We start from the raw sequence: 57,671 nt of genomic DNA on the forward strand, positions 1-57,671 counted from the left end.
GGACCTCAAGGCATTCAAGGACCAACGGGTGCTACCGGCGCTACTGGTATAGGAGTTACTGGACCTACTGGACCTTCTGGTGGACCTACCGGACCTACTGGGCCAACTGGACCTAGCTTCCCTATAGCAACAATTGTTGTAACAAACAATATTCAGCAAACAGTACTGCAATTTAATAACTTTATTTTTAGTACTGCAATTAACGTAAACAATATTATCTTCAACGGCACAGATACAGTTACTGTTATTAACGGTGGTATTTATGTAATTAGCGTATCCATTTCTACAACTGCGCCAGGATGCGCTCCACTCGGAGTAGGAATTTCAATTAATGGAGCAGTCGCAACTGATAATTTCTCTTCAAATTTAATAGGCGACTCACTTTCATTTACTACAATCGAAACATTAGCAGCTGGTGCAAGAATTTCTGTTCAATCTACTCTTAATGAGATTACGATCCCTGCGACAGGAAATACTAACATCCGCCTTACTGTATTTAGAATCGCTTAAATTTCATCATAGATTGTTTATGACAAATAAAAAAAGAGCGAGGAAACTCGCTCTTTTTTTTGTTATGTACAATAATTCATTACTATTCTAATTCAATTGAAACATTTTTTTGTGGTACAAATGTAGAAATTGCATGTTTATAAATAAGCTGTTGCTTACCTTCTGTTTCCAGCAGGACTGTAAAATTATCAAATCCTTTAATTAGTCCACGAAGCTGGAAACCATTTAATAAGTACAGTGTAACAAACGTATTTTCTTTACGGAGTTGATTTAAAAACTGATCTTGAATATTGATTGATTGCTTCATGTCGAATCCTCCTCTTTTTCTCTACTTACTATTATTCGACTTTACTTGTAACTTTCCTTCTATGTATCGTAAAATTTCTGACGTTTTTTCACCGTCTGTAACATCAAACCACGTGACATCCATTTTATTACGGAACCACGTTAATTGACGCTTTGCATAACGACGCGAATTCGTCTTTAATTGTGATACCGCATCTTCTAAAGGGGCTCGATTCTCAAAATAATCATAGATTTCTTTATATCCAATCGCTTGAATAGATTGACAATCTCGTATCCCTCTATTATACAGACCTTCTACTTCCTCTAATAGGCCTTGTTCCATCATCAAATCCACTCGTAAGTTAATGCGATCGTATAGCATTTCTCGATCCATTGTCAAGCCAATTAATGAAACATCATAGAGTAACTCTTTTTCTTGTTTTTCAATTTGGTCACTCATTTTTTCACCCGTCGTGTGGAAAATTTCTAACGCCCGAATGACACGTCGTACATTATTTGCATGAATACGCTCCGCACTTTCCGGATCTACTTCTTGCAATTTTTTATGTACATATTCCACACCGCGTTCTAAAGCTAACTTTTCCATTTGCTCTCGGTATATCACATCACCAGCATCATCTGTAAACTGATAATCGAATAAAACAGATTGTATATAAAGACCGGTCCCACCAACTATAATTGGTAATTTACCACGTTCTGTAATTTCTCGAATATGTTTGCGAACACGTTCTTGAAATTCCGCGACAGAAAATGAATCTTCCGGATTTTTTATATCGACCATATAATGTGGAATTCCGTCCATCTCTGCTTGTGTTACCTTTGCAGTTCCAATATCCATCGTTCGATAGATTTGCATGGAATCACCACTAATAATTTCACCGTTCAACGCTTTGGCAAGATCGATACTTAACTTCGTCTTTCCAACAGCTGTTGGTCCAATGATGACAGCAACTTTTTCACGTTGCACTTCTCCCATAGCATTCAACTCTCTTTATGTAATATACTCCATCTATTGATTATACCCAATCTTACCAATTTTAACGGCATGATTGCAAGTTCTTTCATTTCGGTACATGAAATTACATATAAAAAAGAACATAGTTTGTCCAATTCTGCATATACATGATAAAAATAGTTTCGAGAGGATGAGTTAACTATGAAACAATCCACCATCAATTTTTCATCTTTGACAAAAGACCTCATTTTAGCTACTTCTACAAAAGAACAAAATTGTTCACAAGAGGAATTATACTTCGCCCTAAATTGTTTACTACGGGCTTTTCATTCTACTCTCCATGAAACAACATCACATCCAGAAAATAAAAATACAGAATATATACAAACACAATTTTGCAGTGCATATAAAATTATTACAGGTAAAACTATTTATCCCTTTCAATAATCCATAAAAAGCGGCTGCTTACATAATTTCAAGCAACCGCTTTTTATATTAATATCGATAACCTATTGTATAACTTTCACTTTTACAGATTTGCGCCCCCAGCTATTAGCACTACCATCTGAACCGACTAATACATCAATACGATTTCCTTTAATCGCACCACCAGTGTCTCCAGCAATCGCTTCTCCATATCCTTCTACCCATACTTTTGATCCAAGCGGAATTACTTTCGGATCAACAGCAATTACTTTCATATTTGGATTTGCTGTTAAATCATGCCCCATTGCAGTTAATACACGACCACCATACGAACCATTCTCACTCGGATCTGCTGTATATGCCGTCGCTTCTACTGTAATTTCACGACCACCAGTAGGCGCACTTGTTTCAGTAGATTTCGCAACTGGTTTTGCAGCCGGCTTTTCTTTTACCACAGGTTTACTTGATTCTACATTCTTAATAGAATCGTTACTCTTAACATACTCTTTATTCTTAACTGCTGTATTATTTTTAACCGGCGCTTCTTCTTGAACTACAACCTCTTTCTTTTCAATTACAGGTGCCGTTCCTGTTAAAAATGGCACGTGAACATATCCGACTTTTCCATTGTAGTCGAATTGTAACCATTCATTTTGAACTTGATTCGTCGTTTCAATCACATCATTTTTATTAAGTTTACCTAAAATTTCAGAATCAGTATTCGCTCCAGCACGAACATTTAATACGCCCGCCGTTACATAATATGTGCTCTTTGTAAAATCAGCACTTACAAACGCTTCCTTACCGTTTAACTTAATTTTTGTCCATCCATTCTCTGTATTTATAACATCTAGTGTATTCCCACTTAACACTTTACCTACAAGCTTTGACTCTACATTTGGGTTTTCTCTAACATTTAATACGTCTGTTGTTACAATTGTTTCCGCTTTAGCAGAACCCGCAAAAATCCCAAGACCAAAAACTGCTGCTGTTGCTATACTTAATAATTTTTTCATGAATAGCCTCCATTTGCTTTGTTTTCGTATTTTCATTATAGCAACAGATTTTTAGAATTTTTAGAAATCACACAATTACAAAGCATTCGTAATATACAATTAACGAGTTGTAACATAAATTTCCATATTAATAAAATGTATTTCTCATACAATCTCCAGTGGTTTTCATATATTTTTCATATACGAGCACAAGAACTTTTTTCCAGAAAAAATTACAGTGTTACTTTTTTGTTACAAAAAATTCACAATTCGTTACATCTTTTACCAAAAAACATCAATATTCCATTGTTAACTTATTTTTTTGTAATAAAAAGAGAGCAGCTACTAAAAGCTACTCTCTTTTTATTTGTTATTGAACTTTCTTTTTCCAAACACCTAGCATAATAGCCGAGACAATCGTTCCAATTAATATAGAGAAAATATATAGTAACGGTTTATTTACTAACGCTATTACAAATAATCCACCATGCGGTGCCGGTAATGTAATTTGGAATAACATAGATAACGCACCTGCAATACTTGAACCAACAACACAACTTACGATTACTCGAACCGGATCTGCAGCTGCAAACGGAATCGCACCTTCTGTAATGAACGATGCTCCCATAATATAATTTGTTAAACCAGATTTACGTTCCGCTTCTGTAAACTTTGATTTAAAGAATGTAGTTGCGAATGCAATCGCAAGTGGCGGTACCATACCACCAGCCATAACTGCTGAGTGCACTCCAAAATTTTGTGCTTCTATTGCAGCAATACCAAACGTAAATGCCGCTTTATTAATTGGACCACCCATATCAATCGCCATCATACCACCTAAAATAAGACCTAGTAATATAGCATTCGTACCATTTAAACCATTTAACCACCCTGTCAACATTTCATTTAATGCTACTACAGGCGGAATTACTACTTTTTGCATTACAACTCCTGTAATCAATAATCCAAAGACTGGATATAACAATACAGGTTTAATTCCTTCTAATTGTACTGGTAGTCCTGAAAATAATCTTTTCAACCCTAAAACAACATATCCAGCTAAGAAACCAGCAATTAATCCACCTAAAAATCCAGCATTCGCATTCGCCGCTAAAAACCCACCTACAACACCAGGCATAAAACCAGGACGATCAGCAATAGAGCTTGCAATAAATCCAGCTAAAATTGGTACAAGGAATAAAAACGCACCTGTTTTTCCTCCACCAATTGACATGAACAATTCAGCTAAAGGACCTTCCGCCTTTATACCACCAAACGAAAATGCTAGCGCTATTAAAATCCCGCCACCAACAACGAATGGAAGCATATTACTTACACCGCTCATTAAATGCTTATAAATTCCTAATCCTTTTTCTCTCTCAATACTTTCTGATTTCCCGTCCTCTTTTACACCTTTAAAGATTGGTGCATCTTGTTTGACAGCTCGATTTAGCAATTTTTCCGTTTTTCGAATCCCATCAGCAACTGGCACTTGAATGACATGTTTACCAGCAAAACGATTCATTTCTACTTGTTTATCTGCCGCAACAATAATAGCTGTTGCACGTTCAATATCCTCTTTCGTTAAACCGTTTTTAATACCTGTTGATCCGTTTGTTTCAACTTTAATCGCTATCCCTAACTCTGCCGCTTTTGCTTTTAAGCTATCCGCCGCCATATATGTGTGAGCGATTCCAGTTGGGCAAGCTGTAACAGCAAGTACGTACGGTTCATTTCCTTCTGGTTGTGCAACTTCAATCTCTTCTTCTTTTTCATTCTCTTTTTCATCAAATAGTTGAAGAAGCTCACTTTCATCCTTCGCTTCTAATAGTTGCTTGCGAAATCCTTCATCCATTAATAATGTCGATAAACGAGACAACGTTTCTAAATGAGTATTATTCGCTCCTTCACTTGCAGCAATCATAAAGAATAAGTATGCCGGTTGTCCATCAAGCGACTCATAATTGATACCGCTTACACTTCTACCAAAACAAATCGATGGTTGTTTAACAGCCTTTGTCTTCGCATGAGGTATTGCAATACCTTCCCCTATTCCAGTCGTACTTTGGGACTCCCGCTTTAAAATAGCTTCTTTAAATTCCGTTTTACTATTTAAACGATTTGCCCCGTTTAATTTCTCAACTAATTCATCTATGACAGCTTCTTTATTTGAAGCTGTCAAATCCATAATGACTGTATCCCTTTTTAATAGTTCTGTAATTTTCATATGTTGCTTCCCCCTATCGCTTAGCTACAATTACTTGCGACAATAATTCTTCTACTTTTTCCTTCTTACATAAATCAGCTGAAAATGCTGTTGCACTCCCTGTTGCAACGCCGTATTGAAATGCCTTTTCAATATCTTTTGTCTGTTCATATTTGCCTACAAACCCTGCAACAAGAGAATCTCCGGCCCCAACTGAATTAATTACAACACCTTTTGGAACAGTCGCTTCATATATACCTTCTGCCGTAAATAATAAAGCTCCCTCTCCAGCCATCGATACGATAACGTGTTTTACACCTTGTTCAATTAATTTTCTTCCATAAGGTAAAACGTCCTCTACTGTTGAAAGCTCCACTCCAAACAACTCACCAAGTTCATGATGGTTTGGCTTAATTAAAAATGGCTTATTTTTAATTACATGTTGCAGTGCACTTCCACTTGCATCTACTACTACACGAATACCTTTTTCAGCTCCAAACGCAGCAATTGATTCGTAAAAAGTACTTGGAATAGAGATCGGTACACTCCCAGCGAGTACAACACAATCTCCAGGTTGCATACTCTCAATTTTTTTCATTAACTGTTTGAACTGCTTCTTTGTTACAATAGGACCTTGGCCATTTAATTCTGTTTCTTCTTTCCCTTTTATTTTCACATTAATGCGAGTATCTTCATCTACTTGGACGAAGTTTGTTGTTACACCTTCGTCACGTAATACCTCTTTAATAAATTGACCAGTAAATCCACCAATAAATCCAAGTGCTATATTTTTAACACCTAAACGCTGAAGAACACGAGAAACATTAATTCCTTTTCCTCCAGGAAACTTCATATCTTTCTCCGCTCGATTTATTGTTCCTAAATCAAAAGAAGGAACTTGCACTACATAATCAATAGATGGGTTTAAAGTAACTGTATAGATCATTGTTTATCAGCCTCAATTACATTGGTTTGTTTTTTATATTTTTCTAAATCAATTTCTAAATGGTTTGTAATAATATTTGCATCTTCAACATTTGCAATTTTCGCAAACGCAACTTCTGAAAACTTACTTTCATCAATTAAGAAATATCCTTCGTTTGCTAATGTTAGTGCCATTTGTTTTAGGAGCGCTTCTTCTGGATCTGGCGTTGTAAAGCCAAGCTGTTCATGTACACCATTTGCACCTAAAAAACATTTATCAAAGCGATACTTCTGCATACTTTCCTGTGCCATAGCACCGATTAAAGCTTTCGTCCTACTCTTCATCATTCCGCCTAGTAAATACGCACGAATATTATTTTCAACTAAAGCTTCAATATGCATAAGTCCATTCGTAACGACAGTAACATCTTTATTGATTAAAAATGGAATCATTTCAAATGTTGTACTCCCTGCATCTAAATAAATACAATCACCTTGTTCAACAACGCTAGCCGCATAATTAGCAATTTGTTGTTTTATTTGAATGTTTTTGGATGATTTTTCAACCATCGTTGGTTCTTGCCCTTTTCCTGTTAAAACAGCGGCACCACCATGAACTCTTTTTAATAACCTTTGCTTTTCCAATTGTGCTAAATCACGGCGAATTGTCGACTCAGAGCTTTCTGTTCTTTCAACTAATTGCTGTAATTTTACAACTTTCTGTTCTTTTACAAGTTGCAATATCATTTGATGACGTTCAGGAGTTAACATTTTATTCACCTCTTCTTTGATTACAGTATAATGAAAACGGTCACAAAAATCAACCATAAACAATCAAAAATAATCACAAACATTCATAAACGTTTATAAAAAGCAAAAAAAGAAACCTATTCGATCAAACAATCAAATAGGTTTCTTTTCTAAATTCACTTATAAAGAAGCTTTATATATACTTAGAACATCATCTTTATTTAATTTTTTAAAGTTACCAAATTTACCATACGCCATCGCTTTATTAGCCATTATATCAATTTCATTTTCTCCAATACCGTAATCAGCTAATGTTGCTGGCGCTTCAATTGAAGTCCAAAATTGACGCAGTGCCTCAATTCCTTCTAACGCCACTTCTTTATCTGTTTTTCCATCTGTTTCTATTTCAAATACACGAATAGCGAACTGTTTAAAACGACTTACATTTTCATCTACGACATGCTTCATCCAGTTAGGGAATAGAATTGCTAAGCCGCCTCCATGCGGTATATCATGAACAGCAGAAACTGCATGTTCAATATTATGAGTTGCCCAGTCACCTCTTACTCCCATCGCTAAAATACCATTTAACGCCATCGTTCCGCAATATAAAATTGTTTCCCTATGCTCATAATTTTCTAAATCACTTAAAAGCTTGGGAGCTGTCTCAATTACTGTTTTTAAAACAGATTCACAATAACGATCTTGTAGTTCTGTATTCGTTCCATGATGGAAATATTGTTCTAATACATGTGACATAATATCTACCATACCATAAATCGTTTGATCTCTCGGCACAGATGCAGTATGAACTGGATCTAAAATTGAAAACTGCGGGAATGTAACTGGGCTTCCCCATCCATACTTTTCATTCGTTTCCCAATTTGTAATTACCGAGCCTGCATTCATTTCAGAACCTGTCGCAGCAAGAGTAAGTACAGTACCAAATGGTAATGCCTCACTAGCAAATGCTTTTTTCGTTACAATATCCCATACATCTCCATCATATTTACTACCAGCAGCAATCGCTTTCGTACAGTCGATTACACTTCCTCCACCAACTGCTAAAATAAATTCGACTCCATTATCTTTACAAATTTGAATCCCTTTCTTTACAGTTGATACACGAGGATTCGGTTCAACACCCGTCAATTCAAATACTTCTGCATTAATATCCTTTAAAATAGAAATCACATTATCATAAATACCGTTTCTTTTAATACTGCCTCCTCCATATACGAGAAGAACCTTCTTACCAAACTGTGGAATTTCAGTTTTTAACTGTTCTAATTGATCTTTACCGAAAATAAGTTTCGTTGGATTACGAAATACAAAATTTTGCATATTTCTTTACCATCCCTTCTATTTGAAAAGCAACTATACTTTTGTATACCATATTTTTTTCATTTCACAAAAAGATTTGCTTAACAAAAAAGCCCCAGCCTAAAGGCTGAGACTTTTATTGATAATAAGGTGAGATCATTAAGTACACAATAACACCAGATAAACTTACATATAACCAAATTGGCATTGTCCAACGTACAATTTTACGGTGACGTGTTAATTGATTTGTAAAACCAAATACAAGTGCAAACAATGCAAGTGGTACGATAATTGCTGCTAGGATAATATGTGTAATTAAAATGATGAAATACACATATTTAATGAATCCTTCTCCTCCAAAATGTGTTGCCGGTGCTAAGTAATGATACGATAAATACGACACACAAAATAGTAAAGTTGTCGTAAATGCTGCAAGGATGAAACCACGATGCATTTTCACATTCTTTTTAATAATAGAGAATAACGCTGCTAATAAAAATACGAACGTAAAGCTATTAAAAATCGCGTTTAACATTGGTAAAATCGTTACATCAAAATGTACTTCTCCTTCATAGCCAACAGGTCCAAAGAACAAAAATAAAATAATCGCATTTACAATTACAGAAAGCGTTATCACAATAGGAGCATAGCTTTTCTGATTTGTTGATTGATCCACCAAAATGGTCACTCCCTCTTCCTTCAAGTATGTATACGTAACCTCACTATTTTAACATATTATTCACAGTGTAAATGTGACAATAGTTTGACACAGCAAGACAAAACAAAGAAAAAAATCCTTCTTAATAAAACTTCTTAAGAAGGATTTTATCGCTTTATTATTCAAATAGCAACGCGATTAATTTTTGTTAAAAAATGTATCGCTTTATTATTCAAATAGCAACGCGATTAATTTTTGTTAAAAAATGTATCGCTATATGCTTGAAAAATTTCAGACACTTGATATCCCATTAATGAAATTGCTGTTAATGAAAAGAAACCAATCATAAGAAATCGAAACCACATATAAATCTCCTCCTTGTATTTAGCTTAAAAAACGTTAGCTACCTTACAAGTTGCGTGGCACTCTTCATCATCACTTTCCTTCTTCTTTACAATTGCTGTAATAAATCGAATCATAAAGAAAACTACAAAAGGAAATTGTTCGTAATTCACATTGGCATAGTTTAGCAACGGCTCGCGCTGCACATCGAACGGAGATGAGAAGGAATAGAACATACCTTGCTCTTCCATATATACAATTACAATTTTCATGCAAAATACTATTCCTAGAAACGAAACAATATCTTGCCATTCTGTCGTATATAACAGGTTATACAGCTCTAATACGTACTCTTCCATCATCATCCCCCCTTCCTTTTTTACCATTTTGCTCGCCTTCGTATAAAAAGTCAAGAAAAAAGTTTATATCCACTATGACAATAGTAATTACTTGTTTCTATGATTATATATGATTCTTTTATAGCAATGACTGGGTGTAACTCTCTTCGAAAATAAGAAAATTAGAATCGAACAGATTCCTCATTCTTACTTTTAGGATTCAAAACTGTGCTATTTTTATTTCTATTAAAAATAAAATAAGAAAGTATGATAAGAACTGTAACAAACATTGTTAAAAGTGCTTGTGAACGTAAAGTATCAATTGCGAACATCGCAACTAAAACTGCTATAATAGCAGCAATTGTAACATACGTTACATACGGAAAAAGCCACATTTTCACTTTCAAATTTTTTTGTTCTACTTTCCCCATTTTTTTACGCATCTTTAAATGCGAAACTGCAATAACGAGATAAACTAGTAACGCAATCCCGCCAGATGCATTCACTAAAAACAAAAAGACTTTATCTGGAGAAATGTAACTAAAAACAACTCCAATATAAGCGAAGACCGTTCCAAATAAAACCGCTCGAACAGGAACACCACTACTGTTCAATTTTAAAAATGACTTTGGCGCATCTCCTCTTTCTGCCATTGAAAAAAGCATTCTTGAATTTGTATATAAGCCTGAATTTAAGCAAGAAAGTACAGCTGTTAAAACGATAAAATTCATAATTTGTGCTGCCGCTGGTATTCCTATATGTTCAAGTACAGCTACAAATGGACTTTTTAATATGTTAGCTGAATTCCATGGCAGTAGCGTAACAACTACCGCTATAGACCCAATAAAAAATACAAGAATACGCCAAATCACACTGTTTGTTGCTGTTTTTACTGCTTTTACAGGTTCTGCAGATTCACCAGCCGCTACTGCTACAATCTCTGATCCCATAAATGAAAATATAACAACAGTAATTCCAAGCAAGACCGAACTTATACCGTTTGGCATAAACCCACCTTGTCCAATTAAATTCGAAGTGCCGGGTGCTTCTGTTCCTGGAACAAATCCTAAAATAACAGCAAGACCTAGACAAAGGAACAAAACAATACTTATTACTTTAATAAAAGAAAACCAATATTCAAACTCTCCAAATGATTTCACTGAAAAAACGTTCGTCAGCGTTAATAAAATTGTTAATATTAAACTTAATAACCATAGCGGTATTTGTGGAATCCAATATTGGATAATACCAGCACCTGCTGTGGCTTCTATTGCAATAACAATTACCCAGAAAAACCAGTATAACCAGCCTATTGTATAACCCGCCCATGGACCAATTGCTTCTCTTGCATACGTTGCAAATGAACCACTTGTCGGATTTACAGCTGCCATTTCTCCTAGCATTCTCATGACGAAAATGACTAGAAGTCCTGCTAATGTATATGAAACGATAGAACCAGGTCCTGCCGAATGTACAACGGCACCACTTCCAACAAACAAACCAGCCCCTATTACGCCGCCAATTGAGATCATTGTAATGTGGCGTATTTTGAGATCTTTCTTTAGATTTTTATCCAACTCTTGTACATCCCCTTCCAAACTAAATTTTGAAATTTATGTAAGAGTACTGTGCGAAAGATTTTGTTCTATACGTTAAAATATATCAAAATATTCTGAATTTAACAATTGCAATTCAATCTCCTTCAAAAATTATTTCATTAGGTTTAATACTTTCCCACACACAATTGTTGAGAAAATTATAGTCCTCTTACAAAAGAAAGAATTTTCAGATATTATTAAATAAACAAGATTATACATCTAGACAACTTTTTGTATAGGAGTGTTGATATGTTAAACAAGTTCAAATTTTTTTGTTGTATTTTCGTACTGTTCTTACTACTACCGCTATCCCCTTTCCAAACACAAGCAGCAAACAATTTAGGTTCAAAATTACTCGTTGGATACTGGCATAACTTTGATAACGGTACTGGCATTATTAAATTAAAAGACGTTTCACCAAAATGGGATGTAATCAATGTATCTTTTGGTGAAACTGGTGGTGATCGTTCCACTGTTGAATTTTCTCCTGTGTATGGTACAGATGCAGACTTCAAATCAGATATTTCTTATTTAAAAAGTAAAGGAAAGAAAGTAGTTCTTTCAATAGGAGGACAAAATGGAGTCGTTTTACTTCCTGACAATGCCGCTAAGCAACGTTTTATTAATTCCATACAATCTCTAATCGATAAATACGGTTTTGATGGAATAGATATTGACCTTGAATCAGGTATTTACTTAAACGGAAATGACATTAATTTCAAAAATCCAACTACTCCCCAAATCGTAAATCTTATATCAGCTATTCGAACAATCTCAGATCATTATGGTCCAGATTTTCTATTAAGCATGGCTCCTGAAACAGCTTATGTTCAAGGCGGTTATAGCGCATACGGAAGTATCTGGGGTGCATATTTACCAATTATTTACGGAGTGAAAGATAAACTAACATACATTCACGTTCAACACTACAACGCTGGCAGCGGGGTTGGAATGGACGGTAATAACTACAATCAAGGTACTGCAGACTACGAAGTCGCTATGGCAGATATGCTCTTACATGGTTTTCCTGTAGGTGGTAATCCAAATAACATTTTCCCAGCTCTTCGCTCAGATCAAGTTATGATTGGGCTTCCAGCAGCACCAGCGGCAGCTCCAAGTGGTGGATACATTTCGCCAACTGAAATGAAAAAAGCTTTAAATTATATCATTAAAGGAGTTTCGTTCGGAGGAAAGTATAAACTTTCTAACCAGAGTGGCTATCCTGCATTCCGCGGCCTAATGTCTTGGTCTATTAATTGGGATGCAAAAAACAACTTTGAATTCTCTAATAATTATAGAACATATTTTGATACTCTTCCCTTGCAAAAATAATAAAAAACAACAATAGGTCCTATAACCTATTGTTGTTTTTTATTTATGAAAATTACTTTGTCACATCTAAAGTTTTAAGAAACTGTTTTCCATCGACCTACATCGCACGTTCCTTGGAATCATATTGTTAAATATTCTAGTTACTATTTTGCTTCAACACAAAAACTGAAAGTTCAGGTACACTCCAAAATCTAACAGGCATCCTAGTAGTCCCAATGCCACGATTTACATATAAATATAACAGCTTACTCTTCCCCTCTACTTCATACATACCTTCAACATAATTCTCAGCTAGTTTGGTAGTAATTAATGGACCTACAAAAGGAATTTGGACTTGTCCTCCGTGACTATGTCCTGACAGTTGAAGATCCATTGGGTAACGATTTATTTTAGTTACAACATCCGGCTCATGTACTAATAACATGTTGAAATCATTTTGTTTCAAGTTTTTTAAAGTTGAATCTATTTGTGGCTTCCCTAATAGAAAATCATCTAAACCTGATATTGTAATATATTTGCCGTTTTCCACTTTAATTTTCTGCACTTCATTTACTAATACAGAAAAACCAGCTTCCTCCATATATTTTTTGTAAAATAAACTACCGCCCCCGCCCCTATCATGATTCCCAAACACAGCATATTTCCCTAAGGGCGCGTAAATTTTCTGCAAAATAGCCTTTGCTTCTTCTCTTTCCGCACTATAAGACCCAAATTTATCTATTAAATCTCCAGTAAAAACTACGATATCTGGATGTATTTCATTCATCTTCTCCACCAAATGTTCAAGTTGCTTCAATGTAAACTCTGGCCCTAAATGTACATCTGAAAACTGCAATATTTTTTTATTATTAAACTCTTTAGGAATTGTAGAAGCTTCTATTTCATTCCACGTAACTGTTACTAGTTTTCGTTCTATTTCTGTCGCATAATAATACAAACTTACTGGTATCATTAATATACTTATAAAACTAATAATAAATATCTTTATGATTGATTTTTTTCGTTCTTTTTTTACATGATTCGTATTCATGTTTTCACCTCTACAAACACTTTAAATCCTTATTGTTACATTCATGTGACAACATGAACAATGTTATCAATTTTTAATTCCCTCTCTATTCACTTTGACAATTTTATACAGAAGTCATAACATATTTTTATAATACATAGATTTTTGAAATTTTTTCTATTCATTCCATCATTTTATTACGGAGGGATTATTCATGTCTGTATTTACACCAGAAGAAATTACGGAACTTGCTGCGAATTCAGGAAGGAAAAAAGCTCATTTATCATTGCTCCCTATGCTAATTCTTGGTTTTTTTGGTGGTGCTTTTATCGCATTAGGGTATTTACTCGATATTCATGTTATTGGGACAATGCCAAAATATTGGGGATCATTTTCTAGTTTTCTAGGCGCTGCTGTATTCCCTGTTGGTCTTATTCTCGTTATTCTTGCAGGCGGTGAACTAGTAACTGGTAACATGATGACAGTTTCTATGGCCTGGCTCCAAAAGAAAATTACTTTATTTTATTTCATACGAAATTTAGTTATTGTTACATTTAGCAATTTCATAGGAGCTGTATTCGTAGCCTATTTTTTCGGTCATATCGTCGGCTTAACTGAAGGAGCTTTTTTAGCGAAAACTATTTCTATCGCTCAAGCGAAACTACAAGATACACCATTGCAAGCATTTATTTCTGCAATCGGATGTAATTGGCTCGTTTGTTTAGCTGTTTGGCTCAGTATGGGAAGTAAAGAATTTATCGGAAAGATTATCGGTATTTGGTTCCCAGTTATGACTTTTGTTGCAATTGGATTTCAACACGTTGTAGCCAATATGTTTGTCATCCCAGCTGCAATTTTTGCCGGTCATTTAACTTGGATCGAATATTTTCCAAACTTCATTTTTGTTTTCTTCGGAAATTTAGTAGGAGGTATGTTATTTGTAGCACTACCTTACTTCATATCTTATAATAAGAAACTACCTTCTCATCAAGAGAAGACTGAAATGAAGAACAAATCTCTGTCCGCTTAAATGGAATGTCTATAAAATGTCCTAAAAAATATTACAAATTTCATTTTTTTTGCGAATATATGTACGTACACTTGTTCTCGAATGTTTTATACGTTATAATAACAACTTAAATAGCATTATTTACATATGAGGTGAAAAACATGAACAAAACAGAATTAATTAAAAACGTAGCACAAAATGCTGAGATTTCTCAAAAAGAAGCTACTGTAGTTGTACAAACTGTAGTAGAATCAATCACTAACACTTTAGCTGCTGGTGAAAAAGTACAACTTATCGGATTCGGTACATTCGAAGTTCGTGAAAGAGCTGCTCGTACAGGCCGTAACCCACAAACTGGTGAAGAAATGCAAATCGCAGCTTCTAAAGTACCTGCTTTCAAAGCTGGTAAAGAACTAAAAGAAGCTGTAAAATAATGAAAAATATCCTTCTCATTTATGAGAAGGATATTTTTTTCATAACATAATTAATAAAAATCTGACCATTATGCTGTTTCTTTTGTTCCTTTATGCAAATAAAACTTTTACTTTCAAAGAAAGGTTTTGCTGTAATACTCGCTTCTGTATAGATTTCCCTATGCCCTAGGTTCACTGCTTCTTTTTCTAACTTCTGTAATATGGATGAGGCTATCCTTTTCCCTTGATAATATTTATGTGTAAATAAACGATCTACGTAATGATCCTCATTATAATCTCCAAATCCGACTATCACACCATTATGATCCGCTACATAACTAATATTCTTTTCTAAAGACTTTAACCAGCTTTCTCTATCTAGTCGATCTGGTGCCCATGCCTGTAGCTGTAACTCATTATAATCTTTTGCATTAACCGTATGAACTGTTTCATAGAACAATTGTAATACTTGATTTAAATCTTCTTTCTGAAATGTTCTAATTATAATATCTTTTAACATATATAAGTCTCCTTACCAAACTACCTCTTAACTTTTCTACTACATACGATTCAATAATTCTTCTTTATTATATCGTTTTAATTTCTATACGAACAAAAAAACAATACTTATTCAAAGTATTGTTCTTTAATTCTATTCAATTACTTAATGTAACTTTTTAAGATTTTAATTTAACTCTTTGTAATCGTAATGCATTTAATACAACGGATACAGAACTAAATGCCATCGCTGCTCCAGCAACCCAAGGGGCTAAGAAGCCTAATGCCGCAATTGGAATTCCTAACGCGTTATAAGCTAATGCCCAGAATAAATTTTGTTTAATATTTCTTATCGTCATTTTACTCATAAAGATCGCATCAGCAATACTATTTAAATCACCGCGGATTAACGTTATATCCGCTGCTTCCATCGCTACATCCGTTCCCGTTCCAATTGCCATACCAATGTTCGCTGTAGCAAGAGCAGGAGCATCATTTATCCCATCTCCAACCATCGCTACTTTCTTACCATTTGCTTGCAGTTTTTTCACTTCTTCTGCTTTTCCTTCTGGCAATACTTCTGCAATTACGTGATCAATACCAACTTGCTTTGCAATCGCCTGAGCAGTTTGTGTATTATCTCCTGTAATCATCACAACGTCTAGACCCATTTTTTTCAGTCTTGCGATAGCTGCTTTTGAAGTATCTTTCACAGTATCTGCAACGGCAACTATACCAGCATATTCTTTATCGATTGCAATAAGCATTGCTGTTTTTCCTTCTCGTTCTAGCTCTTCCATTGATTTTGAAACTTCTTCAATATCAATATTGAATTTCTTCATTAATCGACGTGTGCCAATTAATAATTGTTTTCCTTCTACGACTGATTCGATACCGAATCCAGGAATCGCTTCAAACGTCTCTGAACTTGGAATATCAATTTTCTTTTCTTTAATTCCTTCCACAATCGCTTCTGCAAGTGGGTGTTCAGAATTTTTTTCTGCCGCACCTACTAAACGTAGTATTTCTTCTTCATGGAATCCATCTGCTACAATTATATCTGTTAACACAGGCTTTCCGTTTGTCACAGTACCTGTTTTATCTAGAATAACTGTATCTAATCGGTGCGTTGCTTCTAAATGCTCTCCACCTTTAAATAAAATACCATACTCAGCCGATCTTCCTGATCCTGCCATAATAGATGTAGGCGTTGCAAGACCTAATGCACATGGACAAGCGATAACAAGTACTGCTATCATTTTCTCAAGTGCTCCGCCAAAATCACCAGGTGTAACAAATATCATCCATACTGCAAATGTGATAATCGCAATCACAACTACAACCGGTACAAAAATACCTGAAATTTGATCCGCTACCCTTTGAATAGGAGCTTTTGAACCTTGTGCCTCTTCTACTACTTTAATGATTTGAGCTAATGCAGTATCTCTGCCTACTTTAGTTGCTTTCACTTTTAAAAAACCATTTTTATTTATTGTCGAACCTATTACTACATCCCCAATTGACTTATCAACAGGAATACTTTCACCCGTTAACATCGATTCATCAATCGCTGATTTTCCTTCTACAATCTCACCATCTACTGGTATTTTTTCACCAGGCTTTACATAGACGATATCACCAGCTACTACTTCTTCAATCAAAATTTTTATTTCTGTTCCATCTCGCACAACTGTAGCTGTCTTCGCTTGTAAACCCATCAATTTTTTAATTGCTTCTGATGAGCGCCCTTTTGCTTTCGCTTCAAATAATTTACCTAAAATAATTAATGTAATAAGTACCGCACTCGTTTCAAAATATAAATCTGTCATATGTTCCGAAGAACCAATAGATTGAATACTTAAATATACACTATAGAAGTACGCGGCCGACGTTCCAAGCGCCACGAGAACATCCATATTAGCACTTTTATTGCGTAACGCTTTATAAGCCCCAACATAAAACTGTCCACCAATGATAAATTGAACAGGAGTTGCAAGTGCTAGTTGCACCCAAGGGTTCATTAACATATCCGGTAAATAAATAAATGACGTAAATGAGAAATGACTAACCATTGCCCACAATAATGGGAAAGATAAAATAAACGAAATAATAAACTTCTTCTTTTGTCTTTCAATTTCTTGTAATCGATGATCAGTTGATGCATCTTGATCATCTGGTTTCACTTCTAATTTATATCCTAGCTTCGTAATCGCGCTCTTCATTTCATTTACATTAACTTCATCAGGATTAAAGTCTACTGTGGCTGATTCTAAAGCAAAATTTACTGTCGCCTTGTTCACACCATCTAACTTATTTAAACGCTTTTCAACTCTATTTGCACATGCTGCACATGTCATTCCTGAAACAGTAAATTCAGCTTTATCACTTACAATTCCATATCCTAATGATTCAACTTTTTCTTTAAATTGTTGCGGATTTGTTTTAGTTGGATCGTACATTATTTTTGTTTTTTCAAGCGCAAAATTTACATTTGCCTCATGAACACCTTCTACTTTTTTTAGACCTTTTTCAATTCTATTTGCACATGCCGCACATGTCATTCCTGATATTTGAAGATTGGCCTCTTTTTTTTCATTCATGTCTCTCACCTCTATATACCCTTATGAGGTATAATTATTAGCAAAATAAATCGTACTTCATTTAAAGTACGATTTATTTCCATATCTAAAAATAATTATTGAACATCGTATCCTTGATCTTCGATTACAGCAACGATATCTTTTAATGTTACAGCAGACGAGTCGATAGTAACTTCAACAGTTCCTTCTGCTAATTGAACCTTCACTTGTTCAACACCGTTTAGCTCTTTCACACTGCTTTCGATAGCATTTACACAATGTCCACAAGACATACCTTCAACTTGTAATGTTAACTGTTCCATTTAAAATCCTCCTCTTGTTTATTCATTGTTTGTTAATCACAATTATATTTTACCATACCCCCCTAAGGTAATCAATGGTTTTGTATCATGATTTTTCAATTATTTTCTAAAAGTTTATTTTACACACACTTTTTCACTACAATACACCCAAATCCAATATGAGGGTAAACAAAAAAACAAGCCAGTTAAATACTAGCTTGTTTTTACGCTTTTGAAAAACGTTCAAATACTGTCATTAATTCTTCAATTGCTTCGTCACCATTTCCATTTTTAATAGCTCCTGAAACACAATGACTCGTATGATTTTTGAGAACGCCCATTCCTACTTTTTTCATCGCTGCATTAATCGCTGAAATTTGCACTAAAATATCTACGCAATAACGATCATTTTCAATCATGTTTTGAATACCGCGGACCTGTCCTTCAATTCTCTTTAATCTATTTATAATCTGTTCTTTTTCTTTTTCTGATCTATGTGTTACTGCTTCATGCTCTTTATGATCCATATTATCACCTTCTTAAAGTTTCTCTTCATCCAATAAAACAATTGTTTTTTATGAGTATACCAATTATAGCATTAAATATCTACGCATGATACCCCATAAGAGTATATTTACACTTTATGATTATTCTTAACAACTCATTAGCTTCTTAATCTCAATTTTCAGTATACCCTTTCCTTTTTGTCAAAAAATCATTATATCTCTCATCAAAATTCAATAAAGTGAAACAAGAATAAGCGGGGATTACCCGCCCCCGCTTATTCTTCGTCTATAATGTTTAAATTAAAATTTTTAGATATTTAATCCGAGAATTTTTCTTTCCATATATAATTATTGCTGATCACATACTTTTGTATCATTCACTACTGAAGTTCCTTCAACGGTTACCGTATGAAAACAGTCATTTACTCGAACTGTCACAACATTATCTTGCCGATCAATGATATGATATTCATTAAAATTTTTATTTAGAGCACTGCGAATTTGTTCTCCTTCATAAATTGGAATGCCATGCGATAAAACCCAAATAAGTCCAGCGATAGCAAGAATAGTTTTCATACGATCTACCTCCTTGGGAATATAGTGAACTTTTAATCCATGCTTTTTCAACTCTACGAATCATGATTGAAATAAACCAAGCCTTTTTGGAAATAAATTCATTTCGTCTATTTTATGTTTATGCTAATTGTGACCGATTTGTGACAACTTTTTGTCTCTTTAGACGAAAAGTTGAAACAAAACTTTCGAAAAGGACAATTCTACATATTAAAAAAGGTTATGGAATGTTTTATCCATAACCTTTTTTCCTATACGTAACTAATAAACCTCAATCCTTTACTTAAAGACGTCGGCACAACAGATGCATGATTCTCCCCTTCAGCTTCATAAAACTTAAATTTAAGTTTATCGTGGTTTACTTGGAGAAGGCGCTCTGATAATTCATTTGCACCTACAACCATATGCTCTCGTTCAAGTGATCCAACTGTAAGGAACACTCCTGTTTCAAACTTAGCATTGTTTAATTCAATTATAAGGTTCTCTTCTTTTTCAAGAACGGATTTATTATTCCACCATATAGATGGACTACTAATAAAATAATTTTGAAAAGCATTCAAGTTTGTAAATAGTATATGCAAAGCGAATAGGCCACCTAAAGAATGCCCAAATAAAGTTTGCTTACCTTTATCAATCTCAAAATTCTTTTCAATTTGTGGTTTCAGTTCTTCTTCAATAAAAGTAAAGAAATTATGTGCCCCTCCTGTTTTAGGCCACGGTTTACCGTCTGGTTTTAAAGGGGCATCTTTTGAAATTACGCTAGGCGTAAAATCATAGCACCTTTCTTCCCCTGAAAATGCGCCTTCAATTGGATAACCCACTCCTACTATAATAGCTGGTGAAACACCGGTTTTTTCCGCTCTTACTGATTGTATTTTAACTGCTTCATGAAATGTTTGAAAAAAGGCATTGCCATCTAATACGTAAATGACAGGATATCCTGAATCCGGTGCTGGTTGCCTCGGCTTTGAAATATGAATTTGATATTCCTTACCTTCTAATTTTGAATACATTTTCCACTGCTCTGTATTAGATGTTATAATCTGCTGTTTTTCAACTGTAGTATTCACCCTATCCCCCCCTTTTTAACTTGTTACATATATTTCGATTTTTTCTTCTTGAGATACAACGCTATCATAACCGAAACAAACAGGAGCCCCGTTATACGGATCAATCATGACACGTGCATCAATATGAAATACTTCTTTTAACACTTCATTTGTAATGATTTCTTCTGGGCTACCAGTTGTAACAATTTCTCCTTCCTTCATTGCAATAATTTCATCTGAAAACCTTGATGCATGGTTAATATCATGTAATACCATAACAACCGTACAATTATGTTCTTTATTTAACTTCTCCACAATTTGTAATACATCTAATTGATGAGACATATCAAGGTATGTAGTTGGCTCATCTAATAGCAACACTTCTGTTTCTTGTGCTAATGCCATCGCTAGCCATACCTTTTGTCTTTGGCCACCTGATAAATTTGCAATTTGTCTCGTTCGAAATTCAGAAGTTTTCGTTATATCTAATGCCCAATCAATCATTTCTTTATCTTTTGTCGTTAACTTATTTACGTTATTTCGATGTGGATAGCGTCCATAAGAAATTAATTCTTCCACTTTAAGTTCACCTGGTGCAATTGGAGTTTGCGGGAGTAAAGCTAACTGCTTCGCAATTTCTTTCGTTGGAATTGTATGTAAATCTTGCCCTTGTAAATATACTTTTCCGCTTTTTTGTTTTAAAATTCTTCCCATTGTTTTTAACAATGTCGATTTACCGCAACCGTTTGGACCTATAATTGTCGTTACTTTTCCTTCTTGTATTTCCACATTTAAATCGCGAAACACTGTAAGCTTTTCATAACTTGTTTCTAAATTTTTTGCACTTAAAATACTCACTTTTATTCCTCCTCTTACGCTTTCGCCTTATAAAGTAAATATAAGAAATATGGTACACCGACAATAGAAATAACGATTCCAACTGGTAGCTCTACAGGTGTGAAAACTGTTTTCGCAATAAAGTCTGAAGCAATTACAAGAAACATTCCGATTACGCCGCACGTAGGAATTATATACTTATGTTGAATACCGACAAGCCTTTTCGCAATATGCGGTGCCATTAAGCCAATAAAACCGATACTCCCTGAAACAGCAACACATGCGCTCACAAGCCCGATACTACTTAATAGTAAAATCGATTTCTCTCTTTCTACTGAAACACCTAAACTTGTAATACTAGTTTCTTCCAATTGAAATAAATCTAATAAATAAGCTTTCTTTTGTATAAGCGGAATTAAGATAATAAGCCATGGTAACATAGCCACAATATACTTCCAGTTCGCACTATATATGCTTCCAGACACCCACACTGCGGCCATTTCAAAATCAGTTGACTTCATTTTGAGTGATAAATACATAGAAAAGGCTCCAAATCCTGATCCAATTGCAATTCCTGTTAATAAAAGTCGCTGCGAATCTAATTTACCGTTTTTCCAAGAAAACAGATAAATGATGATAGCTGCACCTAATCCGCCTACTAAACCAAACATTGGCATCATCATAATAGAAACCCAGTCTGTGCTTTTTAATTGCCCTTGAAAGAAAAACATAAAAATGACGATCGCTGTTCCTGCTCCGGCATTTACTCCTAAAATACCTGGGTCCGCCAATCCATTTCTCGTAATCCCTTGAATAACAGCACCCGCAACACCAAGACCTAATCCTACTAATCCAGCAATTACGATACGCGGAAGACGAAACTCAAAAATAACTAAATCATGTTCTGGTACTGGATCAATTCTAAACAGTGTTTTAAATACATCTGTAATAGTAATGTCGAACGTACCATTTGTTAAACTAATATAAATAGCACATAGTATTAAAAATATAATAATCCCCATCGTCATTCCGAAACGTTGACTTGAACTTTTAAGCATGTCTCTCTCCTCCTCTAGTACGGATTAAATAGAGGAAGAAAGGAATTCCAATTAAGGAGGTAACGACTCCAATAGGTGTTTCAAATGGATAGTTTACAAATCTACTCAAAACGTCACATAACGCTAAGAAAACGCCACCAATAACACCTGCACATGGTAAAATCCACTTATAATCTACCCCAATTATAAAGCGGGTAATGTGCGGAATAATTAAACCTACAAAACCAACTTTCCCCACTAAAGCAACTGCTGTTCCTGTTAAGAAAATTACCGATAAAATTGCCATCGCTTTAACTAGTTTTGTACGTTGCCCTAAATTAATAGAAACCTCTTCGCCTAATGAAAGAATGGTAATAGATTTTGATATTAACAGTGCTAAAATTATTCCAATTATCCCAAACGGTATCGTGATTTTAATGATATTAGGATCTACTTGATCTAACTTTGCATTAAACCAAAAACTAACATTTTGAGAAATTTGGAAATACGAAGCCATTGCAGCCGATACACTACTTAAAAATGTTCCAATAACTGTTCCTATAATCGCTAACCTAACTGGTGATAAGCCATTTTGAAGGAGCGAACCAAAACCAAACACGATACCGGCGCCTAGTGCAGAACCAATCATTGAACATAAAACCATACCAATTGATGACATTCCCGGAAGAAAAATCATGCTAAGTGTAATAACAAAGGCAGCGCCATCCGTCACACCCATAATAGAAGGGGATGCAAGATAGTTTCTTGTCATCCCCTGCATAAGTGCTCCTGATATGGCTAGAAATGCTCCGACTAAAAGAGCTGCAACTACCCTTGGTAAACGTGAAGTAATAATAATATTATGGTTTACATCGCTTGAATCAAAATGAAATAATGCGTTCCACACTGTTTCAGCGTCAATACTTTTTGCCCCATACAAAATCGAAAGTATAATTGTAAATAAGATGAGTATGGGTGCTATACATAATATAGTTACTGGTACTGCATTTGTTTTCTGCATATCATTCAACGCACCTTACTTATTGTATTATTTAGATAAATTTTTCACGGCTTCTTTTAAGAATGCTGTTTTACTCCAAGCTGTACCACCTTGTGCCATTGGGTCTACAACATTTACAAATACTTTCTTTTCTTTCGCAGCGTTCATACTTTGCCAAATTGGATTATTTTCAATGTCTTCTAACACTTTCGGTTTATTATTTTCACTTGCCTCGTATTGTAAGAAGATATAATCAGGATTAACTTCAGCTAATTTTTCTAAAGAAATTTTTTCTTGTGCTTTTACCGTTTTAAGTTGTTCTGGAGCAGTTAGTCCAAGATCTTTATAAATTACAGGGTTAAAGTATACTCCTTCTGGGTATAGGAATAAGTCATTTGCTCTTAGTCTAATGACAAGTACTTTTTTATCTTTTAACTTATCTCCTAGTTTTGCTTTTGCTTTTTCAGCGTCCGAATTGTAGTCTTTAATAATTTTTTCTGCTTTATCTTTTTTACCAGTTAATTCTCCCATTAACTTTAGGTTATCTTCCCAATTTGTTGAAACGTGTGATACCGGGAATGTAGGAGCTACTTTCGTAAACTTTTCAGCTGTTTCTGCTGGGAATTTCGTACTTGATGTAATAACGTCTGGTTTTAATTGAAGTAATGTTTCGAAATTTGGTTCCATTTTCTCACCAACAGATTTCGCACCTTCTAAATCTTTCTCAAGATACTTCGGTAATTTACCACCAACAGTAATGGCACCAACTGGTTTAATTCCAAGTACTGCCGCATCTTCCATTGACTCTAAACTAGCTGTCGCAATTTTATCTACTTTTGCTGGCACTGTATATTCTTTACCTAAATATGTAATTTTTCGTTTTTCATCTTTTTTCGTTTCCGTAGCTTTTGTCTGTTGTTTTTGCTCGCCTGAAGTTTTATCCGCACTATTACATGCCGCTAAACCTACACTTAAAACTGTAACCATCCCTAATGTAAATAACTTTTTATTCATCTTTATATATCTCCTCTCGAATTTTCCAAACTATATTCTCAATAAAATTTAACTATATGAAACTTGTCTTACATATATATTTCATTAGATTAATAATTCTATCCAGAACTCATTCTCGTTCACTTCCCCTAAGCTATAATTCTTTTATACCTCATCCATTGATAATTTTTTCATTGATAATGATTATCGTTACTAAGTATATATTTAATATGCAATTATTTCAAGAAAGATTTGAAAAATTTTAACAAACTGAATTAAAAAAGAAGTATCCGCCTAATGTTAGATGGATACTTCTTTTTTTAGAAATTTATATGTAATTCAACTGGACAATGGTCAGATCCCATTACTTCACTATTAATTTTCGCTTCTGTTATTTGGTCTTTCATTCTTTCCGAAACAACAAAATAATCTAAACGCCATCCGATATTTTTCGCTCTCGCGCCCATACGATACGACCACCACGAGTATGCACCTTCTTGATCAGGATAAAGGTAACGATATGTATCAACAAACCCTTCTTCTAAAATACATGAAAATTTCTCTCGTTCCTCATCAGAGAATCCAGGGTTTTTACGATTACTTTTTGGATTTTTCAAATCGATTTCTTTATGAGCAACATTTAAATCTCCACAAAAAATAACTGGTTTTTTCTCATCTAATCGTTTGATATAGGACCTGAAATCATCTTCCCATTTCATTCTGTAATCTAATCGTTCTAATCCACGTTTTGAATTTGGTGTATATAACGTTATCATGTAAAAATCTTCGAATTCTAAAGTAATAAGTCGTCCTTCTTGATCATGCTCTTCAATGCCTAAACCATATGTAACTGAAAGCGGTTCTTTTTTTGAAAAAATAGCCGTTCCTGAATATCCTTTTTTCACAGCATAATTCCAGTATGTATAATATCCCTCTAGATTTAAATCAATTTGCCCTTCTTGTAATTTAATCTCTTGTAGACAAAATATGTCAGCACTTGATTCCTCAAGATATTCCAAAAATCCACCTTTTGCGATAACAGCTCGCAAACCATTTACATTCCATGAAATTAACTTCATTTATAGTCCTCCTCTTGATGTTTATTTCCAAATTTCATGCTATCACAAAATAGAAAACAATCATATTTTCACCTTTGTAATCTTGCTCTTACATTTATGAATACATACATACGCACTTTATTCAGGTTATACTAATTTCAGAGGTGATGTTCTATGCACAAGGAAGGAGTTACATTAACAAATGAGTTTTGGCAAGCAATTATTCATAATGATTCTTCCTATGATAGCAAATTCTTTTATGCTGTGAAATCAACTGGAATCTTTTGCAGACCATCATGCAAATCAAGAATACCGAATAGAAACAATGTACGAATTTTTCATCATGCAGAGCAAGCATTAAGTGAAAACTTTCGCCCGTGCAAACGTTGTAAGCCAAACGGGATCACTTTACCTAATGAAGAGTGGGTAGAACAAATTAAAGACTATATCGAAAAGCATTATGACGAATCCTTAACTCTCGACATGCTTGCGGAAATGTGTCACGGTAGCCCTTTTCATTTACAGCGTACTTTCAAAAGAATAATAGGGCTAACTCCTATAGAATATATACAACAATTGAGGGTTCTTAAAGCAACCGAATACCTTTTACACACAAATCAATCTATTAAAGAAATTAGTACTGCTGTCGGGATAGAAAACCCAGAGTATTTCGCAACTTTATTTAAAAAGAAAACCGGATTTACTCCTACTGAATATCGAAAAAAGAACGAAATGAAAGAGGGATACGATAATGAATTCCTACAAAAATAATTATATATATTGGACGCTACTTACACATGAAAATTGGCGATTTCATATTGCTGCAACTGAAAATGGACTATGCTTCATTGGATCACAAGAAGAAAACTTTGAAGAATTAAATATATGGGCTAGAAAAAAACTGCCCCAACATATATTGATCCATAGTCCAGATTACTTGCTAATATATGCGAAAGAAGTTATCGAGCATTTAGAAAACAAGCGAGAAACTTTCACATTTCCTATCGATGCTTATGGAACTAATTTTCAATTATCTGTTTGGAATGCGGTACGTGAAATTCCTTATGGAAAGACATATTCTTATACAGAAATTGCTGAAAGAATTCAAAAACCTAAAGCTGTGCGCGCCGTTGCTTCTGCTATTGCTGCTAACCCTCTTCTTATTACAATTCCTTGTCACCGCGTTATTGGGAGGAATGGGAAACTAACCGGATTTAGGGGTGGATTAGAAATGAAGAAAAAATTGCTTACATTAGAAAAGGTGCAGGTGGAATTCATATGACAGCAGAATATAATAGCGCATTATCTGTAGCAGTTCCGAAAGAATTTTGTTTTCAAGAAAATTTACGCTATCTATCACGTTCGAACAATGAATGTATGTTCCATATTGAAGACAACAAAATTTATAAAGTTATCCCTGTTCAAGATGTAAATCCTTTAGTTGAAATTAGTGTAAATACAGATGGAAATATTCAAATACGTTGTTTAGAAGAACCATATACATCTGAAAAATCGATACGTGAAGCTGTAGTTAACTATGTAAAAGAATGGTTTGATTTAACTACTGATTTAGCCCCATTTTATACATTAGCTGAACATGATTTACTCCTTCAAGGACCAATTGAACAATATTATGGCCTTCGTACTTTAGGCATTCCAGACTTATTTGAGGCACTTTCCTGGGGAATTATCGGTCAACAAATTAACCTAACATATGCTTATACGCTAAAAAGGAGATTAGTTGAGCAATTTGGAAGTTATGTAGAATGGGACGGTAGAAAACATTGGATATTCCCATCACCTGAAACAATTGCAAATCTACATGTAGAAAATCTTCAACAATTAAAAATGACGACTAGAAAATGTGAATATTTAATCGGTATTGCGAAGCTTATTACAGAGAGAAAATTATCAAAAGAGGATTTACTGCAAACACAAGATGTAAAGGTTGCTGAGAAACAATTAACTGCTATCCATGGTATAGGACCATGGACTGCCAACTATGTTTTAATGCGTTGTTTAAGATTTCCTTCGGCTTTTCCAATTGATGATGTTGGTCTGCATAATGCAATTAAATTTATAACAGGTTCCGAAAATAAACCGACAAAAAATGAAATAAAAGATTTCGCGGCAAACTGGGCTAATTGGGAGTCTTATGCGACTTTTTATTTGTGGCGAGTACTATATTAAAAGAACCAAGTAGCACATTCGTACTACTTGGTTCTTTTTTAAGCTTGCTCCTCAAAACGTCTTGCAATTTCCACAATAACTTGAACGGCTTTTTCCATAGTATCTACCGAAACATACTCAAATTTACCGTGATAGTTTTCACCACCAGTGAAAATATTCGGCGTCGGTAATCCCATATATGATAATTGTGATCCATCTGTGCCTCCGCGAATCGGATGAATATTTGGTTCAATGTCTAAACTTTTCATTGCTTCATATGCAATATCAACAATTTCTCTTACCGGTTCAATTTTTTCAAGCATGTTATAGTATTGATCATTCATTTCTAAAACGACTGCATCTTCGCCATATTTTTCTTGCATAGTCTTCACAATATTTTTAACGTTATTTTTACGTGCCTCAAAATTTTCACGATCAAAGTCTCGAATAATATAATACGCTTTACTTTGCTCAACATCACCATTTAAAGAAAGTAAATGATAGAATCCTTCATAGCCTTCTGTATATTCTGGCGCCTCTTCTACTGGTAAATACCCATTAAACTCCATAGCAAGTTTAGTAGCATTGCGCATTTTATTTTTCGCTGTTCCAGGATGTGTATTCGTTCCGTTAAACGTTAACTTAGCACCTGCAGCATTAAAACTTTCATACTCTAAACCACCTAATGGACCTCCATCCATCGTATAAGCGAATGATGCACCAAACGCTTCTACATCAAAATGCGCTGGCCCACGACCAATTTCTTCATCCGGTGTAAATGCTACTCTTATTTTCCCGTGCTTAATTTGCGGATTATGTATTAAATGGTTCATTGCAACCATAATTTCGGTAAGACCAGCTTTATCATCTGCTCCTAGCAGTGTTGTACCATCAGTTGTAATAATCGTATGTCCTTTATATGATGGTAATTCTGGGAACTGCTCTGGTGTTAACACAACATTTAGCTCTTCATTTAACGTAATTGCATTACCATCAAAATTTTCATGAATTTGTGGTTTGACGTTTTTCCCTGTAAAGTCTGTTGCCGTATCTAAATGGGCTAAAAATCCGATTACAGGAACATCCTTGTCCGTATTAGCTGGAAGTGTTGCCATTACATAGCCATTATCATCCATCGTTACTTCTGTTAAACCAATTTCTTTTAGCTCTTCCACTAATAACTTACCAAACTCAATTTGTCCTGGTGTTGTTGGTACTGTATGACTTTCTTCATTTGATTGCGTATCAATTTTTACATATCTCGTAAATCTTTCAATAAGTTCTTGTTTCAAGTTCATTCACTCCCTTTTATGTTTCTCCCTCCATTATAATCCTTAAAACGAAATATTTTAACTTTTTTGACTGTGAAGATGTATATTTCATTTACATTGTTAACACTTTTAAACGAATGATAAAAAGACATAATATTTGTACATTAAAACTGTAACAGGTAACATACATAATTATAAAATATGGGAGGTTGTAAAGATGAGGCTAACTCTCTTTCGCTATTTTCTTTTTTTCTTAGGATTAATTTTCTTTGGCCTTGGAAACGCTCTTGCAGTCAAAGTTAAATTTCTCGGCTTGCACCCTTGGGAAGTTTTAAATATGGCTCTCTACCAAAAGTTTGGATGGACCATCGGTACGTGGAGTGTCATATGTGGGTTATGTCTCGTTCTAATATCTTTACTAGTAGATCGAAAATATATAAATGTGGGGACATTTTTGAATGCACTACTTATCGGTCCCATTATGGACTTTTTCTTACAATCAAACATGCTTCCAGACGCTAGTAATTATTTATGGATAAACTTACTCATTTTATTTTCTGGTATTGCCATTACAGGTATCGGGGGAGGTATGTACGTTGCGGCTGGGATTGGCGCTGGACCCCGTGATGGATTCATGCTTACTATTTCAGACAAAACAGGACTTTCTATTAGCCGTGCTAGAATCATAGTAGAATGTATTGTACTAGTTATTGGATTTATGCTAGGAGGTCCTGTTTTCATCGTAACTTTTCTGTACACCTTTATTCAAAGTCCAATCTTTCAGCAATCATTTAAGATGTTTCAAACACTTTTACATACTTTACATGGCAAAAAGAAAATTAGCGAACATATTTAAAGTACAGCTTAATACAAATAAATCCACCCTATTTACGACTCTCATCGCAAATAGGGTGTTTCTGTTTTTATCTCGCAATTTAAGAATATATACTACTCATTTACAATAAAAGTATATACATCATCATAAATACAGCCATTTACTTTAATCACATACTTCCCAGATTTATTAAAACTAATTGTGTATTTATTTAACTGAATTGCTTCTTTATCTCCAGAAAGAATATCAATGCTTCTGCCACTTAATACATACAATTCATTTAGATTCATCGTTACATCAATTGTATTGAAATTTTCCACTTTCACTTGCTGTGCTTCCGCAACGCTTACACTAGGTTCTAAAAACAGTAGTCCACTTAATCCAATCGTCCCCGCTAAAGCAACTCCCGCAAACTTTTTAATCTGTTTCATTACAATGACCTCCTTATAGATTTTGCGTAAAGGTGATGTCCCCCTTACACCACAAAGCCTATATGTAATGAAATGAAAAGTAAACGGGGACTGTAAGACAAAATTCTACATCTTTTTCTCCTATTGAATATAAATCCAACGTTTGCAGTTTTGACACATTTAAAATTGTTTCTCTAAACCAATTCCCCCATAATTTATACAAATACTGAATAATTACTTATTGATTTAACATTCTAAAAATAGTTGATAAAGATGCTTTCTATTCAAAAAAAGACTTTGCTATAAAAGTAACTTTTACAACAAAATCCATGCAACTAATTTTATTCCGCTTTCCATAATCTCTTTACATTCATTAATTGTTCTTCTTTAAACTCCATCTTATATATATCCGGTTTTGACGTATTCATTAAAAATTCAAAACCATATTGTTTATCAAAATAGTTCATCATTAATGTCATGACAAGCCCATGTGTACCAATTACAATTTTGCATCCTCGAAAATCCATTAAGATTTCTTTTAATACTTTCACTACTCTTCTCTGGCAATCTGCATATGACTCTCCTTCCGTTCGTGCAAAGTCCGGATTAGAGAACATCTTCTGTACAAGTGGATACACCTCTTTGTCTGATATAACCTGATCCTCACTTGAAAACATACACTCTTTAAGATTTTCATATACTACTATTTCTTTTTCATGGAAATTAGCTGACTCCTCTATCGTTAGCATAGCCCGATTATAAGGACTGGAAATAAAAGTATCAATCCTCTCCGATTTTAATATGTCAGTTACTCCACGGGCATCCATATGTCCCCTCTCAGTTAATCCACGCATTCTTTCATTTCCTTCTAGTTTTGGTGATTCACCATGTCTAACCATATAAATATATGTGCTCATAATTTCTCCTTAAAATTTTTTATAAAGTGAAACTTTAATCAGCCCTCACTAATCGGGCTGCCCGGCAAATAGCGAGATAAGTTAATAAATCACGTTCATTTATCCCATTTCAACACTTAGGGGTAATACTAAAATACTTTATAAACTGTGCTAATTTGTTCGTCTAATCCATTCTCCTACTAAACTCTCAAATAATTCAGGCTGCTCAATTTGTAAATTATGCCCTGCCATATCTAACACTGCTAATGTTGCCCTTGGATATTCTTCAATAATTTCTATAATATTTTGATAACCTACTGATATATCTTGTCTTCCAGTCAGTAAAAGAACGGGATTTTCATATTTTTCATGCTGAAAATCCATAGTAAGAGAGTAATTCTTTTGCAACCTTTCAATAAATTCATAATTAGCAACATCTAACCCAGGCTTAATTTCTTCTTTAAATCGCTTATATGTATATTCATTTGCTATTACAGCTAACTCACAAAACTCCTCTCTGTCTGCGGAAGTGAGCGTATTTAAAAATTCCTGATCTTGTACAATTACCTGTTTATCTGGAAGAATCCTTTTTTCTGGCTCCGCTACAACAACAGGACATACTAATAATAATCCGCTAACTCTCTCAAACATCTTTGTAAGTATACCTTTGGCTAAATAGCCTCCATATGATTCTCCTACCAATAAAAATTTTTCAGTACAAATGATTTCCTCAATAAATGTGATAAGCACTTCTACTATACAATCTGAACTATTTATCCAATTTGGAGCATTCGATTTTCCCATTCCGGGTAAATCAATATATATTCGCTTATAACCTTCATATTTCTGAAATACTGATTCCATACATTTCATCATTAACCTATGGTCAGGGGCGCAGCCATGTATGATAATGACCGGTTTACCCTCTCCCACAATTTCATAGTATATTTCTGCATCTTTAATTCGATATATCATAAAAAAACCTCCCTATTTAGTGGCAATACTATTCCACTCTGTAAGAATACACGTTCTTATTTTATATCTTTTCCTAACATTTCTACAAATATTAATTTTCAGACTAAAAATAAAAAGCCCCATCATTTTATATGCAATTTTGCATCTCCACTTACAAATCACTAAAAAAACTTTACAATTCAAAGGATGACTAAATATACAATTTCTATTTAAAGTCTTGATACAGTCTATACTATCAACCGCAATATTTTTTCAACTTTAAGAATACTTATACTCTTTAACACTTTCCTTATAAACATGATTTTTATAAGGAAATCTGATACAATTCTTAAATAATATTATTATGTATAGATATAACGAACATAGTTCATAATTAAAGAAGGTGATTTCATTGAAATTAAATAAAAATTTACAATTATGTATATTAATCGGAACATTAATATGCTATTCAATCTATTTTATGTTTTTCTATCTGTTCCCTACTCATTTTTCAAATTCAGATGTACGCTTCGCTTCACTTATCGTCGAAGCCATTACATTTGTATCACTGATTTACTCTATATATTCTAAAAAAGTCAGTTCAAATCCATTTTGGATATGTATTACAATAGCAATTGGTAGTTTTTTATTAGGGAAAATAGTATATACATATCAAGATAGCTTCTTCGAAATTCCAATAGATCGTTTTACTATTTCTGATGTATTTTACATGTTTTTTCTATTTTTCTGTCTTATCGCTTTCTGCTATAAAATTTTAAAGGAATGCAATAAATGGGAAAAAGCGTTCTTTATTTGTGATATATGCATAGTGCTTACTTCCATATTTACATTAGAATGGTATTTATTTAATCAGCCAAATTTAAATATATTCGCTCTTTCACTAGGGGATGTTTTCCTTTCATTTTTATACCCAATTGCAGATTTATTATTTCTACTGCTAGGTGTTAGTCTCTTTTTCCGTCCAACAATTTTTAATTCCAAACGGAAAATTTATATCTTTATTTTTGTATTAATAAGTTCTGCAACTTTTAACTATATTTATTTTTACTTAAATAACCATTTATCAACTGAAACGATAACATTATTACGTCTTTTATATAGAATACCTATATTACTTATTGCAATAGCTGGCTCTATTTCAGAAGATCATAATAGCCATAAAAATTATTTCATTGTAAACCCTATAATAGGAAAAAAAGCTTTAGTTGTATTTCCCTATCTTGCTGTTGCAATACTAATCGGGTTTACATTAAAAGAACAAACATCATCTTCAACTCTCATTACAGGGAATTGTATTACTTTTATTTTCGTACTCATTCGTCATTCTATCGTACGTATGCAAAACAATTCCTTAACAAAACGTTTACAGGCATTTAATGCCCAACTAGAAAAAAAAGTTACTGTACGGACGTCTGATTTAGTTCATAAATCAGAGGCTCTTTCTCAAAAACAACAAAAGTTTAAATCATTATATGAATATCATCCTGACCCTATTTTCACCATTGATTTAAATGGAACATTCTTAAATGTAAATAAGGCTGGGAGTGTACTACTTGGGGCACCAACGGATGAGTTACTAGGCGAAACTTGTTTTTCGATCATTTTAGATGAAGATAAGCATAAGCTAGCATTGGCATTAGAAAAAGTGAAACAACAAGAATCTGCATTCTTACAACTTAGTTCTCAATATAAAGATGGCTTTACTTATTTTTTATACGTTACAATCATTCCTATTATAATAGACGGACAAATTTCAGGAAGCTATATTATGGTGAAAGATATTACTGCACTAAAAAAACAGCAAGAAGAAATAAAATATTTAGCATTCCATGACACTGTAACGAAAATTGGGAACCGTGCCTTTTTCCATAAGAAATTAAAGAGAGTTATAAAAAATGCTAAAATAACAGAAAGCGAGTTTGCATTATTATATTTAGATTTAGATCGCTTTAAAGCAATTAACGATACACTTGGACATTCGTCAGGAGATTACATATTAGAAGAAGTAGCAAAGCGATTCCAATCATGTCTTCCATCACATACTCATCTTTCAAGAATCGGTGGCGATGAATTTACAATCATAATTGAAAACTATACTGACGAAGATTACTTATTCCAATTATGTAACCAATTATTTGAATGCATGAAAAAATCATTTATCATACATGAGCATAAATTAACTTTATCACTGAGTATCGGTATCGCTATTTATCCACATTCCGGAATCGATACCGCTACACTTCTGAAAAACGCTAATGTTGCAATGTATGATGCAAAAGCAAAAGAGCTTAATTCTGTCTCTATTTATGACGATGTAATCGCTAAAAAAATTGAAAGACGATTACGATTAGAAAAAGATTTACCAAACGCACTACAAAATGAAGAATTGTTCCTTTTGTATCAACCTCAAGTTGATAGTGAATCTAATAAAATTATCGGTGCAGAAGCTTTAATTAGGTGGAATCATCCTGAATTAGGTATTATTTCTCCATACGAGTTTATTCCGATTGCAGAAGAAACACTACAAATTATTTCAATAGGAAAATGGACATTAGAGCAGGCTTGTAAGCAAATGAAACGTTGGCACGCACTCGGATATTCACATTTAAAAATAGGTGTAAATTTATCTGCTAAAGAATTTGAACAAGAGGATTTTGTAAAATCTATTTCTTCTACTTTAACAAATACAGGTTTACCAGCAAGCTCTCTTGATCTTGAATTAACAGAGCGAATTGCAATGATGGATGAGCGAGAAACATTGATAAAACTGCGTACACTAAAAAGTTTAGGGATTCACATCTCAATCGACGACTTTGGTACAGGTTATTCTTCGCTAGCCTACTTACCTTTATATCCAATTGATACGTTAAAAATCCCGAGAGAATTTATTACAATGTCTGAAACATGTGATGATGGAATGGAAATTATTAAAACGATCATCACATTAGCAAATACATTAGGAATGTCTGTCATTGCTGAAGGTGTAGAAACAAAAGAGCACGTAAATTTCCTTCAAAAAAATAAATGTCAGTTTATTCAAGGTTATTATTACAGTAAACCTATTCATATTCATGCATTTACTGAGCTATTAGAAAACGGCATTCACCGATAGTACATAACTAATTAGAATAAATAATAATGAATTTGAACAAATATAGTAAAAAGGAAAGAAGATACCTTCTTTCCTTTTGTTTTTCTATTTACATTTCTATTACTTCACCACTTCATTTATTATATCTATTATTTGATGAATTCCCTCATCATTTGTTTTCTTATATCCATTCATGTTTTGAATATATTTCTCCTTATTTGTATACAACTTATTTACTGCATGTATAAATGTATTCGTACTTACTCTGTCTTGGAGTATAACTTCAGCATATCCTTGCCGTGAAAAATATTCAGCATTTAAAACTTGATCTCCCCTACTGGAACTGTTAGTTAACGGGATAAGCAACATCGGTTTCTTCAAAAATAACAATTCAGAAATAGCAGTAGAACCCGCTCTGGAAACTACAACACTTGCCATATTTAGTATATGCGGCAACTCGTCGCCTATATATTCAAATTGTATATACCCCTCCATGCCAATAGATGGGTCTACCTTTCCTTTACCACATATATGAATAATATTAAAGTTTAATAGTATTGTATCTAAACATTCCCTTACCATATCATTTATCCACTTAGCACCTTGACTCCCACCCATAATTAATAATACTGGTTTATCTTGCTGAAATTCACAATATCTTCTTCCTCGTAATACGTTACCCTTCTCAATTTCTTCCCTTACAATTGGTCCTACATAAACCTTCTTCTCATTACTTACATTTTCTCCTGTCTGAGGAAATGTTGTGCATAGCTTTGTAGCAAAAGGTAATGCTATTTTATTGGCAAGTCCTAATGTGCTATCTGGTTCACGTATAATTATAGGCACACGATTTAACCATGCTCCTATAGCTACAGGAACTGAAACAAATCCTCCTGCTGAAAAGATAACGTCAGGCTTTGTTTTCTTAATTAATTTATAACTTTGTAAACAACCTCGTATAATTTTAAAAGGATCTTTAAAATTTTCCCAATCCCAATATCTCCTAAGCTTGCCCGTTGAAACACTATTGTATTTAACATTTTGCACTAATGATTTTTCAATTCCATTTTTTGATCCAATATACTCGACTCTCCAGCCTTTCTCTATAAATTTAGGAATTAATACAATATTAATCATAACGTGTCCGGCTGTACCGCCCCCAGTAAAAAGAATCGTTTTGCTCATAACTTATACCCACCTTTATTATTAAAAATCTAGCTTTCTCTTTACCTTTTAAATGTAAATAAACTTATTATTTTTTATATAAATCTTTAACTCCACCTCTATATCTTGTAAAAGATCGTTAATGAGTTCATAAAAATCATTTCCATACTCACTACACTCGTATTGAGCAAAGATTTGAATCACATATCTAGTTTCCGTCTCTAATGCTGACTTTATTTGATTAACCCTTTTTTCTTCTACATACGCTTGATATTTATGTATTGCCTCATAAAGATGCAATACATGCGCTTCTTCATCTCTCCAATCCAACGTATCAACAATTAAAAGAAATAGCGTATTTTGATTATCTATTATTTCATAATCATTCATATATTTCTTACACCCTTTTTTGTTTTTCATTGCATGCAGATGTCACTACACTTCGCATACTCAAGTACATCTTTTAATGATTGATGAAATTCAATTTCTGGGATCCAACCTAACCTTTTTATTTCCTCTATTGCTAAACTCTCATTTGAGTCGCTCCCATTTTTCTCTGTTTCCTCTATAAAAAAATTTAGCTGTGTTAATTCTTTATATTGTTCTAGTACATTTAATAAAGATCGTTTTACTCCTGATCCGATATTATATTGTTTTCCATTTATTCCATCTCGTAATAACACATGATACGCTTTAATCGCATCACGTACATCTAGAAAATCTCTACTATCTTTCAAACTGTTTACTTCAATAATGGATTTACTTCTACCTGATTCTATATCTAACATTTTCTTTGCGAGAATCGAACAAATGCCATTCGATTTCCCTGGACCAATTAAGTTTGAGGGCTTTGCAATGATAATATTTGAATCCATTAATCCTCCCCAAGCCTCTGCAATAATGACTTGCATCGTTTTACTTAAACTATATGGATTTGAAATTTTTATTTCGTTCATACTATCTGCTTGCAAAGCAGATCCTATAACTAATGTTCTACAATGCGAGGCTTCTTGCTTAATTGCTTCTAATAAATATAACGTTCCTATTACATTAATCTCTATATACTCAAGAGCAGCTGTCCAAGATTCTATGACCGAATTCCTTCCTGCTAAATGCAATACGTAGTCTGGCTTTATTTGTTTCATTACCTTCATTACTTCGCTCTTATTAGTTAAATTACAAGTAATACCATTTCTATTTTTTTCTCTATGTGCACGATTTTGAAACATAGGAATTACATGAAAGCCCTGCTCTAAAAAATAGTGGCAAGCATGGCGTCCTGTGAAACCATTTGCACCAGTTATTAAAAGGCTCGCATTTTTTTTCATCGCAAAAACCCTCCTTTTAATAGCATTTGTTTCACCTCATGTTTTGCAAGTAAATCTTGTTGAGAACTAAAACTCTTCACATCCACTAAAGGATAGCTAGAATAATATTCTTGAAGTCCTTCTATAGGAATAGTCGGTAGTACCACAAAATAATTTTGATCAAAACTTATACTTGTTTTACTCTCTACCTCAGATAGAAGCATTTCACTTAATTTTTCACCCGGTCTTATCCCTACCTCTTTTACCTTAACATTTTCTTTTCCTGAATATTCAATTAACACTTCTGCTAAATCTGTTATTTTACATGCCGGCATTTTCATAACAAAGATTTCCCCGCCTCTACCTTGAGATACGGCTTTAAATAACAACCCAACAGCATCTTCAACTGTTAAGAAAAATCTAGTCATATTCGCATCGGTAATCCCTACTTCTGAAGATTTTTTAATTTGTTGTTTAAAAAGTGGTACTACACTTCCACTCGTTCCTAAAACATTTCCACCACGAACACAAATGAATTTTGTTTTCTTCGTTTGTATATTCGCATGAACCATTAATTTTTCACCAATTGCTTTTGTCATCCCATACGTATTTGATGGATCAGCTGCTTTATCCGTTGAAACATATATAACTTTTTCAACTTGCATCTGTATAGAGGCTTCAATTACATTTTGCGTACCATGTATATTGGTTTTTATAGCTTCATAAGGATAATACTCACATACTGGAACATGTTTTAAAGCTGCAAGATGGAACACATAATGTACACCTTGGCAAGCATAGACTAGTTGATCTTTATCACGAATATCTCCAATAATAAATTTTAACCTATCATCATTTATAAACTGTTGCTGCATTTCAAACTGGACCGTTTCATTTCTTGAAAAAACTCTAATTTCTTTCGGTGATTTTTCTAATAGTTGTTTTATAAGTTCATGCCCCCACGAACCTGTACCACCAGTAATTAAAATTATTTTATTTAACATTCCTTTTCCTCCTACGAAACATCTCAATTTAAATAATATTTATTGAATTATTTTCAATTGATTCAAATCATAATCGTCGTTTGTTACATTTAATTGACAAAATAAAAAAACAGAAACTATTAAACTTAGTTTCTGTTTTTCATTTCACCTCACAACAGTAAGATTTTTTATACTGTTTGCATGATAAATAAATTCCTTGTAAAAAAACACCGCTCATTTATTTCTTATACTCGTAATAAAATAAATAGAATGATTCATAGCCAATAATCATGTTTAAATTTATGAAAAAGGGAGGTAACGGAATGGACCGAAACAATTCATATCATACATATAACGGACCTTCCAAAGCACTGCCTCTCTCCCTATTCGATGTAAAAAATGAATTGAAACAAAAAAGCAAACTTATTCCTTCTGATACCATGTATAAATTAACGAAAGAAGAGCAACTCCTCATCAACAAAATAAAAATACAAACAGAACAGCTAAATAAAAATAATGTTACAAGAACACGCGCATACTACCAATTTTACATTCAATATCCAGAAATACATTGGGCACTGCTTGGGCATATGGTATCACGTAACGGCGGTTGGAATATGACTGATTTAAAGGGCGATTTATATACGAGAATTTTATCAGAGAAAGATCAATTCATATTTTTTTCTTTTTTAGAAAGAGGGAATTGGCTTATTTTCCAAGATGTATACCCTCAATTTTTACTTTACGAACAAAGTGTAAAGAGATCACAAAAGTTATTTCACCTTCTCCCTCACCTAAATGTTTCTACATTTATGGAAACGATGTGGAACGATTTTTGGAAAACAGGCAACAAAAAAACATTAGCGATTGCAACTATTGTTAATGAACAAAACTACTTAGAAAAAAGAGTGATTCAAAATGTACAATTTAAAAAGACTGTACTAAATAGTATTGGATTTAAACTCTTTGATTTCTTTCAGTTTAATCATATCCTTTTCCCATTCTACGAAAATGATAAAAAACAAAAAGTATTACTATTTGGTGATACAATGAAACATTTCACTTCCTTACATGAACGAATATTAATTGGAAAAAGATTGTATTCATTATTATTTCGAGATACACATGTTTTATCTCAAATAATAAGCTGGGCCCAACATCATCCGCATACAGGATCAAGGAAAGATTACTGGCCCCATTTATTTTCAAGTGTAAATGAATCTTTTTCCCGTGAGTTTTATAAGCGCCGAATAAAGAAATGCCAGTTGCGAAGTGGCGCTTATCGTATATACAGTCCTTCACTCATCTATGCATGGCGAGATATGAAGCATGAAGAAGTTGACAGTGAAGATTGGTTTACCGATTGGCAAGTTGTGAATTACTTAGTTGATAAGGAGGAAAATATAAATGGACAAATTACAGAAGACTACTGCAAAACACTCGAAAAAATTGAACTCGCAATTCTCGCAAAGAAAAATGTCCTCCTCCGAGAAGAAGAATGAGTTTCTAGCATTAGTAGTTACAATCTTTCTCTCTTCTATTATTGGAACTTGTTTAGATGCTTTTTTTGTTCATAAACAAATATATTCCTTTCCAGCTAGACCCTTCTCATCCACATTTTCAGTTAATATAGCTTTTACATCGTTCGTACTGCCGATTTTAACAGTTATCTTTATACACATTTCAAAAAAATTATCTAAAGTTTCTAGAATTCTATTTATTATTTCGATCGGTATTTGCGCTAGCCTTTTTGAACAGATTGCTGAAAGTTTAGGTTTATTTGTACATAGTGCGAATTGGAACCATACATATTCTTTATTTGGTTATATGATTTATTATTCTTTTATTTGGAACGTATATAATTGGATAAAAAAATAAAGAGACCATTATAGGTCCCTTCTTAAGCATACTCTTCCATTATTGCTAATGGTGCCAGTGTTTGAAGGCTTTTAGAGCGTAAACGATAGGCAACGACTTTCTTCTTATATTGCTTAATGACATCAACATGTTCCTCATAGCTATATAGAGAAAACCTAATCTCTTTATTCCCTTTCTTCGTATCAATGACTATTGGTGTCCCTTCTCCGTGCGGCGGGAAATAATGTTTATCTAAAAACAAAGCCTCATTAAATTCATGAATAACTTGTAGTTTCATTTCTCCCTCTATATTTTTTCCATCTATCGATATAGAAGTATTTTCCGCCTCAAGCTTTTGATGCAATTCAAATTTACTAATAATTGATTCTACAACAGAAGTGGGCATGCTAGAAACTAATACTTTAATAGCTCCAAAAACAAATAATGTAACTATAAACCATGTTGTCATTGTTATCATCTCCATTACATTTAAAAAATAAATTTCGTTCCATACGGTATTAGTATACTAATGAGTATTCCAGTTACAATCATCGTTACCGAACCGATAGTCGCTTCTTTCTCGCCTTCCTTCACTAAACGGCTCACACCGATAATATGTGATGCACAGCCCATTCCAACTCCTTTTCCAATCGTACTTGTTATACTGAAAAGCTTAAGTACTGTTGGTCCGATAATAGCACCTGTTATTCCTGCAACAACTACAAAACTAGAAGTCATAGATGGAATACCACCAATTTGATCCGCTAATGATAGGGCAATAGGCATCGTTGCTAACTGTGGTAAAGTAGTTAATATAAGTTCCTTATCTATATTTAAAATTCCGCCAATCACTACATTCATACTCGTTACAGCCACTATACCTATCACTACTCCAATAAGTATCGATAAAAAATTTTTCATAAGTATCTTTCGCTCTTTAAATAGAGGTATGGCTAATGCTACAATTGCAGGGCTCAATAAGCTTGAAAGAATGTCTCCTCCATTTTCCCTATACTCATGATGAGAAATACCAAAAATGAAAAATAAACAAATCATAATTGCCGTAACTGTTAACACCGGTAACGTAAATGCAAACGTAAATTTTTTATATAGCTTTGTCGCCAAGAAATAAATTGCTACAGTAATAATAATTAAGACCATTTGAATCGTGCACCTTGTCGATTTTATTTTTTTGTTGTTATTAATAATTGACTTATATACCCTGAAACAATCAAAGTTACTACAGTACTTGCAACTACTAAAAGGAATATAATACTCCCCTTACTTAAAAGAAAAGACCCGTATTCCATCAGCCCTGTTGTCGAAGGGATTAAAAATAACGGTAAAAATACGATTAACTTTTCCGCACCTAACTCAAACCATTTTAACGGTAAAATGCGAGTGGAAAGGAGCAGGAACAGCATTAACATCCCTATTAAACTTCCCGGTATTGATAGATGGAATATTTCCTGAATCCACGTACCCACTAAGCTAAATATATATAGCACGCCTACTTGAAGTAAAAGCATCACGTACTTCATTTCTTTCCCTCATTTCACTATCACACATCCATATTATGAAATTTCATTTAGCGTGTCGGCAAACCGTTTAATTCCAAGTTGAATTTGTTCTATATTCGCTCTACCAAACGTAAATCGTATATATTCATTTTTCGAACCTAAAACACTGCCCGGAACAAATGCGACACCATTCCGTATAGATTCACCTAATAAGTGATATTCATCAAACTTTCCTTTCACTTTACACCATACATGTATTCCACCCTCTGGCACGAAACATTCCACTCGGTCTCCCAATGTTCCTTCAAGCTCTGCAATTAATTCATCTCTTCTTTGCTTCAATTGTCCACGAAGTATCGTAATATGTGTATGAAAATCCTTTGATTCTAAAAATTGATTTGCTACCCACTGCGTAAATACACTATGGCCAAAATCAACTTGTTGCTTTGCATCTGCTAAACGCTCAATTACGCGTGTAGGACCAATTATCCATCCAATACGTAATCCTGATGCAACAATTTTTGATAATGAACTTATATAAAGAACATTTCCATTTTGGTCCATTGATTTTAATGTCGGGTTCACTTCTCCATTAAAAGAAATTAAACTATACGGATCATCTTCTACAATTGGTATACCGAACTCAGAAGACAGTTCTAAAATCTTTTTACGTCTCGCTAATGAAAGCACAGTACCTGTTGGATTTTGATAATCTGGATTCAAAAAGACCATACGAATACGATGCTTTTTGTGCAAATCGATTAAGTCATCTGGATTCATTCCATGCTCATCAACAGGTAAATGAAATATGTTTAAACCGGCCGATTTAAACATTGGAAGTGAAAAACAATATGAAGGATCTTCAATCGCAATCGCATCGCCAGGTTTTAATAAACATTGAACGATAAGATTAAGCGCCTGTTGTGCTCCAGACGTAATAAGAATAGAGCTTGAATCTGCTTCAATTTGTTTATATTGCTGAACATGTGCTGCAATTGTTTTTCTCAACATCTCATTTCCAAGTGGATGGTCATAGCCGAGATTTTCCATAAATGTTTTCTCCGCCAAAATTGTTCGAAATCTATCACTCGGAATTAATTCTGGTGACAGTTCACCACTCGCTAAATTAATTAAATCATCTTTTTGTGTTTCCGTTCGAATTTGTTGAACGAGTGGTACGTTAGGTAAGAACGATCCATCCTCCACGTACCTACCCCAGTTCGGTATTCGTTTATGTGAGACACCCCATATGTCTGTATTAACCCGTGTTCCGCTTCCCTTTTGCCGTTCTACTACTCCAAGTGATTTTAATTCTTCATACGCAGCTACTATTGTACTCCGGTTCACCTGTAATTCCTTTGCCAATATACGCTCAGAAGGTAACTTACTATCAGAAGGAAATTCACCTGAAGAAATGCCTCTTTCAATATAATCAGCAATTTGTTTATATACAGGTGTCTTATCTGCACGATTTGGTTTCCATTCCATCTAGTTTCCTCCTTTCAAAACGAACTATCCTCATTTTTTACTAACAGTATTCACCGTAAAAATAGTATTAATTAGTTACATTTTCTTATCCGTAAATGGATATATCCAAAATGGTTCTCTTTCTGATTACTCAATAGCTTCTGAAATTTCAACTTCATACTCTCATTTCACTTCTTTTACAAACTATTAAATCATTACCGCATACCATGTTACCCCGGCCAGTAGAACAAAAAGAAGAAGAATATAGATTGCAGATAAGTTTTTCACATTTCTTTTTGTAGACTTACCGTAATTCTCCTCCACGTTTCTTGCAACTAGTACAGTCCCAAATAGCGATACAATTACAATAATAACGACTAGTGAAATTGCAAAACTCATTGTCTTTTCACCTCTCTAAGACCCATCTATTTTAATTAAAGAACTTACATAAAAACCTTCCTCTTTAAAACGTTGATAACATACTACCTTTCTTCTCTTATCATAATAGATGTTTGCAAAAAGCGGACCAACCACTTTCGTGTTTTTTTGCTCATCCACTTAAAAAATAAAAAGCAACTGATCACTTAGGACCAGTTGCTTTTTTCACACGATAATTTTTCATTTAAAATTAATTCGATTTAAAAGTTTCGCCTTTTCATAATGAAACATCGACTGAGATAACTCAAAAATTGTTCCATTTACAAGATACACTGTATTTTCAATAAGAAGCGCCGGATCACCTTCATTTAATTCTAAAAGCTGTGCATTTTCTTTATTTACTTTTTCACAACTAATAACTTTATCAGCAAAACCAATATTTAATCGTAAATCTTCAATGAAATAACTGTATACAGAGCTTAATGCTATTTCTTCGTTCAAATATGGAATAATATCCTTTTTGAAATAACTTACTTCAATAGAGAATGGTTTAGCATCTACAATTCTTAAGCGCTTCAAAAAATACAACCTAGTTCCAGCTTCGCATTGCATCCGCTTTGCTATCTCTTCGTCCGCATCTATTACTTCCAGCTCTAACACTTTCGTTTCAATATTTTGTGAAACAAGATTTTTCGTTAATCCACGTAAACTTCCTAAATTAATGTAATCTGTTACAGAAGTTTCGCGTAAAAACATGCCACTACCTTGCACTTGAAAAATATAACCTCTATTCACAAGCTGACTAATTACTTTACGTATCGTATTACGGCTTACTTCAAATCGATTCATCAACGCTTCTTCTGTAGGTAGTTTTTTCGTTTCATTAAAAAGCCCATCTCGAATGTTTTGCTCTAACACATCTGCAATTTGTTTATACTTTGCACTCATACACTTTCTCCTAAAATACTCTTTTATCTGTTATAACTCTTCCCCTCTCGTTTCGATCACACGTTTATACCAATGAAACGAAAGTTTCTTCTTACGTTTTAAGTTATCATTATGATCGACAAAAATAAAGCCATATTGCTTTTTATATCCATTTAACCAACTTAAAAGATCAATCACTGACCATGCATAATAACCTTTTAAGTTAATTCCCTCTTCAATTGCACGCTTCATTACTTTTAAATGCGCTTCAATAAATTTAATTCTCGGAACATCTACAATTTCTCCGTCAATGATTGGATCTTCATCACCAAGTCCATTTTCCGTTACATACATCTTTATGTCACCGTAACGCGCTTTCAACATATGCAATCCCTCTAAGAAACCTTCGGGAGATATTTCCCATCCCCATTTTGTATATGTTTTATCATCCATTTTAACTGTTCGATAAAAACCATCAAAAGAAGGGTTACCTGGAGCAAGCGTTGAGTTTTCTCGAGAATGTTCCTCACTCTTTATATCCATATCGTATCTTTCTACTCGTATTGGTTGATAATAATTCAAGCCAATAAAATCATTTTCTTCTGCATTTTGTTTAATGATTTCTAATTCTTCAACCGTCCAATTAGGAGTCCATCCTTTTTCCTTTAATTGTTGTACAACATAAGACGGATACTCGCCTTTTAAAATTGGATCATAATACCAATACGTTTCATATTCATTCGCATGATTTGCTGCTCGTATATTTTCTTTTTGATTATCCACACTATAAGCGGGTAAGAAAACATGTGTAATCCCAATCTCACCATATTGTTTCAGCTGCTTGTACACCGCAACTGTTTTCGCATGTGCATAAAATACATAATGAGTCACTTGAAAATACTTTGGAACATCATTTTGGATTCCTGGTGGATGTGCACCTTTTAAATAACCTAATCCACAAAACATTACTGTCTCATTAAAAGTAATCCAATGCTTAACTCTGTCACCAAATGCCTTAAAACAAGTTTCTGCATATTTTACGAAAGCCTCTGCTGTTCTTTTATTCGTCCATCCACCATCTTTTTCTAACGGTAATGGTAAATCCCAATGATATAAAGTGACAAACGGCACAATCCCGTATTTTAAACATTCATCAATTAAGTTGTTATAAAATTCAATCCCTTTTTCATTTACCTTTCCATCTCCAGTCGGCAATATTCTCGCCCAAGAAATAGAAAAACGATACGATTCTAATCCCATCTCAGCCATTAAGCGAACATCTTCCTTATATCGATGATAATGATCAACAGCTACATCACCATTTGTTCCATTGTATGTTTTGCCAGGAATTTTTGAAAACTCGTCCCAATTCGTAACACCTTTTCCATCTTCATTCCATGCACCTTCTACTTGATAAGAAGCTGAAGCAGCTCCGAATAAAAAATCATGTGGAAACTTCATAGTATATACCTCCATTTCATTACAACAAATCAAATTCATTCACATATATAAAATTTATAGGTACAATTTTATATTTATGATTATATCTTATGTTTTTATTTTTTTCTATTATAAAAGTACAATTTCTATTGTTGGTTATTGGAAAAGAAAAAGAAGCGATATATTTTATCGCTTCTTACTCTCATCATCTTTATTCTTTTATTAATGACTTATTCGCTCTTATAACTTCTTGATACAATAATGGTGACCACTTTTCATTTATGTAGTCTTGAATTACCCAGCCTACTCTTGTAGGATTCTTTTGTTTTATATCGTTTGCAATTTCAGGATTTATATAAGAAGCGTAGTAATATGGACTATTCCATGCTGTACCACCAGAAGACAAGCTTGTAAAATTAATATATAGATGATTTAAATCCTCGCTATTGTTCATCGTTTCATCCATCGTATCTTTAATAGATTTTACTTTCTCATCATAATTCACTTTATATTTATCTTGTACTGTTACATTTACATTTTGGTTTACAGTTGTGGTAAACGTCTCATTATCTGGCCAATAAAAATTATTATATCCTCCAGATTCATTACTACCACTATATCTTTTTAGTAGTACAATTTTCCCACGAGCATCTCCAAGTTTTATATTTCCTTCTGTTTTTAAAAAGATAGGATCAACAAAATAATTTTTTTCAAACGTACTACTAAATGAACCTTCTGCCCCTTTCATATCCTCATACTCTTTTTTTAAAGACATAATAATTGTTTCACTCGGGTTATCTTTTAAAAATTGTTTCGCTTCATTTATGAATTCATGCAATGTTACGTAAAGATATAATGGCCCATGATGAAGAACTATCGTATTATCATCTGTTAAACGTCCTCTTATATCAAAAATGCGAGCTCCATGGTCCATTTGATAGCGAAAATCATATTCTTGCGTCATTCCCCACACTTGCTTAATCGGATTTTGCAACTTGAACGTCCCACTATCGTGTGTTCCTGGAATTGAAATTCGTGCTAACGGGATATTATCAGGTATAGGTTGCATCCATTTTGACCAATTTTCAAGCTCATTAACAGAGCTAGCTGCAACTACTCTCTTATCATGTAAAGCAAATACAAATGTGATAAATATTGTACTACATATGAATAATTTCAAAATTAACTTCTTATTGCTCATTATTATCCCTCACTTTTTCTGTTTTTACATCAAACTTATTGAATATAATATAAGCTAGTTCATAAAAAATAAATAACATTTCATCAATATGAAATATTGCATAGAAGTAAAGTTAAAAAATCATTCACATATACTAAATTAGAAAAATTTAAAGGAACTTCATCTGAAGTTCCTTTTGCTTATTTTATGTTCAATACATATAAACCATCTTTATTCTCATATTTATAGACGTATAAATAATATTTCCCTGGCTTTGCATTATAAGTTCCTTTAACTACATTTCCTTCATTTTCACCATATGCTACATAGTTATTTAAATCTGATTCATGATGAAGTACCCATGTCATTCCGATATTTTGTTCATTTAGTAGAGAAATATTAATATTTTCCGGTGAGTCAATTTGGAAAGTAAATACATCTACTCTATCACTATTATGTAGCGTTCCTTTCACCGGTGTATGAAAGTTAACTTTATTTGCCTGTCTAGGCTCATTGTTTGGTTCATTTTCTGTTACTTGTAACTCATTCCCACCGTTTGGTTTTCTTTGTTCATAACCTAAGTTTACTAGTATAGACTTCAAATCTGGTAAAACACCAATTTTATCTGCATATGGATCTTTAGATTTTGTTCCTGTGCTCTGGTTGCTTAATATTGCTCTTAGTTCACTTGGTCTATATGGTTGTCCTAAATTTTCTTTAGCAATGCTTTGTACTAAAGTCACTGCCCCAGCAATAATTGGCGAAGCACTAGATGTTCCGCTAAAGCTTGAAGTATAAAGATTTACAGCACTTCTACTTTGCTCGGCTGTAGTTGTATCTACATTTTCTCCCCATCCGTACACATCAATACGGCTTCCATAATTCGAAAACCACATACGTTCATGAGGGAAAGATGAAGAGCCAGCTCCTACCATAATTGCACCCGAATCTTTAAAATCTTTACTATTACGATTTAAGACTTGCTTACCCTTTCTATCTTTGAACTGATCTAAATCATTCCACCCATTTGCTCCAGCCTCTATAATTACAATTCCCTTATCTGTACCAGCACGAATTGCATCAAAAATATCTGGTTGTACTTCAACAGGTAAATATTTATCACCATATCCATCAAAGGATGCTTGCGCCTCTAATAATAAAACATCCCCAGCTTCTAACTGATTTACAGCGCTTAATATTGCATCAGCCGTATTATACTGTCCATTATCTCTTATTTGAGAGATAACCTTTGCTTTCGCTTTTGGCGCAATCCCAATATTCCCGACTTCATTGTCCTCAGAAGATACAATTCCTAGTACAGACGTCCCATGACCGACATGCTGATTTATATTTCTTCCAGACATTAATTCAATATTTTGATGTAATAAATCCTCATGATTTAATAGCCATCCGTATTCCATATCAACAAAAGTAATACCATTTCCATTACCGCCTTGAATTCCCCAGGCGAAAGGCGCATTAATACCGTATGGGGCTGCTTCAAGATAACCTTGTTTTTTAAATCTAGGATTGTTATTAGGATTAAGAGCTACACTTGATGATTGCACTTCAGGTGGCATTATTTTCTCTTGTTTCTTCATATACGAATCTTCTATTAAAGAAGATGCCTTTAACTTATCTACTATTTCTTCTTCATACCCACTATTTTGATTTTGAAGAATATAGTAGTTTAATAGACTTGTAGATACATGATTAGGTGCTTTCACTTCAAGGTTTTGTATTTGTTCCGGGCTTACAGATGTGAATAAACGAGTAAATGTTACATCTGGATATTCTGTCAAAAGATCTTTTATTACTTTATCATTCGTTTGAGATTGTATTTGTTTTTCAATACCATCTTCATATGGCAAATCCAAATCCGCTTTAAATTTTACAATGATTTGCTTATCTGTTTCTTGTTCTATCCCTAATTTACTCTGCTGTTCTATAGAATCAGCATATACACTATTGATAGTGCCTCCTGTTCCTAAAAGTGTTGTAATGATTACAGTTGACGCACACATTTTTTGAAATATTTTCATTACATCAATCCTCCTATTAATAATTATTAATCATTATATTAATCTATAATGATTAATTCTATAACGTATTCCCTTTCTACTAAATAGATTATAGTAATCAGAAATATGAACTTCAATGTATTTTCATATGCAATATTTCATATTCTGACTCTACACTAAACGAATATGAAACTTATAGTGATTATTTATTTTATATGTGCTAATATACTTACATTAATATATTACGCATATACACATTTCAAACTACATTACTTAATCGTTTCACCTTAATTTTTTCTTAGGAGGATTTACAATGAAATTACTAAAAATAAAACATATAATTCCTTTATCTGCGGCCGCAATTACATTCGTATGTAGTCAAAGTACAGCTGAAGCTTCTACCATTCATACAGTAAAAAAGAACGATACACTTTGGGGCATTAGTAAACAATACGGAGTTTCAATACAATCCATTAAACAGGCTAATAATAAAGGAAACGATAAAACCTTTATTGGCGAACAGTTACATATTCCGGGGTCCGTGAAATCAAATGAAATCACTGTTCCTCAAAACGCCAAGCCTGCGAACATTTCTGAACAAATTATTTATCAAGTACAACCGGGAGATTCATTAGAAACGATAGCAAAGCGTTACAATGTCACTGTCCAATCTATAAAACAAATTAACAATACAGTCGGAAACAAGCTTTATACAGGACAACATTTAAAAATCAACTCAAGTATTTCACAAAAAGAAAAAGACTTAATGGCACGCTTAGTTACCGCTGAAGCAGGTGGCGAATCCTATAAAGGAAAAGTAGCAGTAGCCAAAGTTATACTAAATCGTGTAAATGCAAAAGGTTTTCCAAATACAATAACAGGCGTTATTTATGAACCTATTAAATACGGATATGCATTTACTCCTGTTACAGATGGAAGAATTAATCAACCTGCAAGTGCAGAAGCAAAAATGGCTGTAGAAGAGGCTATCTCCACAAATGGAGTAGATTCAGACTGGATTTATTTCTACAATCCAAAAACATCAACGGACAGGTGGATTACAACACGTCAAACAGTAGCAGTAATTGGTAATCATGTGTTTGCTAAATAAGATTTAAAATCATTAACAGACCTCTTCACTTAAAAGGTCTGTTTTTTTCTATGTAAGATGTTATTAATCATATGACATAGTTATTTTTTAAACTGTTTCTTCTTTCAAATAAAAATTTTTGTATTTACTCCACCACTCGTAGAAATTAATAAAGCATCAAGTTCAAAAACTCCCACTTTATTAATAAAAGCTATTTCTTAACTTCATAAAATTGTTATACACTAGAAAAATAAAAAACAAACTATTCGTTAGCAGGTGGAAGAATATGTATGATATTACGATTATCGGCGCTGGAGTAAGTAGCATTTTTATGGCTTATTCACTAGCTAAAAGTAACAAAAAAGTTTTAATTCTTGATAAAGGTAAAGCGCTAGAAGATCGCCATTGTCCTTTAGACGAAGGAAAAGTGTGTAATTGTACTACATGTGATAAATATTTCGGGTTTGGTGGTTTAGGCAAATCTGAAGGGAAATTTAATTATACAAACGGATTTGGCGGAGAACTTGAGAAAAAAGTCGGTAAAGAGGGTTTTATACAACTCATGGCTGAAGTAGATGAAATTCTATGTCAGTTTGGTGGAAGTTCGGTTTCAAAATATTCTACTGAAAATTCAAGTCTCACTAAGAGAGCTGAAGCGTGTGGTTTACAAATGCTAACAACAGAAGTAAGACATCTTGGTACTACACTTTCCAGTAACATTTTTCAGCAGCTCTATGAATTTTTACTGACGAAAATAAAGATCCAATTTCATATAGATGTACAACATATTCTGAAACAGGAAGATCATTTTACAATAGATACAAATCAAGGAACAGTTCAAACTAAGCAACTAGTATTTGCAACTGGGCGCTCTGGGGCCGATTGGTTAAAAGAAATGTGCAGTTCCCTAAATATTTCTCAGGAGCAAACACGTGTAGATTTAGGAATTAGAGTAGAAATGAAAGAACATCAATTACGTTCTATATTAAAAGATACTTTTGAAACAAAACTTTCTTATCAAGGTGAGCATTTCACAGCAACTACTTACTGTATGAATCCAAAAGGACGCATCATTCGAAAGTACGAAGAAGGTTTAGTTATGCCTGACGGTCAAAATTTTCGAGAGCAAGGAACTGGCACTTCTAATTTAAATTTCACTTTATTTATTCCTCGCTATTTTCCAACTCTCAAAGAAGCAAATGTATACGCAAGTTCAATTATTAAAGGCATTAACCAAGGACGAGATCGGGTTGTTATACAGCGCTTAGAGGACTTACTAAAGAAACAACCTACAGCGGAAAACAGCATGGAACATAGCCGTATACAGCCTACACTACAGGGGGATTATGGAGATTTGAATCAAGAAATTCCTCAATTATATATTGAAGGGCTCAAAGAATTTTTATTACGTTTAGAACAATTTATACAAGAACCTATCGATCAACATACTTTACTATATGGAATTGATGGAAAGTTCTATGCTCCTACGATAAAAATTAATAATCATTTTGAAACTAGTATACATGGGCTATTTTTAATTGGAGATTGTTCAGGCGTTACGCACTCATTATCTCAAGCAGCTGCAAGTGGTCTGTATGTTGGAAAGTACTTATCTGACATTTAATTTCTATCATTAAGATTCTAGTCAAATATTCCTAATTTCAAAACACTTTACTTATATAGTAAAAATATATTAATAAGCCCTCCTATCCTTCCCGGCTAATGATTAACCGACAAAAAATCGGAATTTTACAAGATACATATGTAATATAACTACATATTTAAAACTGTTGGTATTCAATTCTAATAAATTGAATGTCAACAGTTTTAAAAGTCTCTATCCATTTTCACTTTCATTTGTTCGATATTTTGTAACATCATCATAGTGTTTAATATGGTAGGATGTCTATAAGTCAATTTCACTACAACTATGACTTGTTCTGTCCGTTTCTCAAAAAGAGTTATATTTATGCTACTACGCTTTAAAAATCCCCATTGTATGTATATGAATACTTCAAATTATTCCCTTTAGAAAACAGAGTCTAAATGGTTCATTACACTCTAATAGTTATAAAAACATAATATATAACTTCAGTTAAATAAATTGTATAAAGAAGGTGTAAAAATGAAGAATAAAATAAATTTACAAATGCAAAATATAAGCTTTGTTATAATAATGGCTTTAGCAGTATGGTTAAAAACATATCTTATTACGCGATTCAGTTTTGATTTAAAAATCGAGTCTTCAACGCAAGAGCTTATTTTGTTTATTAGTCCTCTAGCCGCATCATTAGCATTTGTTGGATTAGCATTATTTTCAACTGGTGAAAAGCGAAATTATATAGCGCTATGTATTAATTTCTTATTAACAATCGTACTCGTTGGAAATGTAATGTTCTATGATTTTTATAGTGATTTCGTTACATTACCAGTACTTGGACAAACCTCAAACTTTGGACAATTAGGCGGCAGTATTATAGAAATATTAAACTACAAAATTATACTCGCATTCGTAGACATTGTTTTCTTCTTTATTTTATTAAAAAAGAAATCATTGGTCTTTAAAACCGAACGTGTAACTCATTCTACACGCTTGTTATACTTTCTTTTAACAATTGGTGTATTCTTTGCGAATCTACATCTTGCAGAAAAAGAGCGCCCTGAATTATTAACGAGATCATTCGACCGAGTAATACTTGTCAAAAATTTAGGCCTATATACTCACCAAGTATATGACTTAACACTGCAAGTAAAAGCCGGTTCACAAAAAGCGCTTGCTGATAGTAGTAAATTACAAGAAACTGAAAACTACGTAAAAGCAAACCAAAGCGAGCCAAACCCTAATATGTTTGGTGCAGCGAAAGGAAAAAATGTAATTGTCGTCACTCTTGAATCCTTGCAAACCTTCTTAATAGGCGCATCAGTCAATGGGCAAGAAGTTACACCATTCCTAAATGAATTCATAAATGAAAGTTATTACTTTGATAACTTTTTCCATCAAACTGGTCAAGGGAAAACATCCGATTCTGAATTTCTAATCGATACGTCGTTGTATCCATTAAATCGAGGAGCTGTATTCTTCACACACGGTAACAATGATTATACTGCAACTCCAGAAATTTTGCGTCAGCAAGGTTATTTCACTTCTGTATTCCATGCGAATAACGCAACATTTTGGAATCGTAATATTATGTACTCTGCTCTTGGTTATGATCGTTACTATAATGAGCTTGATTACAAAATTACACCAGAAACAAATTTAAATTGGGGATTAAAAGATATCGAATACTTTGATCAATCAGTAGATATATTAAAAACTGTTAATCAACCATTCTATGCTCGTTTCCTTACTTTAACAAACCATTATCCATTTACGTATGATGAAGATACAAAATTCATTGAACCATACAACTCTGGTAATGGCGTATTTGATCGTTACATCGTAACAGCACGTTACTTAGACGAATCAATTAAAAAATTTATTGAACGTCTAAAGGCCGAGGGGCTTTACGATGATTCTATTATTGTGTTATACGGTGATCATTATGGTATTTCCGAAAAACATAATCGTGCAATGGCACAGTTTTTAGAAAAAGATCAAATAACAGAATTTGATACTTTAAATTTACAACGTACACCTTTATATATTCATATTCCTGGACAAACAGAAGGTCAAACTATTTCAAAGCCTACTGGACAAATCGATATGAAACCTACTATTCTAAATTTATTAGGTGTTGATTCTACGAATGATATTCGTTTTGGCCATGATATGTTTTCAGATGAATATACTGGCTTTGTTGTTTTACGTGATGGTAGCTTCATTACAGATAAGTATGCATACAAAAACAACACTTTCTACGACCGTATAACAGGTGAAATTGTAGATTTACCAAAAAAAGAAGCTCAAGCCCTCATTAAACGTGCCCAAAATGAATTACGAATGTCTGACAAAATTATTGAAGGCGATTTATTACGCTTCTCAGAAAGCAATAAAATTAAAACTGGCGAAGTACAAACTAAAGTTAAAGAAACAGAAAAATAATCTATATATGAAAAAGGGAGCAACTTATTACAGTTGCTCCCTTTTACTTTTATTCTACGCTTGTTTCTAAAGCTACATCCGTATAGGTATTATCATTACCTATATTTAAAATTACTTCACATTGACGCAATCTCAATTCAAAGAGCATGATAGAATCATGATAGATTTCAGGATTTGATTTCATCTTATGTAATATCTCTTGTTTTTCTTGTATTTCTAAATGCGTGTTTTCTACAGCTTGCTTTAAGGAGTTAAATGGATTCCTAAAGAATATATTAATATCTCGCTCTTGTGTGTTTTCAAACAGCTCAAATTGCAAGAAAAATTTCTTCATAATAGAAGCCGTTACCTCAGTATAATCTTCATTTTCTACATACTGTTTGTATTTGTTATATAGCATAGATTTATTTTTAGGAAGAACTCCAAATAATTTACCGGCACTTTTCAGTAAAAATTGTGCTGGCGTAAATCGACGTAAAATATTTACTTCATCCATTTGTATTCTAGTCGTCATCCTGTCAGTATCTCTGCGCCAGTCATCAAGCACTTTAAAGTCACATTCTAACTGTATTCTATTTTCTCCAAATAGTGAATTAAGCCCTTCACTAAGTTCTTCTAAATACGTTTGGCTTTGAAGAAGCTCATTATTAGAAGTTGCAATCCAATTTTGCATAGAAAGAGCAAGATTAGGTAGTACAGTTTGTTCTAAATATTTATGCACTCTTTCATTCATTGCTTTATTTAGTTCCGTATCCATGTGCCCGAAATCACTTTCTTCACTAATTATATTAGAACAACTCTTTAATATCTTCGGGATATTTTCAGTAAGATCATTCGTAATTTCAGTCTTCATTGAACGATATGATTGTGTAATGAAATGAATTTTTTCCCTCTCAAATGCAGTAAGGTTATTAATGCTACCGTTTAGTTTCACTAGCATATCTTCATTCCAATTAATAGCATCCACTAGATTGTTTTCTTTCTCAACACGTTTATCCAAAAGATATGTAATTGTTTTTCGAATGAAATATAATAACTTTTCAGTACGTTCTGCATCGATATGTTTATGATTAAAGTTAAAATGAATAAACTCAGTTAAATCATTTAATTGTTGACTACTTGTATATAACGAAGAATAAGGGAAAATTCTCGCATGTGGGAAATATGTGTTTATTCTCGCTGCCGTATCATGTAATACCCTTTTTACTTCTGCTTCACTGTAAATGTTATCGATTTTATTTAATAAGAAATGAATTTGTAAATTTGGCGTATGTTCTTGAATACTTAATAGAATGTCACGTTCTTTATCAGTAAAAGGTGAATCCGCATTCAATACGAATAGTAATTCGTCTACAGAATTTAAATATTCGAATATCTCATCTCTAGTGTCGTTATTCCTATTAAAGCCAGGTGTCACTACAAATGTAAGTTTATTTTCATTTAAAAATCTGCATGGTAATTTAAATTCAACACACGCTCTATCTCTATATGTTTGATGGTGCTGAGACATCATATTATGGTAATCAGAGACATCTTCCGTTGTTGTAATTGCTGAGTCTGTTATGGCGTTTATTTCTATATGAGCATCATTTTTTAAAACTACTACATTTGAAATTGATTTTTCTAATATATTTTCTCCTAATATAGAGTTAATAAATGTAGTTTTTCCGTTTCCTGAAGTTCCCGTTACTAAAATACGATTTGTTCTTAAATCTGCGAGCTCGTCAACTAGCCATTTAAATCGGTGACCTATTTCTATATTGTGCTTTTGTGCCCATTGTGTAATAGATTCAAAAAGATGTAAGCTGTACTCTAAGCCATTTACATGATTAATAGAATGTGACAGTAAATTTTCCGCATGTTCTATATTTGCTGAATCTATTTTGGAAGGGAAAATCTCATCCCATGCCAATACAGCTGCAGATGGAAATACAGCATAAGATGGATTGACTACCTTTAACCAATTTGCTAACAGATTTGGTATGATATCGTTTAATTGTCTAAGCGTATATTGACCTTGAATTAATGCAAAGTACGTTTCTTCGTAAAGAGCAGAAACTTTGTTCCATATATCGGACGAATGTATTTCAATATGTAAGAAAAATTCATTTATTGTATTAAGCCATAATAAATAATTTTGTTCATCTTTATAACTGTTCCAAAGTGATGAAACCATTTGTGTAAATTGTACTTGATCTACATTATTTAATGTAGCTAATGCATCATAAAAATAGTCTGGTGAAATATGTTTAGTAAACCCTTTATCGATATATCCTTTTAACACCTCAAACCACGGATACGATTCTATTCGAATTAACTCATTCACAGCAAGCTCTACTGCACTATCAAAATCTTGCTGTTCCTCATAAAAGGAACGGGCAATTTTTGTGACATTCGGATAATCAGGATTTAAAGAAACTGCTTCTTTAATAACACCGAAAGCTGAGTCAAAATTATTTTGCTCAATGTAAAGAGAAAGTAATTGTAATCTAATTTCGGTCATCAATATTTTATTATCAGTAGTAACGGAAGTATAAATATTTTCAGCAAATGATAATTGATTAAGTTCGAAATAAGCATCCGCAATATTTTTTTGTGCCCATGGTGCTAATTCATTACTAACCTTCTCCCATTTAAAAATAGCTGCTTCAAAATCTTGATGACGATAATAAAATTCACCTTGTGCAAAACGAATATAAGACCCATCAGAAATCTGATTTTTTTCTTCGTTTACATAAGCTTGTCCAAGTACGTCAAGAGTTGGTTTTGTTTCATTTTCCATTAGGAATGTTTCATAATACACCTTTTTTATTAATTGTTTTTCTAATCTCATCTTTTCCCCCACTATATCTTGAAAATACATTTTTAAGATATGTCAATACTTTTTGTATGTATGCTTTTTATCTTAACAAAGAATATCTTTTGGAAAATTTCATTTTCCTTTCATTTTTCAAGTTAGATTGAATTTTTATGAGAAAAGTTTCAGTTTTTTTTCAATTTCCTTTCAGTTATGAAACAGCATTAAATGTTCCTAATAACCTAATAACACTATAATATCCCACATTATATTATCAGGAAAACCCCATATAAACCATATTATAAAAACAATCTATATTGAA

At 33.4% G+C, this 57,671-nt stretch carries 55 protein-coding genes; 15 read left to right on the top strand and 40 right to left on the bottom strand.

Annotated features, from left to right (window positions below):
- A partial coding sequence (locus BUA87_RS30455; protein ID WP_142953286.1) for a Gly-Xaa-Xaa repeat protein occupies positions 1-510 on the top strand: 510 nt, incomplete at its 5' end.
- Between the two features lie 82 nt (positions 511-592).
- On the opposite strand, the gene hfq is transcribed toward BUA87_RS30455, so the two are convergent.
- The gene (gene hfq / locus BUA87_RS19170; RefSeq protein ID WP_000813896.1) at positions 593-817 is read right to left on the bottom strand and encodes an RNA chaperone Hfq; all 225 of its coding nucleotides are present in this window, start codon (positions 815-817) and stop codon (positions 593-595) included.
- A gap of 21 nt (positions 818-838) precedes the next feature.
- A complete protein-coding gene (miaA, locus tag BUA87_RS19175; protein WP_000504953.1) occupies positions 839-1,792 on the bottom strand; it encodes a tRNA (adenosine(37)-N6)-dimethylallyltransferase MiaA in 954 nt (317 codons plus the stop codon).
- A 180-nt stretch (positions 1,793-1,972) separates the two neighbouring features.
- Between miaA and BUA87_RS19180 the strand changes: the two genes are divergently transcribed.
- A complete protein-coding gene (locus tag BUA87_RS19180) occupies positions 1,973-2,218 on the top strand; it encodes a hypothetical protein (protein WP_000814431.1) in 246 nt (81 codons plus the stop codon).
- A gap of 62 nt (positions 2,219-2,280) precedes the next feature.
- On the opposite strand, the gene entD is transcribed toward BUA87_RS19180, so the two are convergent.
- The 8 genes from entD to gabP all read right to left on the bottom strand — a co-directional run bounded on the left by entD (position 2,281) and on the right by gabP (position 11,310).
- On the bottom strand, positions 2,281-3,213 hold the full coding sequence (gene entD, locus BUA87_RS19185; RefSeq protein WP_016512433.1) for a cell wall-binding protein EntD: 933 nt from the start codon (positions 3,211-3,213) through the stop codon (positions 2,281-2,283).
- Positions 3,214-3,562: 349 nt separating this feature from the next.
- Positions 3,563-5,419 carry a PTS fructose transporter subunit IIABC gene (locus BUA87_RS19190; RefSeq protein WP_016512432.1) on the bottom strand — a complete coding sequence of 619 codons (1,857 nt, stop codon included), beginning with the start codon at positions 5,417-5,419 and terminating at the stop codon, positions 3,563-3,565.
- Positions 5,420-5,432: 13 nt separating this feature from the next.
- A complete protein-coding gene (pfkB, locus tag BUA87_RS19195; RefSeq protein ID WP_071713488.1) occupies positions 5,433-6,344 on the bottom strand; it encodes a 1-phosphofructokinase in 912 nt (303 codons plus the stop codon).
- Positions 6,341-7,093, bottom strand: coding sequence for a DeoR/GlpR family DNA-binding transcription regulator (locus BUA87_RS19200; protein ID WP_000957288.1), 753 nt, complete (start codon positions 7,091-7,093; stop codon positions 6,341-6,343). The genes pfkB and BUA87_RS19200 overlap by 4 nt, the downstream gene beginning before the upstream one ends.
- Before the next feature lie 159 nt (positions 7,094-7,252).
- A complete protein-coding gene (locus BUA87_RS19205; RefSeq protein WP_071713489.1) occupies positions 7,253-8,416 on the bottom strand; it encodes an iron-containing alcohol dehydrogenase in 1,164 nt (387 codons plus the stop codon).
- A 115-nt stretch (positions 8,417-8,531) separates the two neighbouring features.
- Positions 8,532-9,074, bottom strand: coding sequence for a DUF420 domain-containing protein (locus BUA87_RS19210; RefSeq protein WP_000228315.1), 543 nt, complete (start codon positions 9,072-9,074; stop codon positions 8,532-8,534).
- A 368-nt stretch (positions 9,075-9,442) separates the two neighbouring features.
- Positions 9,443-9,781, bottom strand: coding sequence for a hypothetical protein (locus BUA87_RS19215; RefSeq protein WP_003271231.1), 339 nt, complete (start codon positions 9,779-9,781; stop codon positions 9,443-9,445).
- Positions 9,782-9,915: 134 nt separating this feature from the next.
- Positions 9,916-11,310, bottom strand: a complete 1,395-nt coding sequence (gene gabP / locus BUA87_RS19220; protein ID WP_065229220.1) for a GABA permease — start codon at positions 11,308-11,310, stop codon at positions 9,916-9,918.
- Positions 11,311-11,580: 270 nt separating this feature from the next.
- Between gabP and BUA87_RS19230 the strand changes: the two genes are divergently transcribed.
- Positions 11,581-12,663: a chitinase gene (locus BUA87_RS19230; RefSeq protein ID WP_072940491.1), complete on the top strand. Its 1,083-nt coding sequence runs from the start codon at positions 11,581-11,583 to the stop codon at positions 12,661-12,663.
- 136 nt (positions 12,664-12,799) lie between these two features.
- On the opposite strand, the gene BUA87_RS19235 is transcribed toward BUA87_RS19230, so the two are convergent.
- Complete coding sequence (locus BUA87_RS19235; protein ID WP_001095330.1) at positions 12,800-13,693, bottom strand: metallophosphoesterase; 894 nt, start codon at positions 13,691-13,693, stop codon at positions 12,800-12,802.
- A 193-nt stretch (positions 13,694-13,886) separates the two neighbouring features.
- Between BUA87_RS19235 and BUA87_RS19240 the strand changes: the two genes are divergently transcribed.
- Positions 13,887-14,702 (top strand): formate/nitrite transporter family protein, encoded by an 816-nt coding sequence (locus tag BUA87_RS19240; RefSeq protein WP_000110543.1) that lies wholly within the window; start codon positions 13,887-13,889, stop codon positions 14,700-14,702.
- A 140-nt stretch (positions 14,703-14,842) separates the two neighbouring features.
- Positions 14,843-15,115 carry an HU family DNA-binding protein gene (locus tag BUA87_RS19245; protein WP_001043904.1) on the top strand — a complete coding sequence of 91 codons (273 nt, stop codon included), beginning with the start codon at positions 14,843-14,845 and terminating at the stop codon, positions 15,113-15,115.
- Positions 15,116-15,134: 19 nt separating this feature from the next.
- Here BUA87_RS19245 and BUA87_RS19250 read toward each other — a convergent pair whose 3' ends face one another.
- From BUA87_RS19250 to BUA87_RS19300, 11 genes are all read right to left on the bottom strand, one after another.
- On the bottom strand, positions 15,135-15,614 hold the full coding sequence (locus BUA87_RS19250; RefSeq protein WP_061138998.1) for a GNAT family N-acetyltransferase: 480 nt from the start codon (positions 15,612-15,614) through the stop codon (positions 15,135-15,137).
- A gap of 157 nt (positions 15,615-15,771) precedes the next feature.
- Positions 15,772-18,192 carry a heavy metal translocating P-type ATPase gene (locus BUA87_RS19255; RefSeq protein ID WP_001003176.1) on the bottom strand — a complete coding sequence of 807 codons (2,421 nt, stop codon included), beginning with the start codon at positions 18,190-18,192 and terminating at the stop codon, positions 15,772-15,774.
- 95 nt (positions 18,193-18,287) lie between these two features.
- Complete coding sequence (gene copZ / locus BUA87_RS19260; protein ID WP_000436973.1) at positions 18,288-18,494, bottom strand: copper chaperone CopZ; 207 nt, start codon at positions 18,492-18,494, stop codon at positions 18,288-18,290.
- A 203-nt stretch (positions 18,495-18,697) separates the two neighbouring features.
- Positions 18,698-19,000: a metal-sensing transcriptional repressor gene (locus BUA87_RS19265; RefSeq protein ID WP_000349637.1), complete on the bottom strand. Its 303-nt coding sequence runs from the start codon at positions 18,998-19,000 to the stop codon at positions 18,698-18,700.
- A gap of 327 nt (positions 19,001-19,327) precedes the next feature.
- Positions 19,328-19,555, bottom strand: coding sequence for a hypothetical protein (locus BUA87_RS19270; RefSeq protein ID WP_000849103.1), 228 nt, complete (start codon positions 19,553-19,555; stop codon positions 19,328-19,330).
- 248 nt (positions 19,556-19,803) lie between these two features.
- Complete coding sequence (locus BUA87_RS19275; RefSeq protein WP_001098701.1) at positions 19,804-20,622, bottom strand: alpha/beta hydrolase; 819 nt, start codon at positions 20,620-20,622, stop codon at positions 19,804-19,806.
- A 15-nt stretch (positions 20,623-20,637) separates the two neighbouring features.
- Positions 20,638-21,459 (bottom strand): ABC transporter ATP-binding protein, encoded by an 822-nt coding sequence (locus BUA87_RS19280; protein ID WP_000025766.1) that lies wholly within the window; start codon positions 21,457-21,459, stop codon positions 20,638-20,640.
- 14 nt (positions 21,460-21,473) lie between these two features.
- Positions 21,474-22,496, bottom strand: a complete 1,023-nt coding sequence (locus tag BUA87_RS19285) for a FecCD family ABC transporter permease (RefSeq protein WP_000920450.1) — start codon at positions 22,494-22,496, stop codon at positions 21,474-21,476.
- A complete protein-coding gene (locus BUA87_RS19290) occupies positions 22,489-23,496 on the bottom strand; it encodes a FecCD family ABC transporter permease (RefSeq protein ID WP_001173040.1) in 1,008 nt (335 codons plus the stop codon). Before BUA87_RS19290 ends, BUA87_RS19285 begins: the two co-directional genes overlap by 8 nt.
- Positions 23,497-23,523: 27 nt before the next feature.
- The gene (locus BUA87_RS19295; RefSeq protein WP_001035498.1) at positions 23,524-24,489 is read right to left on the bottom strand and encodes an iron-hydroxamate ABC transporter substrate-binding protein; all 966 of its coding nucleotides are present in this window, start codon (positions 24,487-24,489) and stop codon (positions 23,524-23,526) included.
- A 299-nt stretch (positions 24,490-24,788) separates the two neighbouring features.
- Complete coding sequence (locus BUA87_RS19300) at positions 24,789-25,547, bottom strand: exodeoxyribonuclease III (protein WP_016512427.1); 759 nt, start codon at positions 25,545-25,547, stop codon at positions 24,789-24,791.
- Positions 25,548-25,700: 153 nt separating this feature from the next.
- On the opposite strand from BUA87_RS19300, the gene BUA87_RS19305 reads away from it, so the two are divergent.
- From BUA87_RS19305 to BUA87_RS19315, 3 genes are read left to right on the top strand one after another with little or no spacing between them, the layout of a single operon-like run.
- Positions 25,701-26,297, top strand: coding sequence for a bifunctional transcriptional activator/DNA repair enzyme AdaA (locus BUA87_RS19305; RefSeq protein WP_000548600.1), 597 nt, complete (start codon positions 25,701-25,703; stop codon positions 26,295-26,297).
- The gene (locus BUA87_RS19310; RefSeq protein ID WP_001089831.1) at positions 26,278-26,808 is read left to right on the top strand and encodes a methylated-DNA--[protein]-cysteine S-methyltransferase; all 531 of its coding nucleotides are present in this window, start codon (positions 26,278-26,280) and stop codon (positions 26,806-26,808) included. The genes BUA87_RS19305 and BUA87_RS19310 overlap by 20 nt, the downstream gene beginning before the upstream one ends.
- Positions 26,805-27,716, top strand: coding sequence for a DNA-3-methyladenine glycosylase 2 (locus BUA87_RS19315; RefSeq protein WP_000123518.1), 912 nt, complete (start codon positions 26,805-26,807; stop codon positions 27,714-27,716). Before BUA87_RS19310 ends, BUA87_RS19315 begins: the two co-directional genes overlap by 4 nt.
- A gap of 38 nt (positions 27,717-27,754) precedes the next feature.
- Here BUA87_RS19315 and pepT read toward each other — a convergent pair whose 3' ends face one another.
- Positions 27,755-28,987 carry a peptidase T gene (gene pepT / locus BUA87_RS19320; RefSeq protein ID WP_000807014.1) on the bottom strand — a complete coding sequence of 411 codons (1,233 nt, stop codon included), beginning with the start codon at positions 28,985-28,987 and terminating at the stop codon, positions 27,755-27,757.
- Positions 28,988-29,183: 196 nt separating this feature from the next.
- Here pepT and BUA87_RS19325 point away from each other — a divergent pair, with 196 nt between their 5' ends.
- Positions 29,184-29,822 carry a YczE/YyaS/YitT family protein gene (locus BUA87_RS19325; protein ID WP_001241256.1) on the top strand — a complete coding sequence of 213 codons (639 nt, stop codon included), beginning with the start codon at positions 29,184-29,186 and terminating at the stop codon, positions 29,820-29,822.
- A 92-nt stretch (positions 29,823-29,914) separates the two neighbouring features.
- On the opposite strand, the gene BUA87_RS19330 is transcribed toward BUA87_RS19325, so the two are convergent.
- The 3 genes from BUA87_RS19330 to BUA87_RS19340 form a co-directional block, all read right to left on the bottom strand.
- A complete protein-coding gene (locus tag BUA87_RS19330; RefSeq protein ID WP_016512426.1) occupies positions 29,915-30,232 on the bottom strand; it encodes a hypothetical protein in 318 nt (105 codons plus the stop codon).
- Positions 30,233-30,552: 320 nt separating this feature from the next.
- Complete coding sequence (locus tag BUA87_RS19335; RefSeq protein ID WP_000109174.1) at positions 30,553-31,128, bottom strand: histidine phosphatase family protein; 576 nt, start codon at positions 31,126-31,128, stop codon at positions 30,553-30,555.
- Positions 31,129-31,278: 150 nt separating this feature from the next.
- Entirely contained in the window at positions 31,279-32,082 is an 804-nt protein-coding gene (locus BUA87_RS19340) for an alpha/beta fold hydrolase (protein ID WP_000640326.1), read from the bottom strand.
- A 391-nt stretch (positions 32,083-32,473) separates the two neighbouring features.
- Here BUA87_RS19340 and BUA87_RS19345 point away from each other — a divergent pair, with 391 nt between their 5' ends.
- On the top strand, positions 32,474-35,194 hold the full coding sequence (locus BUA87_RS19345; protein ID WP_072940495.1) for a sensor domain-containing protein: 2,721 nt from the start codon (positions 32,474-32,476) through the stop codon (positions 35,192-35,194).
- A 99-nt stretch (positions 35,195-35,293) separates the two neighbouring features.
- On the opposite strand, the gene BUA87_RS19350 is transcribed toward BUA87_RS19345, so the two are convergent.
- The 4 genes from BUA87_RS19350 to BUA87_RS19365 are packed head-to-tail and all read right to left on the bottom strand — an operon-like array spanning position 35,294 to position 38,648.
- Positions 35,294-36,358 carry an undecaprenyldiphospho-muramoylpentapeptide beta-N-acetylglucosaminyltransferase gene (locus tag BUA87_RS19350; RefSeq protein ID WP_072940498.1) on the bottom strand — a complete coding sequence of 355 codons (1,065 nt, stop codon included), beginning with the start codon at positions 36,356-36,358 and terminating at the stop codon, positions 35,294-35,296.
- A gap of 48 nt (positions 36,359-36,406) precedes the next feature.
- On the bottom strand, positions 36,407-36,757 hold the full coding sequence (locus BUA87_RS19355) for a DUF6572 domain-containing protein (protein WP_072940501.1): 351 nt from the start codon (positions 36,755-36,757) through the stop codon (positions 36,407-36,409).
- Complete coding sequence (locus BUA87_RS19360) at positions 36,754-37,665, bottom strand: SDR family oxidoreductase (RefSeq protein WP_065229229.1); 912 nt, start codon at positions 37,663-37,665, stop codon at positions 36,754-36,756. Before BUA87_RS19360 ends, BUA87_RS19355 begins: the two co-directional genes overlap by 4 nt.
- Complete coding sequence (locus BUA87_RS19365) at positions 37,662-38,648, bottom strand: UDP-N-acetylglucosamine 4,6-dehydratase family protein (RefSeq protein WP_065229230.1); 987 nt, start codon at positions 38,646-38,648, stop codon at positions 37,662-37,664. The genes BUA87_RS19360 and BUA87_RS19365 overlap by 4 nt, the downstream gene beginning before the upstream one ends.
- A gap of 302 nt (positions 38,649-38,950) precedes the next feature.
- Here BUA87_RS19365 and BUA87_RS19370 point away from each other — a divergent pair, with 302 nt between their 5' ends.
- The gene (locus BUA87_RS19370; RefSeq protein ID WP_065229231.1) at positions 38,951-40,129 is read left to right on the top strand and encodes a DUF2515 domain-containing protein; all 1,179 of its coding nucleotides are present in this window, start codon (positions 38,951-38,953) and stop codon (positions 40,127-40,129) included.
- Positions 40,104-40,505: a CBO0543 family protein gene (locus BUA87_RS19375; protein WP_071713493.1), complete on the top strand. Its 402-nt coding sequence runs from the start codon at positions 40,104-40,106 to the stop codon at positions 40,503-40,505. Before BUA87_RS19370 ends, BUA87_RS19375 begins: the two co-directional genes overlap by 26 nt.
- Positions 40,506-40,527: 22 nt before the next feature.
- Here the strand turns inward: BUA87_RS19375 and BUA87_RS19380 are convergent, their stop codons facing one another.
- The 9 genes from BUA87_RS19380 to BUA87_RS19420 form a co-directional block, all read right to left on the bottom strand.
- Positions 40,528-40,953 carry a YfmQ family protein gene (locus BUA87_RS19380; RefSeq protein ID WP_000214633.1) on the bottom strand — a complete coding sequence of 142 codons (426 nt, stop codon included), beginning with the start codon at positions 40,951-40,953 and terminating at the stop codon, positions 40,528-40,530.
- A 20-nt stretch (positions 40,954-40,973) separates the two neighbouring features.
- On the bottom strand, positions 40,974-41,645 hold the full coding sequence (locus BUA87_RS19385) for an LrgB family protein (RefSeq protein WP_065229232.1): 672 nt from the start codon (positions 41,643-41,645) through the stop codon (positions 40,974-40,976).
- 23 nt (positions 41,646-41,668) lie between these two features.
- Complete coding sequence (locus BUA87_RS19390; protein WP_000878380.1) at positions 41,669-42,025, bottom strand: CidA/LrgA family holin-like protein; 357 nt, start codon at positions 42,023-42,025, stop codon at positions 41,669-41,671.
- A 33-nt stretch (positions 42,026-42,058) separates the two neighbouring features.
- Positions 42,059-43,492 (bottom strand): MocR-like pyridoxine biosynthesis transcription factor PdxR, encoded by a 1,434-nt coding sequence (locus BUA87_RS19395; protein ID WP_000454956.1) that lies wholly within the window; start codon positions 43,490-43,492, stop codon positions 42,059-42,061.
- A gap of 186 nt (positions 43,493-43,678) precedes the next feature.
- Positions 43,679-43,870, bottom strand: coding sequence for a hypothetical protein (locus tag BUA87_RS19400; protein WP_000006458.1), 192 nt, complete (start codon positions 43,868-43,870; stop codon positions 43,679-43,681).
- Positions 43,871-44,089: 219 nt separating this feature from the next.
- Positions 44,090-44,797, bottom strand: a complete 708-nt coding sequence (locus BUA87_RS19405) for a GntR family transcriptional regulator (protein ID WP_001274912.1) — start codon at positions 44,795-44,797, stop codon at positions 44,090-44,092.
- A gap of 30 nt (positions 44,798-44,827) precedes the next feature.
- Positions 44,828-46,237: a glycoside hydrolase family 1 protein gene (locus BUA87_RS19410; RefSeq protein WP_000671632.1), complete on the bottom strand. Its 1,410-nt coding sequence runs from the start codon at positions 46,235-46,237 to the stop codon at positions 44,828-44,830.
- A gap of 190 nt (positions 46,238-46,427) precedes the next feature.
- The gene (gene plcA, locus BUA87_RS19415; RefSeq protein WP_000066296.1) at positions 46,428-47,417 is read right to left on the bottom strand and encodes a phosphatidylinositol diacylglycerol-lyase; all 990 of its coding nucleotides are present in this window, start codon (positions 47,415-47,417) and stop codon (positions 46,428-46,430) included.
- A 179-nt stretch (positions 47,418-47,596) separates the two neighbouring features.
- Positions 47,597-49,438, bottom strand: a complete 1,842-nt coding sequence (locus tag BUA87_RS19420; protein ID WP_072940504.1) for a S8 family peptidase — start codon at positions 49,436-49,438, stop codon at positions 47,597-47,599.
- A 292-nt stretch (positions 49,439-49,730) separates the two neighbouring features.
- Here BUA87_RS19420 and BUA87_RS19425 point away from each other — a divergent pair, with 292 nt between their 5' ends.
- From BUA87_RS19425 to BUA87_RS19440, 3 genes are all read left to right on the top strand, one after another.
- Complete coding sequence (locus tag BUA87_RS19425) at positions 49,731-50,528, top strand: cell wall hydrolase (RefSeq protein ID WP_000771004.1); 798 nt, start codon at positions 49,731-49,733, stop codon at positions 50,526-50,528.
- A gap of 265 nt (positions 50,529-50,793) precedes the next feature.
- Entirely contained in the window at positions 50,794-52,131 is a 1,338-nt protein-coding gene (locus BUA87_RS19430) for an NAD(P)/FAD-dependent oxidoreductase (RefSeq protein WP_000272120.1), read from the top strand.
- Positions 52,132-52,632: 501 nt separating this feature from the next.
- On the top strand, positions 52,633-54,552 hold the full coding sequence (locus BUA87_RS19440) for an LTA synthase family protein (protein ID WP_072940507.1): 1,920 nt from the start codon (positions 52,633-52,635) through the stop codon (positions 54,550-54,552).
- Between the two features lie 49 nt (positions 54,553-54,601).
- On the opposite strand, the gene BUA87_RS19445 is transcribed toward BUA87_RS19440, so the two are convergent.
- Complete coding sequence (locus tag BUA87_RS19445; RefSeq protein WP_016512419.1) at positions 54,602-57,385, bottom strand: dynamin family protein; 2,784 nt, start codon at positions 57,383-57,385, stop codon at positions 54,602-54,604.
- Between the last annotated feature and the right edge of the window lie 286 nt (positions 57,386-57,671).

Source organism: Bacillus sp. bc15 (assembly GCF_900142585.1).
Lineage (GTDB): Bacteria > Bacillota > Bacilli > Bacillales > Bacillaceae_G > Bacillus_A > Bacillus_A cereus.

Bases quoted from the DNA above. Each gene is read 5' to 3' on its own strand.
- BUA87_RS19235 (WP_001095330.1), bottom strand. From the start codon at position 13,693: ATGAATACGAATCATGTAAAAAAAGAACGAAAAAAATCAATCATAAAG.
- BUA87_RS19305 (WP_000548600.1), top strand. From the start codon at position 25,701: ATGCACAAGGAAGGAGTTACATTAACAAATGAGTTTTGGCAAGCAATT.
- BUA87_RS19330 (WP_016512426.1), bottom strand. From the start codon at position 30,232: ATGAAACAGATTAAAAAGTTTGCGGGAGTTGCTTTAGCGGGGACGATT.
- BUA87_RS19430 (WP_000272120.1), top strand. From the start codon at position 50,794: ATGTATGATATTACGATTATCGGCGCTGGAGTAAGTAGCATTTTTATG.
- BUA87_RS19445 (WP_016512419.1), bottom strand. From the start codon at position 57,385: ATGAGATTAGAAAAACAATTAATAAAAAAGGTGTATTATGAAACATTC.
- miaA (WP_000504953.1), bottom strand. From the start codon at position 1,792: ATGGGAGAAGTGCAACGTGAAAAAGTTGCTGTCATCATTGGACCAACA.
- BUA87_RS19390 (WP_000878380.1), bottom strand. From the start codon at position 42,025: ATGAAGTACGTGATGCTTTTACTTCAAGTAGGCGTGCTATATATATTT.
- BUA87_RS19270 (WP_000849103.1), bottom strand. From the start codon at position 19,555: ATGAAAACTATTCTTGCTATCGCTGGACTTATTTGGGTTTTATCGCAT.
- BUA87_RS19440 (WP_072940507.1), top strand. From the start codon at position 52,633: ATGAAGAATAAAATAAATTTACAAATGCAAAATATAAGCTTTGTTATA.
- BUA87_RS19245 (WP_001043904.1), top strand. From the start codon at position 14,843: ATGAACAAAACAGAATTAATTAAAAACGTAGCACAAAATGCTGAGATT.
- BUA87_RS19315 (WP_000123518.1), top strand. From the start codon at position 26,805: ATGACAGCAGAATATAATAGCGCATTATCTGTAGCAGTTCCGAAAGAA.
- BUA87_RS19375 (WP_071713493.1), top strand. From the start codon at position 40,104: ATGTCCTCCTCCGAGAAGAAGAATGAGTTTCTAGCATTAGTAGTTACA.
- BUA87_RS19325 (WP_001241256.1), top strand. From the start codon at position 29,184: ATGAGGCTAACTCTCTTTCGCTATTTTCTTTTTTTCTTAGGATTAATT.
- pfkB (WP_071713488.1), bottom strand. From the start codon at position 6,344: ATGATCTATACAGTTACTTTAAACCCATCTATTGATTATGTAGTGCAA.
- BUA87_RS19395 (WP_000454956.1), bottom strand. From the start codon at position 43,492: ATGGAATGGAAACCAAATCGTGCAGATAAGACACCTGTATATAAACAA.
- BUA87_RS19355 (WP_072940501.1), bottom strand. From the start codon at position 36,757: ATGAAAAACAAAAAAGGGTGTAAGAAATATATGAATGATTATGAAATA.
- BUA87_RS19425 (WP_000771004.1), top strand. From the start codon at position 49,731: ATGAAATTACTAAAAATAAAACATATAATTCCTTTATCTGCGGCCGCA.
- BUA87_RS19380 (WP_000214633.1), bottom strand. From the start codon at position 40,953: ATGACAACATGGTTTATAGTTACATTATTTGTTTTTGGAGCTATTAAA.
- BUA87_RS19350 (WP_072940498.1), bottom strand. From the start codon at position 36,358: ATGAGCAAAACGATTCTTTTTACTGGGGGCGGTACAGCCGGACACGTT.
- BUA87_RS19215 (WP_003271231.1), bottom strand. From the start codon at position 9,781: ATGGTAAAAAAGGAAGGGGGGATGATGATGGAAGAGTACGTATTAGAG.
- BUA87_RS19335 (WP_000109174.1), bottom strand. From the start codon at position 31,128: ATGAGCACATATATTTATATGGTTAGACATGGTGAATCACCAAAACTA.
- BUA87_RS19180 (WP_000814431.1), top strand. From the start codon at position 1,973: ATGAAACAATCCACCATCAATTTTTCATCTTTGACAAAAGACCTCATT.
- BUA87_RS19360 (WP_065229229.1), bottom strand. From the start codon at position 37,665: ATGAAAAAAAATGCGAGCCTTTTAATAACTGGTGCAAATGGTTTCACA.
- hfq (WP_000813896.1), bottom strand. From the start codon at position 817: ATGAAGCAATCAATCAATATTCAAGATCAGTTTTTAAATCAACTCCGT.
- BUA87_RS19290 (WP_001173040.1), bottom strand. From the start codon at position 23,496: ATGCAGAAAACAAATGCAGTACCAGTAACTATATTATGTATAGCACCC.
- BUA87_RS19265 (WP_000349637.1), bottom strand. From the start codon at position 19,000: ATGGATCATAAAGAGCATGAAGCAGTAACACATAGATCAGAAAAAGAA.
- BUA87_RS19405 (WP_001274912.1), bottom strand. From the start codon at position 44,797: ATGAGTGCAAAGTATAAACAAATTGCAGATGTGTTAGAGCAAAACATT.
- BUA87_RS19385 (WP_065229232.1), bottom strand. From the start codon at position 41,645: ATGGTCTTAATTATTATTACTGTAGCAATTTATTTCTTGGCGACAAAG.
- BUA87_RS19190 (WP_016512432.1), bottom strand. From the start codon at position 5,419: ATGAAAATTACAGAACTATTAAAAAGGGATACAGTCATTATGGATTTG.
- BUA87_RS19230 (WP_072940491.1), top strand. From the start codon at position 11,581: ATGTTAAACAAGTTCAAATTTTTTTGTTGTATTTTCGTACTGTTCTTA.
- copZ (WP_000436973.1), bottom strand. From the start codon at position 18,494: ATGGAACAGTTAACATTACAAGTTGAAGGTATGTCTTGTGGACATTGT.
- plcA (WP_000066296.1), bottom strand. From the start codon at position 47,417: ATGAGCAATAAGAAGTTAATTTTGAAATTATTCATATGTAGTACAATA.
- BUA87_RS19370 (WP_065229231.1), top strand. From the start codon at position 38,951: ATGGACCGAAACAATTCATATCATACATATAACGGACCTTCCAAAGCA.
- BUA87_RS19365 (WP_065229230.1), bottom strand. From the start codon at position 38,648: ATGTTAAATAAAATAATTTTAATTACTGGTGGTACAGGTTCGTGGGGG.
- BUA87_RS19300 (WP_016512427.1), bottom strand. From the start codon at position 25,547: ATGAAGTTAATTTCATGGAATGTAAATGGTTTGCGAGCTGTTATCGCA.
- BUA87_RS19420 (WP_072940504.1), bottom strand. From the start codon at position 49,438: ATGAAAATATTTCAAAAAATGTGTGCGTCAACTGTAATCATTACAACA.
- BUA87_RS19400 (WP_000006458.1), bottom strand. From the start codon at position 43,870: ATGAGTTTTGCAATTTCACTAGTCGTTATTATTGTAATTGTATCGCTA.
- BUA87_RS19310 (WP_001089831.1), top strand. From the start codon at position 26,278: ATGAATTCCTACAAAAATAATTATATATATTGGACGCTACTTACACAT.
- BUA87_RS19255 (WP_001003176.1), bottom strand. From the start codon at position 18,192: ATGAATGAAAAAAAAGAGGCCAATCTTCAAATATCAGGAATGACATGT.
- BUA87_RS19295 (WP_001035498.1), bottom strand. From the start codon at position 24,489: ATGAATAAAAAGTTATTTACATTAGGGATGGTTACAGTTTTAAGTGTA.
- BUA87_RS19250 (WP_061138998.1), bottom strand. From the start codon at position 15,614: ATGTTAAAAGATATTATAATTAGAACATTTCAGAAAGAAGATTTAAAT.
- entD (WP_016512433.1), bottom strand. From the start codon at position 3,213: ATGAAAAAATTATTAAGTATAGCAACAGCAGCAGTTTTTGGTCTTGGG.
- BUA87_RS19410 (WP_000671632.1), bottom strand. From the start codon at position 46,237: ATGAAGTTTCCACATGATTTTTTATTCGGAGCTGCTTCAGCTTCTTAT.
- BUA87_RS19285 (WP_000920450.1), bottom strand. From the start codon at position 22,496: ATGCTTAAAAGTTCAAGTCAACGTTTCGGAATGACGATGGGGATTATT.
- BUA87_RS19240 (WP_000110543.1), top strand. From the start codon at position 13,887: ATGTCTGTATTTACACCAGAAGAAATTACGGAACTTGCTGCGAATTCA.
- BUA87_RS19205 (WP_071713489.1), bottom strand. From the start codon at position 8,416: ATGCAAAATTTTGTATTTCGTAATCCAACGAAACTTATTTTCGGTAAA.
- BUA87_RS19340 (WP_000640326.1), bottom strand. From the start codon at position 32,082: ATGATATATCGAATTAAAGATGCAGAAATATACTATGAAATTGTGGGA.
- BUA87_RS19200 (WP_000957288.1), bottom strand. From the start codon at position 7,093: ATGTTAACTCCTGAACGTCATCAAATGATATTGCAACTTGTAAAAGAA.